Source organism: Cupriavidus sp. UYPR2.512, assembly GCF_000379565.1.
Classification (GTDB): domain Bacteria; phylum Pseudomonadota; class Gammaproteobacteria; order Burkholderiales; family Burkholderiaceae; genus Cupriavidus.
Genome location: NZ_KB902964.1, coordinates 54,481 through 111,004 on the forward strand (window position 1 = coordinate 54,481; position 56,524 = coordinate 111,004).

Below are 56,524 nucleotides of genomic sequence, written 5' to 3' on the forward strand. Positions count from 1 at the left end.
CCGGCAACCAGAGACTCGTCGATATCAGCCAGTTGGGCAGGGTCCGCGTATGCGCGCCCGTGCCGACACAAACCACGGTGTGTCAGTAAGCCAGGCTGCCTGGTAGCTGATCCCAGGAAAACCGAAACAACATTCTGCAAATCCTTCACGCTTAGGCACGTATTCGCCTGCTCGCGACAGCTACTTTGACGGTCCCTGCCAGTCTCGGTGACCGCCCATGCCGGATCTTCGCAAGCCAGCACATCAAACTGCCTGCCCGCACGGCAAGCGCCGCTGCACCAGCCGCCCCGCCGGCTTCGCCCTGCACGAAACGCTTTGCGCGCTGATCGTCGTGGCAGCCGGGCTGATGCCAATGATGGGGACGGCGCCGAAGGCGCTCGCCCACCTGCGCAAACTCGACGCCCTGGCCCAGGCTGCACGCCTCGCCGTGGAAATCACTGAGCTGGACACCGCGCAGCCGGCACTGCAAAGCGAGCGGCCAGACCTCTGGTCGAGCCGGTGCGGAAGCATCCCGGCGTTTCCGTGCCCCGATGGCGCGCGACTGATCATGGCAGGACGGCTTGGCGGGCAGCCCGGCATACCCTCGATCGTCTTGTGGGTGCAGCCATGAGGTGGCAATCATCCAAGGCGTTTTCGCTGATCGAATTGCTGGTCGGGCTGATGCTTGGGCTGGTTGTCACTGCGGCAGCTATGGTGGCGTTCCAAGCCTCGCGCACCGCCTACCTCACCGCCACCGACCGCATTCTGCTCGAGGAACGCGGCCAGCGCGCACTGACCATCATCGCGTCGCTGCTGCGCCAGTCGGGCTGGCCTGGGGAGCCCATATCCGCCACCTCCAGCGCAGCATTGCCCGCCGTCAGCGGCGCCGACAACTGCGGCCAGCCCGCCATGGGTGCCATGCCGTCCTGCGGCAAATCCGGCATCGGCCGCAGCGACGCGCTGTTGGTACGCTTCAGCGGCAGCGCACTGACCACGGCACCGGCCCAACCGGACGAGACCATGGTCGACTGCAGCGGCTACGCGGTTGCTGCGCGCATGGACGGCGCCAATGCAAACAGTGGCTACGTCGCCACCAACGTCCTCTACGTCGCAGCAGGCAGCGATGGCGTGCCGCAACTGCTGTGCCGCTACCCGGCGCGCCGCAATGGCGTGATCGACGGCATCGGCTGGACCTCCGGCGCGCTGATCCGCGGCATCGAGTCACTGCAGGTGCGCTACGGCCTGGATACAGACGGCGACGGCCGCGCGGACCGCTTCGAGACGGCATCCACGATCCAGCCACTGGGTGAATCCGCCTGGCATCGCGTGGTAGCCGTGCAGGTTGCCATTGCCGTGCGCGGCGACCGGCCGGGATCCGCGGCGGCAAACCCGGGCCACAGCGCCGACCCGTTGCCAACGCCCGGCACCGCGGCCGGCGATCTGGCGCCGGCCGCGGCATCGCAGGCAGTCACCGCGCGCCGCGTCTTCGCCACCACGGTACGGCTGCGCAATGCGCCACGCTGCCAGGAGACACTGTGCTAGCCCGCCGCCACCTTTCATGCCGCCGCCAGTCAGGCGCCGTCACGCTGCTGCTTTGCGGCACGATGCTGCTGCTGGTCGTGCTGATCGCTGCCGGTGCGCTGCACATGCTGTTGTCGGGCCGGCAACTTGTCGTCATGCAGCTCGAACGCGAAATCGCCTTCCGGGCCGCCGAGGTCGCGTTGCTCGACGCCGAGGCGGACCTGCTCGCGGCAGCGGCATCGCCAGACATGACGGGCCGGCTCGACAACTGGCCAGCGCCCGGGCACTGCGGCAGCGGCCGTCAGGCCGGCCTGTGCCGGCCCGCGGTGGCAGGCCCGCCTGTATGGCAGCCCTGGCTGCTGGCGGACACCAACGCGGGGGCCAACGCGGATGCGGTCGGCGTGCCGCTGGGCCGCTTTACCGGTGCGACGCTGCCGGAGCTGCCCGCTGGCACGCTCGGCACGCGGGAACTGCCGCGGTATGTCGCCGAGATCCTGGACGAAGCACCGCCCGGCTACAGCGCCCCGGACACCGCTTCCGCCACCACGCTGGCGCCCCGGATCCGGATCACGGCCATCGGGTTCGGCCGCAGCCGCGCCGTGCGCGCGGTGGTCCAGAGTGTGTTCCAGCCATGAATCGCCGCGCCGTCGTTGCCCTCGCCTGTCTTGCCATGACCTTCGCGCCGGGGTTCGCTGCCACCGGCTCCGAAGCAGGCCGGCTGCCATTGGCTTACCGGACCACGGACGGCGCGTATCCGTGGACCGGGCGCTTGTTCGCTGTCGGCTGGCAAGGATCGGCGCCGGCGCTGCCGCCTGCATTATGGGAAGCCGGCGAGCGCCTCGACCGCCAGCCCGTTGCATCGCGCCGGATCTTCACGTCCTCAGCGCCGACGGGCGCAGCGCCGCCGCACGCCATACCGCTGCAGTGGGACGCGATCGACGCGGCTTTCCGGGACACCGATAGCGTGGACACGCTGAAGCGCCTTGACCGCTCCCATCTCGAATGGCTGCGCGGCGACCGTACCCAGGCGGGTCTGCGGCCGCGCGACACGCGGCTCGGCAACGCGGCAGGCGCCCGTGCGCGGGTGGTGGCGCCGCCAGCCTGGGCGCCCGGCAAACCCGGCCACACCGGCTTTCGCCTGCGCTACGGCCTGCGCCCGAATATGGCCTGGCTGGGCACCAACGATGGCCTGCTGCACGGGTTCGATGCCGCGACCGGAGAAGAGCGCGCCGCCTATCTGCCAGGGGTGCTGTTGCCCTACGCCGCCGCCATGCCGGCGGCCGGCGCACCGCTGGTGCCCGCGCCCTGCCCCCGCCCGGAAGCGCAGGACGTGACGGTCCGCGGCGAATGGCGCACCGTCTTGCTGTGCGGCGTCCCTGGCAGTGCCGGGGCCGGCAATCCCGCAGCAGCCTTTGCGCTTGACGTTTCGGATCCCGACGGTCCGATGCCCTTCACGTTGTTATGGGAGCTCGCCGCCACTGACACATTGCCACTGTCCGCACGCGGCCCGGTGCGTGCGGCCGGCGTGCCTGGCCAGGACGGATTGCGCTGGTACGCAGTGATGACACTGGCTGCCACCACCAATGACAAGTCGATGGCAGCCCGTTCCGGCCTCGCGCTGCTGCCGCTCGACAAGCCTGCCGGCGCGGCATGGGCCGGCCAGCATGCCATCCGCACCCTGCCATTGCCAGAGCGGGGCTGCCAGGGCAATCCGGCGACCGGCAACCTCGTTGCGGTCAGCGTGCTGTCCGACATGACAGGCGCTGCACGCACCGTGTATGCGACGGACGATGCCGGCCAGCTATGGCGATTCCCGCTCGCGGATGCGCCGCCATCAGGCAGCGCGGCCGCCGCGTCGTGCCTGCACAGGATAAAGGGGCCAACGCAGCCACTCACGGAAGAGCCGCCGGTGCTGCTGGGCGCCACGACGGCGCCGGTGGTGGTCTATGGCGCGGGCAACGAACTCGCGGCAATACCGGACCGCTCGGCCCCGCACGGCACCAGCCTGGTTCCAGTCATGACACAAGCCAGCGACGGCGGGCACATCCTGCGGGCGCAACCGGTCTCCGCCGACAGCGCCGGCTGGCATCTGACGCTGCCCAACCCCGGCGAGCAGGTCGTGCAGATCCAGGCCGTATTCCCGGGCTATCTGCTGTTCGTCACGCGCACGCCCGATGGCGCGCAACGGGCCTACCTGGTGCTGGCCGGGACCGGAGACTCCGTCGCCCAGGCCAGCAACGGCGAGCGCCTGCACGTCGCCACTGGCCATCTGTTGCCACCGGGTGCCAGCGTGTTCGTCACCGCCACCGAATTGCCGGCAACACCGGCGCAACCTGGCCTCGCCTCACGCCAGGCCCACGAGTTGTCGCTCTGGGCCGTCGATGGCAACGCCGCCACGCGCCTGTCGCACACACTGGCCAGCCGGCGCACCGGGCGCTTGCGCTGGCGCGAGATCGTCGGCCCGGCCCGGGAGGACCTGCCTTGACCGCCGCCACACCCGCGTGCCAGCGCTGCAACGGCTTCAGCCTGGTCGAGCTTGCGGCGGCACTGGCCATCCTGGCCATCCTCGCGAGCCTTGCCGTGCCCGCGTGGCACGGCTACCTGATGCGGGGATGGCGCGCCCAGGCGCGTGCTGCCCTGACGGCATCGATGCTGCAACTGGAGCGGCACGCCGTCGGCGCCATGACGTTTGCCGCGGCGTTGGATGCCGAAGCGCCGGCCGGGGAATGGCCGCTCCCGGTACCGGCTGCCGGCACCGTGCGCCATCTGGTGACGGCGGCACCCTGCCCGCAAGCCGCCCTGGATGCCTGCGTCGAATTGCGGGCCATCCCGCAGCAGTCCGACCCCGAGTGCGGAGTGCTGATCCTGCGCAGTACCGGCCAGTGGCTGTCGCTGCCCGAAGGCGAGGCCGTGGCACGGCCGCTTCCGGCGCATTGCTGAGACCAGGAAGATGACCTGCGCGCCCCGCCGCCAGCATGGGCTGGCCCTGGTCGAACTGCTCACCGGCCTCGCCATCCTGGCGCTGCTGGCCAGCTCAGCCTATCCGGTATTCAGCGGCCTGCTGGCCCGCCAGCAAGTGTCGCTGGCAGCCGACCGGCTGGCGGCATCGCTGGCACTGGCGCGGGCCACGGCCCTGGCGCGGCGGGTCGAGGTGACCCTCCAGCCGCTGCCGGGCGAGACCACGCTGGACCGTGGCTGGCAGCTGGTCGTGGGGAATGCGCAACGTGGCGACCCGGAGCGCAGCGCCGTGCTGTCGGTCGTCGAGCCGGGCATGCCCTGCCTGTGGGTCACGCTGCGCCAGACCGCCCGCGGCACGAATGTGCTGAAATTCCTGCCTGTGGGATACTCTCGATCTGAGCAAGGCGGTTTCCAGGCCGCTACTTTCACGCTCGGCTGCCGTGGGGAGCAGCGGCAAGTCAGGCTGGGCGCGCAGGGACGTATCCGACTCTGCACACCCGGCCGCGACGCTGACTGCGATGCGACGGACTCCTCCGGACCACCATAACCCGGCAGCCCTGTATTCCAGATCGCTGCGCCAAGGCAAACGCAACCGCCGAATGTTTTCCGATACCGACCACGCCGCCATGCAACAGGCCCTTGCGCTCGCCGCGCGGGGCATGTTCATCACCACGCCCAACCCGCGCGTCGGCTGCGTGCTCGTCAAGGATGGCCAGGTCATCGGCCAGGGGTTCACCCAGCCGGCCGGGCAGGACCATGCCGAGATCCAGGCGATGAAGGACGCGCTGGCGCGCGGGCTGGACCCGGCCGGCGCCACCGCCTATGTCACGCTGGAGCCGTGCAGCCATTTCGGGCGCACGCCGCCGTGCGCCGATGCGCTGGTGCGCGCGGGCGTGACGCGTGTGGTGGCGGCCATGGAGGACCCCAACCCGTCGGTGTCCGGGCGCGGCCTGCAGCGGTTGCGCGAAGCCGGCGTCGATGTGCGCTGCGGCCTGCTGGAAAAGGAAGCGCGCGACCTGAATATCGGCTTCGTCTCACGCATGACGCGCGGGCTGCCGTGGGTGCGCGTCAAGGTGGCGGCATCGATGGACGGAGGCACCGCGCTGCATGACGGCACCAGCCAGTGGATCACCGGCCAGGCCGCGCGCGACGACGGCCATGCCTGGCGCGCACGTGCGTGCGCGATCCTGACCGGCATCGGCACCGTGCGCGACGACAACCCCGCGCTGACGGTGCGGGCCATCGCCACGCCGCGCCAGCCGCAGCGGGTGCTGGTCGATTCGCGGCTGGAGGTCCCGCTGGACGCGCAGATCCTGACGCCGGACACCAGCGAGTTGGCCAAGCCGGTGCTGGTGTTCTGCGCGGTGGAGGACCGGCAACGCCAGCGCGCACTGGAAAGCCGTGGCGCCGAAGTCGTCGTCCTGCCCAACCCGCACGGCAAGGTCGAGTTGCGCCGCATGCTGGAAGAACTCGGCCGGCGCGGCATCAATGAGCTGCACGTGGAGGCCGGCTTCAAGCTCAATGGTTCACTGGTGCGCGAGCATTGCGCCGACGAGCTGCTGATCTACCTCGCGCCCAAGCTGCTGGGCGATGCCCAGGGCATGTTCAACCTGCCGCCGCTGGCGCGGCTGCAGGATGCCGCGCAGTTCCGCTGGCATGAGATCCGGCAGATCGGCGACGACCTGCGGCTGATCGCCCGGCGCAACGACGCATAGAGCGGCACATACCGGCACCGCGTATCCAGATTCCAAATACCCAAAGCAGAAGACACCACCATGTTTACAGGCATTGTCGCGGCAGTCGGCCGCATTGATTCCGTTACCCCGCTGGGTGCCGCCGATGCCGGCGTGCGCTTGCATATCGCCGCGGGCGGGCTGGACCTGTCGGACGTCATCATCGGTGACAGCATCGCCATCCAGGGCGCCTGCATGACCGTGATCGCCATGGCGCCCGACAGTTTCGACGTCGAAGTCTCGCGCGAGTCGCTGGACAAGACCGTGGGGCTGGCGAGCACCGGCCGCGTCAACCTGGAAAAGGCTCTGCGCCTGGCCGACCGCCTGGGCGGCCACCTGGTGTCCGGGCACGTCGATGGTCTGGGCGAAGTCGTGCACTTCGCGCCGGTAGGCGAATCGCATGAACTGCGCATCCGCGCCCCGCGCGAGCTGGCACGCTACCTGGCCTACAAGGGCTCGGTCGTGGTGAATGGTGTGTCGCTGACCGTCAACCGCGTCAATGACGAAGCCGACGGCTGCGTGTTCTCCATCAACCTGATCCCGCACACCGTGGAAGTCACCACGCTGCAGGAACTCAAGCCGGGCGCACGCGTGAACCTGGAGATCGACCTGATCGCCCGCTATGTGGAGCGGATGCTGTCGACCGCGCAGGCCCCCGCGTAATACCGCGGGCTACTTGCCCTCGTCGGGCACGTTATAGGCCTCGCGCAGCTTGTCGGTGAAGGGGCGCAGCGCTTCCACGCAGGCGCTGCTGTTGCCGCCTTCCATCGTGGACAGGCTCCAGTTGCAGCCGCCGGCGTCCGGCGCGTGCCAGACCACATCGCCAAAGCAGGCGCCCTCGCAGGCGGCAAACTTCGACTGCTCGGCGCGTACCAGGGCACGCAGTTCGGCCTTGTTCTTGATCTGCCTCGACATCTTTGTCTCCCTTTGTTGTGCAAAGTCTGCTGGCGCGATCGGGCTGGCGCCCTGATCTGAAGTCCGGACCGCCGCTTGCCAGCGCGGCGGCATTCAGGGCTGGGCGTGCCCTTTTGTCGCGAGCATACGCTGACAACCCCCTCCTGTGGCAATTTGCTTGCGCCGTCGCCCCCGGGGAAAGTGCGCCGCGCGGAGCCCGGCAGCTTTGTTGTAAGTCAGCTGGTTCCTGCAACGCCCGAGGCCTAGAATGATGTGGGAGCGCTTGCAGTCCATGTATGCCCACAGGCGCTCGCCACTCGTTCCCGGGCCTCCCCCCTCGACAACGTCTAGCACCGGTGACTGCTGAAGTCACTCACGGGGACCACCTGGACCCTCATGCCCCCCTGCCCGCCGCGCCGCGCGCTCGTTCGCGAGCTGGCGCTCCCGCCGTTGCTTTCAACTGCCGGCCGGATTGCTGCCCGGCACCCATGAAGGAAACCACCGTGCCCGACCCCACCGCCAGAATCCTGTATCAGCGACTTCCGGCCACGCGCCTGCTGCGTGACCGGCACCCTACTGCGCCGATGCGCGCGCGCCTGGGCTTTGTGCGCCTGGCCGCGACCCACCTGCACCGTGCCGCCACCCTGCTGATCGACTGGGACCAGGCCGTGGGCAACGGATGGCCGCGGCTGCAGTCGCCGTCCTCCCCCCTGGCGAAAACATTCCGGCGCCCAGGCGCCCGGCGTTTCGCAGGCTTTCCGTGGTCCAGCGGCAAATGGACCTGACACCAAACGAGGCATGACCATGCGCAGCCTGCTGTATTTCCGGCTGAACGACATTGCCGCGGCAAGGCGCGCGCACGCGCAGCTTGGCGAGCTGGCCGCGACTCCCGCACGCATCGACGGGCCATGGTTCTTCCAGCGCGACGACCAGCCGGCCGAAGGCCTGCCCGCGCCCCACGCGGCGCAGATCACATATCGCAATGAAGTCGCGGCGGCCGGCCTGACCGCCGGCGCACTGGTGGTGGCCTGGATCCTGTTCCGCTACGGCACGCCGGCCAACGCGGCCGCGGGCTTCATGGCCTACTTTGGCGGCATGGCGCTTGGCGCCGTGATCGGCCGGTGGCTGGGCAGCGTGATCGGTGCCGGGATCATGCGCGCCGGCCTGAGGCGGCAGAAGCGGCAAATGTCGGCAGGCCAGCTGATGATGATCTGCGCGTGCGATCCGCACACAAAGGGGCGGATCTGCGAGATCGCCCAGGATGCCGGCGCCGCCGCCATCGACCCGCAAGATGGCCGGCTGCCGCTGCGCGGCTGGCTGACGGACCGCCACTGGCCTGCCTGGCTTTCAGGCCATGGCCAGCGCGCTGCCCCACACAGGAAACACGCATGAGCGAAAGTTTTTTCTATCAGCATTGCCACGTCGTCGTGACACTGGCCGAGGTCACCTTCGGCAAGTGGGAATGGACCTATGCGCTGGACGCGCATGCCAGTTTCACGAAACCCAACGCCGGCTTCCTCACGCGCGAGCTCGCGCTGGCTGACGCGACCCGCGCGGCCAGGGCGCGCATCGCCAGGACCTTGCGGCTGCGCGCCACAGGCCACGACGGCACACCGCTGGCCGCCGCGGCATAGGCTCCGGCCGAGCCCGGCACCGGCGCCCTGCCGGCAACGGGGCGGCCCATGGAGCACCGCTCTCCCCACCCGCTTCAGGCAGGCGCCGTACTTTCCGGTGCCATCGCCTCACGCGTTGCCTGCCTTGGCGTACAATACCCGGCTTGACTGGGCAACCTGCCGGGCGTATATGGCCTGGCCGGCCCGGCCCGACGCCCCGCCTCAGTCCGGCCGCTTTCAACCGCGGCCATGGTTCCTGCCCCAGCTATTCGCCGGTTTTTCGCTCGACTCGCCCCAATTTGCCGTTCAGCACGCCATGACAATCGCCCGTACCGAAGACATCATTGCCGACATCCGCGCCGGCCGCATGGTCATCCTCGTCGATGAGGAAGACCGCGAGAATGAAGGCGACCTGGTACTGGCTGCCGATTTCGTCACACCGGAAGCGATCAATTTCATGGCCAAGCACGGCCGCGGGCTGATCTGCCTGACCCTGACGGCCGAGCGCTGCCGCCAGATGGACCTGCACCCGATGGTCAGCCGCAACGGCACCCAGCACGGCACCAACTTCACGGTGTCGATCGAGGCCGCCGAGGGCGTGACCACCGGCATTTCCGCCGCTGACCGCTCCCGCACCGTGCAGGCCGCCGTCGCCCGCGACGCCAGACCGGCCGACCTGGTCCAGCCCGGCCATATCTTCCCGCTGACGGCCCAGCCCGGCGGCGTGCTGATCCGCGCCGGCCATACCGAGGCCGGCTGCGACCTGGGCGCGCTGGCAGGCCTGACGCCGGCGGCCGTGATCTGCGAGATCATGAAGGACGACGGCACCATGGCGCGCCTGCCGGACCTGATCGAGTTCGCGCAGGAACATGACCTGAAGATCGGCACCATTGCCGACCTGATCCACTACCGCAGCCGCACCGAGAGCATTATCGAGCGGGTTGGCGAGCGCGCCATGCAGACCCCCTACGGCACCTTCCACAGCATCGCCTACCGCGACAAGCCCACCGGCCAGGCGCACCTGGCGCTGGTCAAGGGTTCGCCCGCGCCGGACCAGGAAACGCTGGTGCGCGTGCACGAGCCGTTCTCGGTGCTGGACCTGCTGGAAGTGAAATGCACGACGCACTCGTGGGGCATCCCGGCCGCCATGCAAGCCATCGCCGAGGCCGAGACCGGCGTGATCGTGCTGCTGAACTGCGGCGACACCGTCGAGCAGCTGTTCACGCAATTCAGCGCGCTCGACGCACCGCAGTCGCGCCCGCGCCGCAAGCCGGACCTGCGCACCTACGGCATGGGCGCGCAGATCCTGAAGGATGTCGGCGTGGGCAAGATGCGCGTGCTGGCCGCCAGGCAGCGCATGCCCAGCATGACCGGCTTCGACCTGGAAGTGACCGGCTACCAACCCATGAACGGCCAGGCCGACTGAGCCTGCGCCTCCCGAACACCCCGGCAGCGCGCACCAGCGCCGTTGCCGCCCCGAAAACTGGAGAACTGAACAATGGATCACGGCTTCTACCCCAGCAACCTCGACGGTGAAGGCCTGCGTATCGGCATCGTGCAGGCCCGCTTCAACGAGCCGGTCTGCGCCGAACTGCTCGAAGCCTGCGTGGCCGAGCTGGAAAAGCTCGGCGTTGAGGGCGAAGACACCCTGGTGGTGACCGTCCCCGGCGCGCTGGAAATCCCGCTGGCGCTGCAGAAGATGTGCGAGAGCGGCCAGTTCGACGCCCTGGTCGCCCTGGGCGCCGTGGTGCGCGGCGAGACCTATCACTTCGAGCTGGTCTCGAACGAGTCGGGCGCCGGCATCACCCGCGTCGGCCTGGACTTCAATGTGCCGATCGCCAATGGCATCCTGACCGTGGATACCGACGAGCAGGCCCACGCCCGCACCCGCGAGAAAGGCCGCGACTGCGCCCGCGCCGCGGTGGAGATGGCCAACCTGGTCGTCGCGCTCGATTCGCTGCGCGGCCAGGAAGATGAAGACGAGGACGACGATGAGTGATACGTCGAACAACCAGGGCAACGACGGCGGCAAGGCAGCCGGCGGCAAGCCCGCCGCGGCCCGCACCGAGGCCAAGGCCCCGCCCAAGAGCGCGCGCCGCCGCTCGCGCGAGCTGGCGCTGCAGGGCCTGTACCAGTGGCTGTTGAACCGCAACGACATCGGCGCGATCCAGGCCCACCTGCATGATGCGCAAGGCTTCAACAAGGCCGACCGCGAGCACTTCGACGCGCTGCTCAACGGCGCGGTGCGCGAAGAAGCCCGCCTGACCGCTGCCTTCGAGCCCTTCCTGGACCGCACCGTGAACGAGCTTTCGCCGGTGGAGCGTGCCGCCCTGCTGGTCGGCAGCTATGAGCTGGTGCACTGCGTCGACATCCCGTACAAGGTCGTGATCAACGAAGCCGTCGAGCTGACCAAGACCTTTGGCGGCGTCGAGGGCTACAAATACGTGAACGGCGTGCTGGACAAGCTTGCCGCCCAGGTGCGCGCGGCCGAGGTCGCGGCGCGCCGCTGAGTTGCCAACTGAGCCGCCCGCGGGCCGGCCCACGCCATCACCGCTGGCTTGCGCCGGCAATGATGAAGACGACACCCGCCCCGGCGGGTGTTTTCATTCCTACCTACCCTTTTGCTGAACGGGCCTGAGCCCGCCCCGGATGATTATGGACATGCAGCGCCTGGCCACCGCCTCCCGCGTCGCCAATATCAATGCCTTCCACGTGATGGAACTGGCCAAGCAGGCCGCCGCGCTGGAGCGCGCCGGCCGCCATATCGTGCACATGGGCATCGGCGAGCCGGACTTCACCGCCGCCGAGCCGGTGGTGCGCGCGGCCGAAGCCGCCATGCGCCGCGGCGTCACGCAGTACACCGGTGCGCTCGGCATCCAGCCGCTGCGCGAGGCCATCGCCGGCTATTACAAGTCGGCCTACGGGCTGGATATCCCGGCACGGCGCGTGATCGTCACGGCCGGCGCCTCGGGCGCGCTGCTGCTGGCATGCGCGGTCCTGGTCGAGATCGGCGCCGAGGTGCTGATGCCCGACCCCAGCTACCCGTGCAACCGGCACTTCGTCGCCGCCTTCGACGGCGCCGCGCGCATGATCCCGAGCGGCCCGGCCGAGCGCTTCCAGCTGACCGCCGCGCAGGTCGAGGCCAACTGGGGCGAGCAGACCCGCGGCGTGCTGCTGGCATCGCCCTCCAACCCGACCGGCACCTCGATCCTGCCCGATGAACTCGACCGCATCCTGCAGGCCGTGCGCGCGCGCAACGGCTTTGCCATCCTCGATGAGATCTACCAGGGCCTGTCCTATGACGCCCCGCCGGTCTCGGCGCTGGGCCTGGACGAAAACGTGGTCACGGTGAACAGCTTCTCCAAGTACTTCAACATGACGGGCTGGCGCCTGGGCTGGCTGGTGGTGCCGGAGGCGCTGGTGGAAGCCTTCGAGAAGGTCGCGCAGAACCTGTTCATCTGCGCGTCGGCCGTGGCGCAGTACGCCGCGCTGGCCTGCTTCACCCCCGAGGCCCTGGCGATCTACGACGAACGCAAGGCCGAGTTCCGCCGCCGCCGCGACCTGATCGTGCCAGCGCTGGAGGCCCTTGGCCTGCGCGTGCCGGTGCGCCCGGACGGCGCCTTCTATGTCTACGCCGACTGCCGCGGCGTCAACCACCCCGCCGCCGGCGATGCCGACCGGCTGACGCAGGCGATGCTGCACGATGCGGGCGTGGTCATGGTGCCGGGGCAGGATTTCGGCCCGCATACGGCGAAGGACTACATCCGGATCTCGTACGCGACCTCGCGCGGGAATATCGAGGAGGCGATGGCGCGCCTCGGCAAGCTGTTCCGCTGACCGGCCTCTCCCGGCTGAGGCAGGCAAAAGAAAAGCACCCCGCGGGGTGCTTTTCTGATTTGGCGATACCGTTGCGCGCTCAGGCGTTGTGCGGACCGTTGTTCGCTTCCAGCTTCTCGGTCGGGGCCAGGTGCTCGGCCGGGGCCTTGACCTCGGCCGGCTTGTCGGCATTGGCGGGCGCGTTGCGCACGCCCAGCAGCTGGCGCAGGCGGGCGCGCTCGGCCAGCACCTTGGCGCCGTAGCCGCCATCGGTGGCCGTGGTGGCACCGACGTAGTACTTCAGGCCGCCTTCGATCGAGCCAGCGCGGGCGATGCAGTCCTTGAGCACCAGCGCGCCGATCTTGATATTGGCGTACGGATTGAGCGCCGCGGCAACGCCGCCGACGGCCTCGTACTTGTCCTGGTGGACCTTGGTCATGACCTGCATCAGGCCCTGCGCACCCACGCCGCTTTCGGCGTACGGGTTGAAGCTGGACTCGATCGCGATCACGCCCAGGATCAGCAGCGGGTCGATACCGACCTCGCGGCCGGTCAGGTAGGCCGCCTTCACCAGTTGCGCGGTGGCCTGGGCCGCCACGCGGTACTTGCGCGCAATGTAATCGGCCACGGCCGCCTGCTCGCGGGCGGTGCCCAGCGTGCTGGTGCTGCGGGCATCCATCGCCACGCGTGTCACCGGGATCTGCGCGGCCAGATGCGCGACCGACGGCACCTTGGCGGCAGCCGCCAGGCTCCATTCGTCCACGCCCGACACTGTCGGCAGGCCGCCCTTGCCAAAGGCAAGCTTGGCCGCGGCGACGTCCGCCGACTGCGGCGGCACGGCAGTGCTGGCCACGGCAGGCGCAGCCGGCATGGCGGCGCCAACCAGCACCGCGGGTGCTTCGTCACCCGCCAGCAGCCCAGCCAGCGTGGTGCGCCATTCCTGGCTCAGCGACAGCGACACGGCCGAAACGACCGCGATCACGCCCAGGCTGTTCAGGGCGTACTTCAGCGTTGTGCGGCCACCGCGCAACGCGCGGCCCGCGACCGGATGCGCGAGACGGACCTGCAATGCCCGACTCACTCCGGGTACCGGCTGTCGGAGACGGACCTGCAAGGCCCGCCCGATGCCGGGAAGATGAAGGGTTTTCCAACCGCTCATGCTTACCTCCATCCGTTGCCCGCTTCGCGCGCCCGACTGCGGCACGCGCCCGATCTCAACGTACTCAAGTAAGGATGCCGCGCCGTCCAGCAGTGACGACCAAGCATCTGTTGGCAGGCGCTCCCCGTGCGCCCAACTGGAAACAGGCTACGCTCTGGGGGAGCGCACCCTGCCACGACTAAACTCACTACGCTCCGGCAAGTCGCCGGAGGCGACCGGTCGGCCCGCTTGCATTCGGGCCCTACCATCGGTCCTTGCTGGAGGGATTTTCTGGCACGTTTTCTTTGATGTGCACCCCTTGACACAGGGGGAAAATCCATGCTGCGACGCAACACTCCATGGAGCAGACCGGATTGTAGGAACGGTGTTATATCTCGTCAAGAATAAAAATCTTGAATTTCACTACTTTTAGTTATTTGTAACAGCGACGACTTAGTCGACCCGGAATCACCCGCTCCCCCGCAAACGCAGGCGTGGCCTTGGGTATCCACTACGACACAAGCTCCGGCAGCGACAAAAAACTTACAATTTGCGCGGCATCTTCTTGATGTTTTTTTTTGCGGCAATGCCGGCGAATGTGTATCGTCACCGACTTCACTGCCGCACCGCGCAGCCCCCCTGCGAATGCCGCACCACAACAGAATTCACTATGCAATACAAAGACTTGCGCGATTTCATCGGTCAACTCGAAGGCATGGGCGAGCTGCGGCGCATCGCCCGGCCGGTCGCGCCCAACCTGGAAATGACCGAAGTCTGCGACCGGCTGCTGCGCGCTGGAGGCCCCGCGGTCCTTTTTGAGCAACCTTCCGGAGCCAGCACCGATGGAGGCATCTATAGCGTTCCTGTACTCGCCAATCTGTTCGGCACGACACACAGGGTCGCACTTGGCATGGGCGCCGAATCGATGGAAGACCTGCGCGACATCGGCCGGGTCTTGTCAGCACTGAAGGAACCGGAGCCGCCGCGCGGCCTGCGCGAGGCCGGCAAGCTGTTCACGCTGGCCAAATCTGTGTGGGATATGGCACCAAAGCGGGTCAGCAGCCCGGCCTGCCAGGAGGTGGTGTGGGAGGGCAGCGACGTCGACCTGGCGCGCCTGCCAATCCAGACCTGCTGGCCCGGCGATGCGGCGCCGCTGATCACCTGGGGCCTGGTAGTGACCAAGGGCCCGCACAAGAAGCGCCAGAACCTGGGCATCTACCGCCAGCAGGTGATCGGCCGCAACCAGGTCATCATGCGGTGGCTGGCGCACCGCGGCGGCGCGCTCGACTTCCGCGAGCACGCGCTGGCCAACCCTGGCAAGCCCTTCCCGATCGCGGTGGCGCTGGGCGCCGACCCGGCCACCATCCTGGGCGCGGTGACGCCGGTGCCGGATACGCTGTCCGAGTACCAGTTCGCCGGCCTGCTGCGCGGCAGCCGCACGGCGCTGGCCGGCTGCCTCACACCGACGCTGTCCGAGCTGAGTGTGCCCGCGTCGGCCGAGATCGTGCTCGAAGGCCATATCCAGCCCGACCCCGACCACCCGTCCGGCTACCAGCATGCGCTGGAAGGCCCGTTCGGCGACCACACCGGCTATTACAACGAGCAGGACTGGTTCCCCGTGTTCACCATCGACCGCATCACCATGCGGCGCGACCCGATCTACCACTCCACCTACACCGGCAAGCCGCCCGACGAGCCCGCCGTGCTGGGCGTGGCGCTGAACGAGGTGTTCGTGCCGCTGCTGCAGAAGCAGTTCCCGGAGATCACCGACTTCTACCTGCCGCCCGAGGGCTGCAGCTACCGCATGGCGCTGGTGCGCATGAAGAAGCAGTACGCCGGCCATGCCAAGCGCGTGATGTTCGGCGTGTGGAGCTTCCTGCGGCAGTTCATGTATACGAAGTTCATTGTGGTGGTCGATGACGATGTCGACGTGCGCGACTGGAAGGAAGTGATCTGGGCCATCACCACCCGCGTCGACCCAAGCCGCGACACGGTGCTGGTCGACAACACCCCGATCGATTACCTGGACTTCGCCTCGCCGGTGTCGGGCCTGGGGTCCAAGATGGGCATCGACGCCACCGACAAGTGGCCGGGCGAGACCACGCGGGAATGGGGCACGCCGATCTCCATGGATGCGGCCGTCAAGGCAAAGGTCGACACCATGTGGGAAACCCTGTTCGAGCGCCCCGCCAGCCGCTGATGAGCCGCTGACCGACAACCGGGCCCGTGCCCCGTTATCATGTCGCGCTGATGCCTGGTGTCGCCACCGGCGCGCCGCAATGACCATCGCACCATCCAATGCCCGCGACAGACGGGCGCAAGGAGGAGACATGACGACCGCCGCCCCGCTCACCGAAGGCAGCCTGATGTGGACGCCCTCCGAGGCGTTCCGCGACAGCAGCCAGGTCGCGCGCTTCATGCACTGGCTGCGGGCCGAGCGCGGCCTGGCCTTTGACGACTACGACAGCCTCTGGGAGTGGTCGGTCACTGAGCTGGAAGCCTTCTGGGACGCCGTGCGCACCTATTTCGACGTGCACTTCGACACGCCCGCCGTGCAGGTGCTGGACCGCCGCACCATGCCGGGCGCGCGCTGGTTCGAGGGCGCCACGCTGAACTACGTGCAGCAGGTATTCCGCCACGCCGGTACGGGCAGCGCCCGCCAGCGCGCCGCGATCCGCCATGCCGGCGAGGCGCAGCCGCTGGCCGATATCAGCTGGCACGTGCTGGAGACCCAAGTGGCATCGCTGGCGCATGCGCTGCGCCAGATGGGCGTGCAGCGTGGCGACCGCGTCGCCGGCTACCTGCCCAATATCCCCGCCACCATCGTCGCCTTCCTGGCCACGGCCAGCTTGGGCGCGGTCTGGTCCGGCTGCGCGCCGGACATGGGCCAGGTCGCGGTGATCGACCGCTTCCGGCAAATCGAGCCCAGGGTGCTGATCGCCGTCGACGGCTACCGCTACGGTGGCAAGGCCTATGACCGGGCCCCGGTGCTTGCCGACCTGGTCGCCGCCCTGCCCTCGCTGACCGACCTGGTGCTGGTGCCGCAGATCGGCAGCCACGCAGCCCCGCCCACCGGCGTGCGCGCGCATGCCTGGCAGGATGTGCTGGCGCACGACGTGGCGCTGGCGATCGAGCCGGTGCCGTTCGACCATCCGCTGTGGATCGTCTACTCCTCTGGCACCACCGGCATGCCCAAGCCGATCGTGCATGGCCATGGCGGCATCGTCATCGAGCAGCTCAAGCTGATGGCCTTCCATAACAACCTGGGCCCGGACGATGTCTTCCACTGGTACAGCAGCAGCGGCTGGATCATGTGGAACGCGCAGGTGGCCGGCCTGCTGCTGGGCACCACCATCGCGCTCTACGACGGCAACCCGGCCTGGCCCGACGCGGGCGTGCTGTGGCGCTTTGTCGACGATGCCGGCGTGACGCTGTTCGGCGCCGGCGCGGCCTTCTTCACCAACTGCATGAAGGCCGGCATCGAACCGGCCCGCATCGCCGACGTGTCGCGCCTGCGCGGGCTCGGCTCGACCGGCTCGCCGCTGCCGGTGGAGGCCTACGACTGGATCTATCGCCATGTGCGCGAAGACATCTGGCTGGTGCCGATGTCGGGCGGCACCGACTTTGCCGGCTCGTTCGTCGCCGGCTGTCCGCTGCTGCCGGTCTATTCCGGCGAGATGCAATGCCGCTGCCTGGGCGCCAAGGTGGAGGCCTTCGACGACAACGGCCAGCCGCTGATCGACCAGGTGGGAGAACTGGTCTGCACCGAGCCGATGCCGTCGATGCCGCTCTACCTGTGGGGCGACGCCGACGGCAAGCGCTACCGCGACAGCTATTTCGACACGTACCCCGGGGTCTGGCGGCATGGCGACTGGATCAAGATCACCAGCCGCGGCGGCGCGGTGATCTACGGGCGCTCGGACGCCACCATCAACCGCTACGGCATCCGCATGGGCACCAGCGAGCTGTACCGCGTGGTGGAAGACCTGCCGGAAGTGCTCGACAGCATGGTGGTCGACCTGGAATACCTGGGCCGCGAGTCGTATATGCCGCTGTTCGTGGTGCTGCGCGAAGGCCTGGTGCTGGACGATGCGCTGCGCGACACCCTGCGCGCGCGCATCCGCGAAGCGCTGTCCTCGCGCCACGTGCCCAATGAGATCGTGCAGGTGCCCGGCGTGCCGCGCACGCTGTCCGGCAAGAAGATGGAAGTGCCGATCAAGAAGCTGCTGCTCGGCCATGCGCCCCAGGGCATCGCCAACCGCGATGCGATGGCCAACCCGGATACGCTCGACTGGTACTTCGACTATGCCGAGCGCTTCCTGAAGGCGCGGCAGGCCGACTCCGCCACGCGGTAGCGCCGGCGGCCGCGGCGGTTGCCAGCGAGGACATCAGAACTCCACATCCAGTTCGCTGATTTCGTCGGGTTCCTCGCGCGCCGCCGCGATCCACTCCTGCAGCTCCGGCATCGACAGGATCTGCTTGCAGTAGGCAACCGGCACGGGATCGAGCATCACGCCATAGGTGACAAAGCGCGTCACCACCGGCGCGTACATGGCGTCGGCCATGGTGCGCGTGCCGAACAGGTAAGGCCCGCCGTAGCGCGTCAGGCATTCGGTCCAGATCGCCGTGATGCGATCGATGTCGGCCTGCGCCCGCGACCACACCTTCATCCCGGGGAAATGCCCCTTCAGGTTCATCGGCAGCGCCGAACGCATCGCGGCAAACCCGGAATGCATCTCGCCGCAGATGGCGCGGCAGTGGGCACGCGCGGCGCGGTCTTCCGGCAGCAGGCCGGCCTTGGGGTGGATTTCGTTCAGGTATTCGGCGATCGCCAGGGTGTCCCACACCGTCACGCCGTGGTGGCGCAGGCACGGCACCAGGATCGACGGCGACAGCAGCAGGATTTCCGCACGCGCCGCGGCGTCGTCCGGCGGCACCAGCACTTCTTCGAATTCCAGGCCGGCAAAGCGCGCCAGCAGCCAGCCTCGCAGCGACCATGAGGAATAGGTCTTGCTGCTGATGGTGAGTGTGGTCTTGGACATCGCGCCTCCTTTACGGCTTGTTGCCGCTCGTTGCCCCGCACCTATGCAGTGCATCCGGCAGGCACCAGTCTGAAGCCGCTGCGCTCCATGCGCCGCGAAGGGGCGCCACGCCCGTGCGCCAGGCGCATGCTTCACTACTTGCGCGGCATCGTCCGCCCCGCTCACCGCACAAAGCGCAAGGCGCGTGCCAGGCATAAACTGATGGCATACATATTGCGGCTGGCAAGAACCAGAACAGCGGGGGACCGAGCCATGCTGTACCACGCCTACCAGATCTACGCGGACATGATACTGCCGGCCTGCACGCTGGCAGAGCTGGCTGCCGCGACGCTGGCGGCGAATCCCAGGTCCAGCGGCTTCGACGCGGTGCACCGCCTGCGCGCTGCCTGCGAGCTCATCGCGCTGGTGCGGCTCACGCACCACCGGCCGGCCTTCGGCATCGACCACGCAACCGTCGGCGGCCAGCCGGTGCCGGTCACCGAGGAAGTCGTCGCGCGCACGCCGTTCTGCTCGCTGCTGCACTTGCGCCGCCACGGCATCGTCGGCCAGCCGCGCGTGCTGCTGGTGGCGCCGATGTCCGGCCACTTCGCCACGCTGCTGCGCGGCACGGCCCAGACCATGCTGGCCGACCACGACGTCTATATCACCGACTGGCACAACCCCCGCGACATTCCATTGCTCGCCGGGCGCTTCGGCTTCGATGAATTCGTGCAGCACCTGATCGGCTTCCTGCGGACGCTGGGCGGCGGCACGCATCTGGTGGCGATTTGCCAGCCTGCCGTGGCAGCGCTGGCGGCGGCGGCACTGATGGCCGAGGACGGGGACCCCGCCCAGCCGCCCAGCCTGACGCTGATGGCCGGCCCCATCGACGCGCGCGTCAACCCGACCAAGGTCAACGTGCTGGCCATGAGCCAATCCCTCGAGTGGTTCGAGCGCACCTTGATCGGCATGGTGCCGCTGCGCTTTGCCGGCGCCATGCGGCGCGTCTACCCGGGCCACGTGCAGTTGCTGGCCTTCATGAGCATGAACCCGGAGCGGCACGAACAGGCGTTGCGCGAGCTCTACGCCCTGCGCGAGCGCGGCGAGCACGACAAGGCCGATGCCATCCGCGACTTCTACATCGAGTACTTCGCCACCATGGACCTGACCGCGGAGTTCTACCTGGAAACCGTCAGCCTGGTATTCCAGCGCTTCCTGCTGGCCCAGGGCCTGCTTGACGTGAGCGGTCGCCGTGTCTGCACACGCGCCATCCACCGCACCGCCCTGCTGACCGTGGAGGGCGAGCGCGACGATATCTGCGCCATCGGCCAGACCGTGGCGGCGCAAGACCTGTGCTCCAGCCTGCGCCCCTATATGCGCATGCATCATGTGCAGACCGGAGTCGGGCACTATGGGGTGTTCAACGGCAAGCGGTGGGAGACGCAGGTGTACCCGCTGGTGCGCAACACCATCTACACCAGCAGCTAGTCCGGCTGCCGCCAGCGCGCTGGCCTGGCTTATCATGGCAGCTGCGCCGGGCGGCACGCGAACGGCGCGGCACCAACCATCAACATGCCATTGCTTCCGACACAAGACTTCCAGGGCCAGCCACTGGTCCGGGTCGGCGCTGCCGACACCTTCCTGCTGCTCGCCCCGCAACACGGCGGGCGGCTGGTCCGCTGGGTGCACCGCGGACAGGACATACTCTACTGGCCGGATGCTGCCGACTGGTCCCGCCCGGCCAAGGTCCGCGGCGGCAACCCGCTGCTGTTTCCGTTTATCGGCCGGCATTTTGCCGGAGGCAATCCCGGCCAGTGGCGTGACGGACAAGGGACGGTGCACACGCTGGCGCAGCACGGCTTTGCGCGCGACCTGCCCTTCGACGTCAGCGCCATCGACGCGCAAGCCGCGATCACGATGACGCTGCGCGACAGCGATGCAACGCGCGCCGGCTACCCGTTCGCATTCGTCTTCGACGCCATCTACCGCTTGCTGCCCGATGGCCTCGAAGTCACGCTGCGCACCACCAATACCGGCACGCAGCGCCTGCCCTGCTATCCCGGCCACCATTTCTATTTCGCGCTGCCGCACACGCAACGTGCCACCGCGTCGCTGGCATTTCCGGGCACGGACCGCATGCGCCAGCTACCCGATGGCAGCCCCGGGCCCGCAGAGCCGGGCGAGACAACTTACCAGCTGGACGATCCACGCCTGCAGGACACCTTCCACGTCTTTCGCGACAGCCCGTGCGCCACGCTGGCGATGCCGGACCGCCGCGTCACGTTTGAACTCGACTTCGCCGGCACCGTGCCATGGCATGCCGTGACGACCTGGTCCGAAAACGAAACCTCTGACTTCTATTGCGTGGAACCGTGGGCAGGCCTGCCCGACGCGATCCACCACGGCCAGGGGCTGCGCTGGATCGAGCCGGGGCAAACGGAAAGCGCGGTATGCCGGCTGCGGGTGGCTGGCTGAGTCAGTGCACCAGGCTCAGTGCTCGAAATCCAGCCCGCCGATCAGGATCGCCGGGTCCGCCTGCGATAGCGAGCGCAGGTCGATCCCGCGCGGTTCCTGCCAGGCGCGCAGCTTGGCCGGCAGCGCCGCCAGGTAACCGGCAAAGCGCACCTCGCCACCCGCCGCGAACAGGCGCTGCACCTCCAGCCCATCCCACGCCAGCGTGATATCCAGCGCATAAGGGTGGCGCCGCAGGTCCGGCGGACCATCCCCGGTCATGCGCAGGCGCGGCGGCCGGCCGGGGGCTTCGGCAGGCAGCGGGTGGAGTTGCAAGCGCCGGTCATGCTGGCCAATCGCGGCAGCAATGCGCGGCAGGCATTCCGCTTCAAAGCGGGCGAGGAAGTCGGTGGTCAAGGTGGCGGCGTCCTGACGTTGCGAGTGGGGACGATGGCGGCACACGGCCGTGCGCCATCGTGCCAGCAACTATACGCCGCCGGGTGTCATGCCGGGCGGTAGACCTGGAAGCCCAGCCCCGGCGACAGCACCGCAGTCTCCCCTTCCTGCAGCGTCACCGGCCGCACGCTGCCATTGGCCATCGACTCCCCCGCAAACTCAGCGATATTGCGCAGGCGGGCTGCCGGGATCCCCAGCGCGCTGAGGCGCAATTCCAGGTCCCCTGCGGTGCCGACCGCCACCGCGCCCGCAATCGCCCGCTTGAGCGCGGCCGGATCGAGCGAGCGCACGAAGGCAGGCAAGGCACCGGCATCCAGCGGCACCTCGAACAAGGCCGGATCTTGCGCAAGCTCGCCCAGCCCGAGCGCCTTGAGCAGCGCCAGCAACTGCTTCGGCGTATTCGCGCCGATCGCCAGCCAGCCATCCTGCGTGCGGAAGAAATCGGCCGACGGGCTGCCCGAATACCCCTGGTTGCCCTGCCGCGCCGGCACGCCGCCGGTGGTCATGGCATCGCATGTCATCGGATACATCAGCTGCAGGCCGGCCGTGGCCATCGAGACATCGAGCAGCATGCCCCGCCCCGTGCGTTCGCGCTCGCGCACGCCGGCCAGGATGGCAAAGGCGGCCAGCATGCCGGTGGCCGAGTCGATCACCGGGAAGCCGGTCTTCATCGGCGGATCGCCCTCGGTGCCGCCCATCCAGGCCATGCCGGTGGCGGCCTGCACCACGTGGTCGTAGGCAGGCCGGCCATGCCACTGCGCCGCGCCGCGGCCAAAGCCCGAGATGCTGCAATAGACCACGCGCGGATTGCGCGCGCGCACCGCCTCGTAGCCCAGCCCGAAGCGCTCGAGCACGCCCGGCCGCAGGTTGTCGACGAAGACGTCGCAGCGGCCGGCCAGTTCCAGCGCATGTTCGCGCCCGGCGTCATCCGACAGGTCGAGCGCCAGCGACGACTTGCCCGCATTGAGCGCGACAAAGGCGGCATGCCCCTTGCCCGCGCGGCGCATCACGTCGCCGCCGCCGGCGCTTTCGACCTTGGTGACCTGTGCGCCCAACTGTGACAGCAGGAAGGTGGCAAACGGCCCGGCGATCACGTGCGAGAAATCCAGCACGCTGATGCCGGCCAGCGGGGCAAAGTCCGGTTGTGGAACGAGGGTCATGGGATGGCCTATTCGATGGTGATACGGTTCTTGTCGATAACCTGGCGGATGCGGGTGGTCTCGTCGGCCACCAGCCGCGAGAAGGCTTCAGGCGTGGGCGTCGGCGCAAGCACCGCGCCCATCTCGGCATATAGCCGGCGCAGGCCGGGATCGCCCAGCGTCTGCAGCACCGCGCCATGCAGGCGCGCCACGATCGGCGCGGGCAGATGGGGCGGCGCCCAGATGCCGCTCCATGCATCGAGATCGAGATCTTTGCGACCCAAGGCCTCATTCAGCGTGGGCACCTGCGGCAGCACCGCGGCGCGGCTGACCGAAGTCACCGCCAGGGCTCGCACCTTGCCGCTGGCGATCTGCGGAATCGCCGTCGCCGCCACCGGGAAGCCGAACTGTGTGTCGCCCTTGATCAGCGATGGCACGATCTCGACCGAGCCTTTGTACGGCACATGGACCACGTCGATGCCGGTGGCCGACGCAAACGCCGCACCCGATACATGCGCGGCCGAGCCGATCCCGCCTGAGGCGTAGTTCAGCGTGCCCGGCGCGCGGCGCGCCGCGGCGACCAGGTCGGCCACGTTCCGGTAGGGCGAGCTGGCGCTGACCACCAGCACCGCCGGACTGACGCCGACGCGGATGATGTGGGTGAATGCCATCGGGTCGAATTTTGCGCCGGGCTGCAGCAGCTTCTGCGTGACATGGGTCGAGGCACCCAGCATCAGCGTGTAGCCATCCGCCGGCTGCTGCGCGACAAACTCCGCGGCCAGGATGCCGCCTGCACCGACCTTGTTCTCGACCACCACTGGCTGGCCAAGCTCGCGCGCCAGCAACTCAGCCAGCTTGCGGGTCTGGATATCCGGACCGCCGCCGGCGGCGTAGGGCACCACCAGCCGGATCGGCCGGTGGGGATAGGGACTGGCCGCGCCGGCCCTGCCCAGCGCGGCAGCGGCCGGCAGCGCCAGCAGGGACTTCAGCAGCAGGCGGCGCCCGACGTTGGCATGCATCGCATGTCTCCTCCATGGTTTGCCCCGATTGTCCGGCGCCGGGTCATTCGAAACAATTATCCAGTTTTGATAGAGCCATCACATTTTGTTATGAACACCACCTCCCCCGTGCGCGCAGCCAGCCCCTCGTCCAACCGGATCGACCGGCTGCGCATCCGGCACCTGCGCCTGCTCGACCTGGTGGCGCGCAGCGGCTCGCTGACCGCGGCCGGCGAAGCGCTGCATATCAGCCAGCCCGCCGTCACCAAGATGCTGCAGGAGCTGGAGCACGCCTTCGGCTGCAAGCTGATCGAACGCACCACGCGCGGCGGGCGGCTGAGCCCCGCGGGCGAACGCGCGCTGGAGCGGCTGCGTGTGGTGCTGGGCGCGATCGACGCCGCCGGCGAGGCGCTGCAGGCGCGCCCCGAGGTGCCGCTGGTCCGCCTGGGCATGCTGCCGCTGGTGGGCGTTGACGTGCTGCCGCAGGCGGTCGCACGGCTGCGCGCCCAGGACGCGCTGCCGCGCCTGGCGGTGCGCGAACATACCGTCGGCGGCCTGACCGCGATGCTGTGCGAAGGCGAACTCGACTGCATCGTCGGCCGGCTGCAGAAGGATGACACCGACCAGTTCAAGGCCAGGGTCCACATCACCCCGCTGCGCGACGAATACCTGGCCGTGGTCTGCGCGTCCGGCCACCCGCTGGCGCGACGCCGCGAGGCCGCGCTGGCGGACTTGCAGGAAGGTCCCTGGATCCTGCCGCCGCGCGGCACCCACACGCGCGACGTGTTCGAACAGCCCTTCCTCGACAGCGGCCAGCTGCCGCCGGTGCCGCATATCGAATCGGCCTCGTTCCACACCAACCTGGCCATGACCGCCGCCAGCGGCTTCCTGACGGTGGCGCCAGCCACGGCGCTGGCCCACTACCAGGCCATGTCGATGGTGCGGGAAGTGCGGCTGCGCACCCCGTTTGCCTCGGGCCGGCTGGTCTTCATCACCCCGGCGCAGATCGAGGTGCCGCCCGCCGTGGCAAGGCTGCGCGAAGCCCTGGAAGCGGTGACAAGACAGGACCCCGGCACACCATCGCGACCGGCACGGCGCCGCTGACGCGGAGTGCCCAGGTGCACCGGGTGGTCATATTGATTCGTGATGGCGCCATGCAAACTGGCGAATTGCCGGTGATGGCCACGCTCAAGACAATGCCCCTTTCCACTACAGGAAGGAGACATCGTGAGAACACGGATCATGGGCATCGCGCGGCAAGCGGCCTGGGCGCTTGCGTCGCTGCTTTGGCTGCCCGGCATCGCCGCCGCGCAAGCGCAGCCGGTCGGGCCGGCGGCGTTCTTCGACATGCAGGCAGTCCGTGACGAAAGCACGCTGGCACCGGCAATTTCCCGCGACGCCGTGGTGCCCAGCCGCGCGCGCCCCGGCAAGCGCGTGCGCGTGATCGAACTGCGCTTCACCAGCCAGGACTGGAAAGGCCTGCCATGGACGCACCCGGCGCGCATCTACGTGCCCGACGGCTACCAGGGCGGCGGCAACGCCGGCATCATCGGCACCGAGCGGCAGTTCTTCGACGAGCCCGTCTGGCCGCGCCACACCATCCCCGGCACCGGCCTGAACACCGAAGCAGAGTACGCGGAAGGCACCGCCATCGACCTCGGCATGCCCGTGATGCTGTTCGCCAACCCGGCCGAAGACTACTGGGGCCTGAACGAATCCGACCTGACCGGCTACGCGCTGAAGCAGGTGATGGAGACCGGCGACCTGACCTGGAACGGCTACTACCCGATCGCGCTGGCCTACCTGCGCGCCATCACCCTGATGCACGCTCTGCCCGGCGTGCGCACTGAGCGCGCGGTGCTGATGGGTTGCTCCAAGCGAGGCTTCGCCGTCAGCATCGCCACCGGCGTCGACCCTGACCGCGTCGCGGGCGTGATGGCCACTTGCTACTACGGCGGCAACAGCCTGTATTTCCTGGCCCGCAAGTACGCCGAGTTCGGCCCCGGCGTCGGCGGCCCCGCGCAGCAGCGCACCGGCCCCGGCTTCCAGCCCGCCGACGCCGTGCTGCGTACCATCAACAACCCCACCGGCTTTCGCATGCTGACGCACTTCGACCCGTATATGTGGCGCAGGCAGATGCGCTCCAGCTTCCTGGTCGCGCTCGGCACCAACGACGAGTTCTTCGCGCTTGGCACGCCGAACAGCATGATGACGGAGATGTCCGGCGACAAGGCCTTCCTGGCGGTGGACAACCTGCCCCACTCCTGGGTCTCGGCCAAGCATCTTGCGGCATGGCGCATGTGGCTGGCGCATACGTTCCTGGAGCGCAAGCTGCCGGCGATCGAGGCCAGCGGGTCGGCGCAGGGCGGGCAGTTCGCGGTGCAGGCCAGGGTCAGGGCCGATGCGGCACCGGTCGGCGTGCGGCTCTTCTACGCCTACAACCCCATGGCCACCGACTGGCGCAAGGCAAAGTGGGAGTCGGCGCCGATGCGCGCGGACGGTGGCGGTTATACAGCTGGCGTGCCAATGAAAGACGGCTACCGGCTGGCTTACTACGTCGAGGTCGAAGACATGGGCAAGGGCGGGACGGGGTATGTCAGTTCACTGGTGAACTTCGCCAACTGAACCAGGAGGCCGGTTCAACTGGGTTTTAGTGCCATAAAGCGCACTTCGGTACGGTCAAGCCGGCTTGCCCGGCTTGCGCTCCCTTCCCGATCCCGCATAGAATGGCATGCTCTGCGGGCGTCGTATAATGGCCATTACCTTAGCTTCCCAAGCTAAAGACGTGGGTTCGATTCCCATCGCCCGCTCCACTTCCAGTCGAGACAAGCCGCCTTTGCCACCATTACGGTGATCTGCCCGGCGGCTTTTTTGTTGCCATGCTTCCCCAAGACCCCAGCACCGAACCGACGCCAGCTGACGACGCGGCGCCGGTAGACAGCGCCGGACAAGCGTCCGCACCCTCTCCTGCCGATCCTGAAGGCGTTGCGCATCCGCGCCGGATCCGTTCATTCGTGCGCCGCGCGGGGCGGACCTCGACCGGGCAGCAGCGTGCCATCGACGAAGTCGGGCCGCGCATGATGGTGCCGTACACGCCCCAGCCACTGGACTGGGAGGCGGCATTTGGCCGCAAGGCGCCGTCGATCCTGGAGATCGGCTTCGGCATGGGCGAGACCACCGCGCATATCGCCGGCCTGCGGCCGCAAGATAACTTCCTGGGCTGCGAGGTGCATGAGCCCGGCGTGGGCGCACTGCTCAAGCTGATCGACGAGCGCGGCCTGGGCAATGTGCGGATCCTCCAGCACGATGCGGTGGAAGTGATCGCGCATATGCTGACCGACGACTGCCTGGACGGCGTGCATATCTACTTCCCGGACCCCTGGCACAAGAAGCGCCACAACAAGCGCCGGCTGGTGCAGCCGCCGCTGGTGAAGGTGCTGGCCGCGCGCCTGAAGCCGGGCGGCTATATCCATTGCGCGACCGACTGGGAAGAGTATGCCCACCAGATGCTGGAAGTGCTGTCGGGCGAGCCGTTGCTGGAGAACACCTCGGCCGCTGCGGACGGATTTGCCGAGCGGCCGGATTACCGGCCCGTGACCAAGTTCGAGCGGCGCGGCGTGCGCCTCGGGCATGGCGTGTGGGACGTGGTCTTCCGCAAGCGCGCCTGAGCGCTGGCGACGGAGAAATAAAAAAGCGTGGCAGCTGCCACGCTTTTTTATTGCCTGCGGCAAACCCGCTCAGGCGTGCCAGGACACCAGGCCGGAGTATGCGGTCACCAGCACCACGATGCCGAAGGCGATGCGGTACCAGGCAAACGGCTTGAAGTCATGCGTGGCGACGAAACGCAGCAGCCAGCGCACGCACAGGAAGGCGGACAGGAAGGCAAAGACGAAGCCCACCGCGAAGATGCCGAGGTCGTCGGCGTTGAGCAGCGCGCGCGCCTTGTACAGTTCATAGACGGTGGCGCCGAAGATCACCGGGATCGCCAGGAAGAACGAGAACTCGGTGGCCACCTGCCGCGACAGCCCGAACAGCATGCCGCCGATGATGGTGGCGCCGGAGCGCGAGGTACCCGGCACCAGCGCGAAGCACTGCGCCAGGCCGACCTTTAGGGCGTCGCGCCAGTTCAGGTCATCGACCGATTCAATACGCGGCGCGCCGGCCTTGGCGGCCTCCAGCAGCGCATTGCCCTGCGGGTGCGAGACCGTGCCGCGGCGCGCGTCGCGCCATTCGGCCAGCAGGATCACCACGCCGCCAACGATAAAGGCCAGCGCCACCGAGACCGGGTTGAACAGGTGGGCCTTGATCCATTTGCCGAAGATAAAGGCCAGCACGATGGCCGGGACCGAGGCGATCACCACATTGGCGGCAAAGCGTTGCGCCAGCGGGTCGGTGCGCAGGCCGCGCACCACGTTGCCGATGCGCGCGCGGAACTCCCAGCAGACCGCCAGGATCGCGCCGAACTGGATCACGATCTCGAAGATCTTGCCCTTCTCGTCGTTGAAATCGAGCAGCTGGCCGGCCAGGATCAGGTGGCCGGTGCTGGAGATGGGAAGAAACTCGGTCAGTCCTTCGACGATGCCGAGTATCACGGCTTTCAGGGCAAGTGCGATTTCCATGCGGAACGGAGAAACGTAGTCATGGGCGTTGCCGGGCATGTGCGCCGGACCGCCCGGATTGTTGTTTGAGCGCCCCGGTCAGGGGCGGTTGATCTTGACGTTGATGCCGTCAGGCAAAACGGTGATTGTACCGGGTGCCACATTCATGCCGGCAACCCGCAGCTGGTCTTCGCGGAAGGTATAGAGCGGATAGCCCTGCAGCAGCTGCTCGGCCAGGATGCCGCCCAGCGCGTTGAGCTGGCGCGAGAACTGCGCGGGCATGCCCTGCACGTCGAAGCGCTGCACCTCGGGGTCCTGCAGCACCACCGAGCGCGTGGGCTCGTCATAGCGCAGGCCGCTGTCCAGCGCAAAACGCCCTGACAGGGCCCGGCTGAAGAACAGCTTGTTGTCGATCATGGCGTCAAACTGCACGTTGACGCGGTTGCGCGCCGGGTCCAGCGTCAGCTGCGGGTTGGCCAGCTGGATGTCGAACAGCTCCATATAGCGCTTGTTGAACGGAAACTTGCGCTCCAGCGCCGCCTGCAGCTGGCTTTGCGAGAAAGTGTATTCGTTGCGGAAGGCGCCGCATGCGGCCAGGCCCACGGCCAGCGTGGCCGCGGCAGCCGCGCCAAGCCAGCGCCTTCTGGAAGTCCGGATCATATTGCCTCCGATTGCGGGATATACGGGTCGCGTGCCAAGCGTCATGCGCGCGGACCGGGGCGCCCGGGCGTGGCCTGCGGCGCGGTCAGGATTTCCAGCCGGGTCAGCCAGTGCAGCGCGGCTTCGCGCGAATCTCCGCACATCTCGGCCGACGGCTTCAGGCCGCCGCAGAACGCAGGCCGGTCAGGCCTGCCGAACACCGCGCAGCGCATATCCGGCAGCAGCTGCGCGCACGGCACGCCCGCCGGCTTGCCGCCAGGCATGCCGGGCAGCGCTGAGGCGATCGACGGCGCAATGCAGCAGGCGCCGCAACCCGCGCGGCAGGAAAGGTCTGACCGGCAACTCATGACGATGGTTCAGGATGGGCGGCCGCCAGGCGGCCGGCACAAAGAGGACATTGTGCCCGAAGGGCCGCTGCCGTCCTGTAAGAAAACGAAAACGCGGCAAGCCGCGCCCCGGGGCATCCACCGGAAAAAGCGCACAAGGAGCCACACGTCGTAATTTAGCCTCAGCGCCGCCTCAGTGTGTTCCCGAGGGTCGCCGGCCTGTGCTTGACCCTCTCATGGCGCTAATCTACATTACTGACCCACAAGTTATTAACTTTCCGACCCGCCCCCCGTGCCCCGCAGTACCCGCAAGACATCCGTGAAAGCGCCCGCCGATCCGCACAAGCATGCCGAGACCCCGCGCTGGAGCCGGCGCAAGGCCGCCCGCCCGCAAGAGCTGGTGGCCGCGGCGCTCGACCTCTTCGTGGAGCGCGGGTATGCGGCCACGCGGCTGGAAGACGTGGCCGCGGCGGCGGGCGTGTCCAAGGGCACGGTCTATCTTTACTTCGCCAATAAGGAAGAACTGTTCAAGTCGGTGGTACGCGAGAACCTGGTGCCGGCACTGGTGCGCGGCTCCGACCTGGTCGACGCCTACGACGGCAGCACGCCCGAGCTGTTGCGCGAGCTGCTGCGCGGCTGGTGGGGCCTGATCGGCGCCACGCCGGTGGCGGGCCTGACCAAGCTGATCATGGCGGAGTCGGCCAATTTCCCGGACATCGCCCGCTTTTATAGCGAGGAAGTGATCGTCCCGGCCGAAGAGTTGTTTGCCAAAGTGCTGGACCGCGGCGCGGCCCGTGGTGAATTCCGCGCGATGCCAGCCAATCCCACCACCACGCTGATCTGCGCGCCGCTGCTGTTCCTGATGCTGTGGCAGCGCGCACTGCGTGCCACCGCGCAGAAGGACATCGACCCCGAAACCTTCCTGGACAGCCTGCTGGACACGCTGCTGTTCGGGCTGACCACCGGGGAAGCCCGCGATCGCCCGCTGCCGCCGCAAACCGGCCCCTATATCTGGGAACGTATCCGCAACGACATGCTGGCGCAACAGGCCGCCGCCCGGATGGATAGCGACGCCGAGCCCGACCCTCCTGCGCCCCGACCCGGCCCCTGAACATGAAGCGAAAGACCCTGCTGATCACCGCCGCCTGCATCGCCCTTGCGCTGAGCGCGACGGCCGCCGTGCGCAAGGCCGGCAGCGCGCGCCAGCCGCAGGCGGCGGCTCCGGTCGCCAATATCGTGGAGTTCCTGCAGACCGACCTGGTCAGCGTGTCGCGCCAGGATCTGCAGGTCTCGTTGCCGCTGTCGGGCGGCCTGCGCGCGCTGAACCAGGCATCGGTCAAGGCCAAGGTCTCCGGCGAGGTCAAAGAGGTGCTGGTGCGCGAAGGCGAGCCGGTGCGCGCCGGGCAAGTGATCGTGCGCATCGACGCGACCGAATACGAGGCCAGGGTGGCGCAGGCGCGCGGGCAGATGCTAGCCACGCGCGGGCAGTTCGAGAACTCGCGCCAGACCTGGGAGCGCAACCGCGATCTGGTCGGCAAGGGCTTTATCTCCAAGACCGCATTCGACAAGTACCAGGCCGACCTGGACGTGGCCCGCGCCAACCTTGACGCGGCCCAGGGCGGCCTGGCGGTGGCGCAGAAGGCGCTGGCCGACACCGTGGTCAAGGCGCCGCTCGATGGCATGGTGGCAGCGCGCGCGGTGCAGCCGGGCGAAAAGGTCTCGCCGGATACGCGCCTGGTGGACGTGGTCGACCTGCGCGTGCTGGAACTGGAAGCACCGATCCCGATGGCGGACGTGGCGCGCGCCGCGGTCGGCCAGCCGGTGGCGCTGGACGTGGAAGGCGCCGGCCGCTTTACCGGCAAGCTGGTGCGCATCAACCCGGCCGTCAGCCAGGGCACGCGCAGCATCATGGTCTATATCCGCGTCGGGAATGCAGAGCAGACGCTGCGCGCCGGCATGTTCGCGCGCGGCGCGCTGGTACTGGGCGAGCATGCCGGCGTAGTGGCGGTGCCGTCCTCGGCGGTGCGCACGGAAGGCGAGCGCGCCTTCGTCTATGCCATCGACAAGGACACGCTGGCCGAGCGCCCGGTGCAGCTTGGCATCCGCGACGAGGCCAGCGGCATGGTGGAAATCGTCTCCGGGCTGGACGCTGGCGCCGAGATCGTCCGCAACAACCTTGGCACGCTGCGCAGCGGCAGCCAGGTCAAGCGCGTCAAGGCGTAAGGGACCCGCGCCATGTGGTTCACCCGCCTGTCGATCCGCAACCCGGTGCTGGCCACCATGATGATGATGGCCTTCATCGTGGTGGGGCTGTTCTCTTACCAGCGGCTGCCGGTCGACCAGTTTCCCGACATCACCTTCCCGGTGGTGGTGGTGCAGACCGAATACCCGGGCGCCGCGCCGGAGTCGGTGGAGTCCGACGTGACGCGCAAGGTCGAGGAGATCGTCAACACCATCTCCGGCATCGACGAGATCTTCTCGCACTCCTACCAGGGCACTTCGGTCGTCGTCATCAAGTTCGACCTGAGCGTCGACGTCGGCCAGGCCGCGCAGGACGTGCGCGACAAGATCGCGCTGATCCGCCCGCAGTTCCGCGACGAGGTCAAAGAGCCGCGCGTGCTGCGCTATGACCCGTCCGACGCGCCGGTCTTCTATCTCTCGGTCTCCAACGCACCGGGCGCCACCCGCAGCCAGCGCGAGCTGACCACCATCGCCGACCAGATCGTGCGCAAACGGCTGGAGACGGTGCGCGGCGTGGGCGCCATCAATATCGTGGGCGGCACCAAGCGCGAGGTCGAGATCCGCATCCGGCCCGCGCAGCTGGAGGCGCTGGGCATCGGCGTGGACCAGGTGATGAACGCCATCCGCAACGAGAACCAGGAACTGCCCGCGGGCGAGCTGCGTTCCTCGGCCACGGAAACCGTGGTGCAGATCAAGGGCCGCGTGCCCACGCCGGACGCCTTCCGCCAGATCATCGTGGCGCGCCGCGCCGGCCAGCCGGTCACGCTGGGCGAGATTGCCGATGTGCGCGACGGCCAGGAAGAGCAGGAAAGCCTGGCGCTGCTGGACGGCAAGCGCGCCCTGTTCCTGTCAGTGGTGAAGGCACAGGGCCAGAACACCGTCAATACCGTCGACGGCCTGGTGCGCATGACCGAGGAAACACGCAAGCTGGTGCCCGCCGGCGTGCAGCTGAACGTGGTCAACGACACCGCGCGCGGCATCCGCAGCAGCGTCAGGGAGGTGCGATCGACGCTGCTCGAAGGCGCCTTCCTGACGGTGGCGATCGTGTTCCTGTTCCTCGGCTCCTGGCGCAGCACCGTGATCACCGGGCTGACGCTGCCGATTGCGCTGATCGGCACCTTCGGCGTGATGTATATGTGCGGCTTCACGCTCAACGTGATCACGCTGATGGCGCTGTCGCTGTGCGTGGGCCTGCTGATCGACGATGCCATCGTGGTGCGCGAGAACATCGTGCGCCACAACCTCATGGGCAAGGACCACCGCACCGCAGCGCTGGACGGCACCAACGAGATCGGGCTGGCGGTGCTGGCCACCACCTTCTCGATCGTGGCGGTGTTCCTGCCGGTGGGCTTCATGGGCGGCATCATCGGGCGCTTCTTCCACCAGTTCGGCATCACGGTGGTGGCGGCGGTGCTGATCTCGATGTTCGTCTCGTTCACGCTGGACCCGATGCTGTCATCGGTCTGGCACGACCCGGACCTGCACGGCACCGGCAACAAGACAAGCTGGTACGGGCGCACCGTGGGACGGCTGCTGGACTGGTTCTCGGCAAAGATGGACAAGCTTGGCAATGGCTATGCCGGCATGCTGGGCTGGGCGCTGAAGCACCGCCTGGCCACCGCCATCATCGCCGCGGTGACCTTCTTCGGCAGCTTTGCGCTGGTGCCGCTGATCGGCACGGAATTCGTGCCCAATGCCGATCTGGGCGAGACCCAGGTGGGCTTCACCACGCCGGTCGGCACCTCCATCGAAGTCACCGAAGCCAAGGTGCGGCAGGTGGAAGCCGCGCTGAAGTCCTTCCCCGAAGTGGCCTACACCTATGCCACCATCAACTCGGGCAATGCCTCGGGCCGCAACAATGCGCTGGTGTCGGTGCGCCTGACTGAGCGGCGCTCGCGCCAGTTGTCCACCGCGCAGCTCAACCCGCTGATCCGGCAGCGCCTGGCGGGCATTGCCGGCATCACGCTGACCATGGTGGGCATGCCCGACGGCGCCGGCGGCCAGAAGGCGATCCAGGTATCGATCCAGGGCGATGACCTGGACGAACTGCGGCGCCTGTCCAGGGAAGCAGGCACGCGCATGAAAGCGATCCGCGGCCTGGCCGACCTGGATTCGAGCATGAAGGACGACCGCCCCACCATCGAGGTGCGCATCCGGCGCGAGCTGGCATCAGACCTGGGCGTGGGCGTGGCGCAGATCGGCAATGCCCTGCGCCCGCTGCTGGCCGGCGACGCCATCAGCGCATGGCGCGCCCCGGATGACGAGAACTACGACGTGCGCGTGCGCCTGCCCAGGGACGCGCGCACCGGCATGGCCGACCTGAGCGCGCTGATGATCGCCAGCAGCCAGACCAACGCCGACGGCTCGCCCAGGATGGTGCCGCTGCGCCAGATCGCCGAGCTGGTGCCGACCACCGGCGCCAACCAGATCAGCCGGCGCGACCTGAACCGCGAGGTCGAGCTGACCGCCAACGTGGCCGGGCGCTCGGCCGGCGAAGTCGCGCGCGACGTCAAGGCCGCGCTGGACGGCATGAGCTGGCCGGCCGGCTACAAGTACCGCTTTGGCGGCTCGACCAAGTCGATGAACGAGTCCTTCGGCTACGCCGTCTCGGCGCTGGCACTGGCGGTGATCTTCATCTACATGATCCTGGCCTCGCAGTTCGCCAGCTTCTTCCAGCCGGTCGCCATCATGACCTCGCTGCCGCTTACGCTGATCGGCGTGTTCGCGGCGCTGCTGCTGTTCCGCTCGACGCTGAACATGTTCTCGATCATCGGCTTCATCATGCTGATGGGGCTGGTGACCAAGAACGCGATCCTGCTGGTGGATTTTGCCAACCAGGCGCGCCAGGGCCATGTGGACGGCGCCGACGGCAGGCAGCCGCTGTCGCGCGAGGCGGCACTGGTGGAGGCCGCGCGCGTGCGGCTGCGCCCGATCCTGATGACGACGCTGGCGATGATCTTCGGCATGGTGCCGCTGGCCTTCAGCCTGGGCGAAGGCGCCGAGCAGCGCGCGCCGATGGGCCAGACCGTGATCGGCGGGATCATTACCTCGTCGATCCTGACGCTGGTGGTGGTACCGGTGATCTATACGTATCTTGATGATTTTGGGGCCTGGCTGCGGCGGCTCTGGCAAGGCAAGGACGCCACGCCGGCCGCCAGCGAGCCCGCGGGCCCGCAGCAGGCCACGCCCGGCCGGCCCGCGGCGCCAGCCCTGCCGGAACCTAAAGCCCCGGCGGAGGCCAGCGCGGAATGAGCCTGGCGGCGTCTGCAAGGTTAAAATAGTAGGTTTGATAAGACTGTCCGGCCGTGGCACCGCGCGGCCGGCGCACAGACCGACAGCGGTTGGCATTGGTAAGGAATGGCAAGATGGATCTCGAAAAAGCCCGATTCAACATGATCGAACAGCAAATCCGCCCGTGGGACGTGCTGGACCAGGAAATCCTGGACCTGCTGGCGGTGGTCAAGCGGGAGCAGTTCGTCCCGGCCGCGTACGCCTCGCTGGCGTTTGTCGACATGGAGATTCCGCTGCCCGCCGGGCAGAACATGCTGGCGCCGCGCGTGGAAGCCCGCATCCTGCAGGACCTGGCCGTGCGCAAGCATGAGAACGTGCTGGAAATCGGCGCCGGCTCCGGCTACATGGCCGCCCTGCTGGCCAACCGCGCGCGCCACGTGCTGACCGTGGACATCGTGCCCGGGCTGGTCGAGCTGGCCCGCACCAACCTGGCCAACGCCGGCGTCACCAACGTCGATGTAGCCGAAGGCAACGCCGCCGACGGCTGGAGCGCGGCCGCGCCCTACGACGTGATCTGCATCTCGGGCTCGCTGCCGGCGATTCCGCAGTCGATCCTGTCGCAGGTCAAGGTGGGCGGCCGCATCGCCGCCTTCATCGGCGAGCTGCCGGTGATGGAAGCACGCCTGGTCACGCGCGTGTCCGAGACCGAATACCAGGTCGTCAACCTGTTCGAAACCGCGGTCAAGCCCCTGCAGGGCGCGGCCCGGCCGTCGCAATTCCAGTTCTGAGGACGGAACCACCATGCAGGTCATCAAAGCGACCGAACTGGCCAAGTGGCTGGCCGATGCCAGCCGCGCCAAGCCGGTCCTGCTCGACGTGCGTGAAGGCTGGGAGGTGCAGACCTGCGCCATGCCCGGCATCACCCACATCCCGATGCGGGACATCCCCGCGCGCGCGGCCGAACTCGACGAAGACGCCGACATCGTCTGCATCTGCCACCACGGCGCACGCAGCATGCAGGTGGCGGCCTACCTGGAGCGCCAGGGCTACGCCAAGGTCTACAACCTGACCGGCGGCGTCGACGCCTGGGCCAGCGATGTCGACCCGGCCATGCCGAAGTACTGAAGCGGCAGTCCAGCGCAGCAACACCAAGAAGAAACGACTGTAGCCCGCGGCCCGCGCCCGGCAACCTGGAGCTTTCATGACGTTTGCGCCCAACGCCCTGCCCGGAGTGATCCGGACACGCCTGGCGATCGCGGTTTCCCTGCTTGCCCCGCTGCTGGCCATGATGCCCGCGGCACCGGCAAGCGCGGCCGACCTGCTGCAGGTCTATCGCGATGCGCAAGCCAATGACGCACAGTTCGCCAGCGCGCGCGGGCAGCTGCTGGCCACGCGCGAGAAGCTGCCGCAGGGCCGTGCCGGGCTGCTGCCGCAGGTGGTCGGCACCGCGGGCGCCAACCGCACCAAGCTGGACCAGACTGCCTCCTTGCCGATCGGCGGCTCGCCCAGTGCCTCCGGCACGCGTTTCTTCAACAACAACAACTGGCAGCTGCAGCTGAGCCAACCGCTGTTCCGCTGGGACCGCTGGGAAACCTACAAGCAGGGCGAACTGGCGTCGCTGGCCGGTGAAGTCAGCTTCCGCCAGGCCGAGCTCGACCTGATCACGCGCAGCGCGCAGGCCTACTTCGACGTGCTGGCGGCACAGGACAACCTCTACCTGGCACGCGCGCAGAAAAAGGCCATCTCCGAGCAGCTGGAGCAGGCCAAGCGCAATTTTGAGGTCGGCACCGCCACCATCACCGACACCAACGACGCCCAGGCCCGCTACGACCTGGCCAGCTCGACCGAGATCGCCGCGCAGAGCGACCTGGAGATCAAGCGCGCCACGCTGCAGCAGATCACCGGCAAGCCGGTCGACGAAGTGCTGGGCCTGCGCCCCGAAGCGCCCATCCCCGGTCCGCAGCCGCCCGACGTGAACGCCTGGGCCACGCAGGCAGAGACCAGCAACCTGCAGGTGAACCTGGCCAGCTACAACCTGGAAACCGCCCAGCGCGAGACCAACAAGGCCAAGGCCGGCCACCTGCCCTCGGTCGACCTGGTGGCCTCATACGGCTTCACCAACCAGACCGGCAGCGCCACGCAGGCGATCTCCACCCATTACAACGCCTCGCAGATCGGCGTGCAGCTGACCATGCCGATCTTCGCCGGCGGCCAGATCCAGTCGCGCGTGCGCGAGACCCTGGCCCTGGCCGACAAGGCCGCCAGCGACCTGGAATTCGCGCGCCGCACCGCCGCACAGACGGCCCGCCAGACCTACTCCGGCGTGTCCAACGGCCTGGCCCAGGTCAAGGCCCTGGAAGCCGCCGAACGCTCGGCCACCAGCGCGGTGGAATCCAACCAGCTCGGCTATGAAGTGGGCGTGCGCATCAATATCGACGTGCTCAACGCCGAAGCGCAACTGTTCTCCACCCGGCGCGACCTGGCCAAGGCCCGCTACGACACCATCATGAACGGCCTGCGGCTGAAGGCCTCCACTGGCGTGCTGCAGGAGGACGACGTGGTGCAGATCAACACTCTGCTGACCTCGTCGCCGGGCGCACTGTACAAGCTGCCCGCGCCCGCCCAGGCCGGCGCCAAGGCCCCGGCAAACCCGCGCGCCGCGGTCGAGCGCCGCGGCACGCGGCGCGAAGCCACGCCCGCCGGCGCACCGCGCACCTGATCCTCCGGAGAACGCCGCAATGCAAATGGGCCGCAACTGCGACCCATTTGCATGAACGGCGTCGCGCCCTACTTCGCCCGCGTACGCGACTCCACCTTCAGCAGCTGCCAGCGGATCGACGACGCATCCGCCGGCGGATTTGGCACCGGGTACTCACGCACGCGCAGCTTGTAGGCGACGCCCGGCTCAAAGTCCAGCCCCTCGATCGGGCCATACCAGAGCTGCCACGGCGCCTCCGGCGATTCGCGCCAGCGATAGCACGTCATCTTGCCCACGCCCGAGCACTCCACGCGCTGCGAATCGATATAGACCACCTTCTCGACGCCGCCGGCTTCCACGCTCGCACCGCGCTTGCCCACGCCTTCGCGCTCGACAAACTGCAGCAAATCGCCGCCAGCGGTCTTCCAGATGATCTGCCGCCCCGTGCTGCCCGCGGACGGCTGCGTGCCGACCGTGGCAAACGGCGTCTGCATCGCCTTGAGCAGGGCCGACTCCAGCTCCATGCGCGGCGGCGGGCAAGCCATGCGCGTGCCGGCGATGCGGTCAAAGCGGATGCCGGTGTCGGTCTTGCCATAGCTCCCGGTAAAGCGGTTGCAGCCACTGGTGCCGCTGACCGTGCCCTGCGCGGCATCGATGCCCTCATTGAACTCAAAAATGATGGGCTGGCCGTTGTCGCCGTGCGGGATATCGCGCAGCGCGCCGTCGGGCTGCTGCCAGCGCACCAGTTCCCAGCGGCTGGGGCCGGAGGGTTGGGTCTGGTTGAGGTTGGTGCCGGCGGAGGGGAGGTCCGGTGCTGTCGCGGTCGTGCAGGCCCCGAGCATCGCTGCCACCAGCAAAGCGGCCGCGCCGCGGGCAGGCAGAGCAAAGGGAAGCAGGCAGGTACGGCTGTGCATGAAGAACTCCTGTGATTAGCCGCGCAAGAACGGCCGCATGGCTTGTGCAGTCGGCAGGTATGACAAGGTGCATGTCGGAAAGTGCACACCGCCTAGGAATCACTAGTTTAGCAAGCGGCCTACGCGCCGATATTAAAAAGTACCGCTTACGGCACATACATCCTGTAACGCCTCACCCAGCTCAGGCGGTTAGGATGCGAGGCATCAAGAAAAGCCACCGTGGCCATCCGATATAATCGCCCCGCCTGACACAGCAATGTGGCCAAAAGGCACGGCCGCTCAAGAGGCGGTGACAATAATGAAAGGATGGAACGGCACGCCTTGCGTGCACCAACCCTTCCATCGGAATACTCTCTCCATGCTCTTGATGACGAGATTGCAGAGATCCCCATCGCATGGGATCGACAAAGCTCTATACATGGGCGGCTGTGCCATCCTGGCTGCGTTCCCAGCTCTCATGTTTGTCAAGCCGTCGTTCAGCAACACCTGCTACGCGATGCTGCTCGGCTGGAGTGCTTATGCCGTCGTGTCCGGGGGACGCGAGGGCCTGGCCGAGTGTGCTGACCTGCTTCGGCGGCACTGGACGTTCATGCTGGCCATGGCGGCGCTGCCGCTGGCCTTGCTGCTCCAGCAACTGCTGACGGGGGTGGAGGTGCCGCATGTGCCTTATCTATCCCTGCGTTTTGCTTTATTCATTCCGCTAGTCTTGGGGATGGTACGGCTTGGCAGGGGTGGGATGCGAAGCGTTCAGTGGGGGTTTGTAGCTTGCACGTTCTTTTCCGCCGTTTGGATTCACCAGGCTGCCGCTGCGGGTCGCCCAGATCACGTTGGGGTCTCCAATATCATTCCCTTTAGCAATCTTTCCCTGCTGATGGGGATACTGGCCCTGATTTCAATTGGGTGGGATCGCCCCAGAGACTATCTGCTATCGAGCCTAAAGCTGCTGGCCGGCTTTGCCGGCCTGTACGCCTCATACATGAGCGGCACGCGTGGCGGTTGGCTCGCTATCCCCGTGCTAGCCCTCATCGCCCTGGCTGCATCTCACAGGTTGACGCGAACGCACAAGGCGGCGGCCCTTGCTGGATTGGCTGGCGTCATGGCCCTCACATGGTTCTCTAGCGTGTGGGTGCAGCAGCGCACGGTACAGGTTGTATCCGAAGTGTCTCAATTCAATCAGCATGTAACCTCGGACACCTCAATCGGAATACGGCTGCAGCTCTGGCGAACCTCACTGGAACTGATACAAGCACATCCCTGGACCGGCGTGGGACCGGAGAACTTCGAGCGGACCCTCGAAACGCTGGGGGCGCAGCATGTGATCACCCCACTGGCAGCCACCATGCCGCATTCACACAATGAGCTCCTGCATGCTACGGCCACGCTTGGCATTCCAGGTCTACTGGCAATCCTTGCACTGTATCTGGTACCGGCGGCCTTCTTCCTGCGCCACCTTGGCGATGCAGACCGCGGCGCGCAAGTGGCCAGTGCCATGGGCCTGGCCCTGTGCTTCGGCTTCATGGTGTTCGGCCTGACCGAGGTCATGTTTGCCACAACCCTGGTCAATGCCTTCTACAGCCTGATCATGGCCGTGTGCTTTGCCTACGTTGTAGCGCGCAAGGATGCAATGCCAGTACAGGCGGCCAGTTGAGCCTGGGCTCACGACGCCACATCTGCTTCCTGACCGGAACATTGAATGCGATGGCCGGCGCGGAACGGATGACGGCAACCGTCGCTAATGCGCTGGCCGACCTTGGCCATCACGTCACGATCCTGAGCCTCTGGGACGCTGCCAGCCAGTTTCCGCTGCATCCGCGCATCCGCCACGAAGCGCTGTTCGCGCAACGCCCTTCCTTCAAGCGCGCCTATCTCGCCACGGTCACCGGCATTCGCCGGCACTGCATTGAACATCGGATCGATGTACTGGTACAGGTCGACACCATGCTCGAACTCTTCGTGCTGCCGGCCACCCTTGGCCTGGCCCTGCACCATATCGCGTGGGAGCATTGCCACTTCGACGAGGATCTGGGCAAGCCGGCACGCAAGGTGGCACGCCGGCTGGCCGCGCAGTTCTGCCGGCAGGTAGTCGTGCTGACCGAGCGGGACCGCCGCCGCTGGCTTGAGGCACTGCGGCCGCGCAGCGAGGTCGTCTGCCTCCCGAATCCGCTGCCATTTCCGATGCCCGCCGAACCCGCGCCGCGCATAAAAAAGGCCGTGCTGGCCATGGGCCGGCTGGTCCAGGCGAAAGGCTTCGACGTCTTGCTGCGCGCCTGGCAGCAGGTGGCGCAAGCGGAACCGGAATGGCAACTGGTCATCCACGGCGAAGGCGAAGAGCGCCCTGCCCTCACTGCGCTGATCGGCCAGCTAAGACTGGAAGACCGGGCCAGCCTGCCAGGTATTTGCCATGATCCGGCGCAGGCCTATGGGCGGGCGTCGGTCTTCTGCCTGAGTTCGCGCTATGAGGGGTTCGGGCTGGTGCTGATCGAAGCGATGGCCTTCGGCCTGCCGATCGTATCGACCGATTGCGAGACCGGCCCCCGGGAGCTGCTCGTTCCAGGACAGGATGCTCTGGTGGTTGCCGCGGAGGATGCCGATGCGCTGGCCAAGGCGCTGCTGACGGTGATCCGGCAACCGGAACTGGCGAGCCGCCTTGGCGCCGGTGGCCGCCACAAGGCAAGCCATTTCACGCTGGAGCGGCTTGCCCTGCAGTGGGATGCCCTGGTCAAGGCACCGGGGTAAGCACCGGATCAGCCTTCCAGCGCCGGGGCCAGCGCAGCGAGGGTGCGCACGGTGGCGCCCCGATGCAGGCCCGCAAAGGTGTGCGCATGCGCGCGCATATCCGCGAGCCGGGCTGGGTCGGCCAGCACGCTTGCCGCAGTGCGCATCAGCGCATCGGCATTGTCGACGCGCAGGCAAGCGCCCGCGGCAATCGCGTCTTCCGTCGCCTGCGCAAAGTTGTAGGTATGCGGGCCAACCAGCACCGGCGTGCCGACCGCGCAGGCCTCGATCAGGTTCTGCCCGCCCAGCGGCAGCAGGCTGCCACCGATAAAGGCAAGATCCGACGCCGCAAAGTACATCGCCATCTCGCCCATCGAATCGCCCAGCACGATATCGGCAGTCAGCGGCGACTGGACCGCGTTGAGATCCAGTGCACTCCGGCGCTCGACCGAGAACCCGGCACGCGCTGCCATCGCGGCAACTTCATCGAAGCGCTGCGGGTGACGAGGGATCAGCAGCAGAGCGGGACGCGGGACATCGCCCGCCAGCGACTGCCAACGGGAGAAGGCATCGAGCAACATCGGCTCCTCTCCCTCGCGCGTGCTGGCGGCCGCCAGCACCGCACGCGTGCCAAAGGCCTTGCGCAACTGCTCGCCCAGCGCAACGCCTGCCGGCGCCGGCTGCATATCGAATTTCAGGTTGCCGGTGATCTGCACCGCCGGCACGCCCAATGCTTGAAAGCGGTCGGCATCACCCGCCGTCTGCGCCAGCACGCCCGCAAAATCCCCATACATGACCGCCGCCGCGCGCCCAAACCGCGCCGTGCGCCGGAAGCTGCGCGGCGACAGGCGCGCATTGACCAGATACAACGGCACCCCCGCCTTGCGCGCGCCACGCACCAGGTTGGGCCACACCTCCGTCTCCATCAGCATGCCCGCCTGCGGCCGGAAATATCGCATGAACCGCCCCACCAGCCATGGCAGGTCATACGGCAGGTAGCACTGCAGGATGCGCGGCTCCTTGCCGAACAGCTGTGCACCGGTCTGGCGGCCGGTCGGCGTCATGTGCGTCAGCAGCAGGCGGTGGTGCGGATAGGCGCCGAGCAGCGCGTCGATCAGCGGCTGCGCCGCGCGGGTCTCGCCTACTGACACGGCGTGGACCCATAACCACGGACCTTTCCGGGGCAGGCTGCCGTAGACACCCAGGCGCTCGCCGACATGCTGCACGTAGCCCGGCTCCTTGCGCGCACGCCAGGCCAGCCGCAGCAGCGCCAGCGGCAGCACCACCACCCACAACATGCTATAGAGCAAACGCAGCATCAGGCAGCCACTCCGCGCACGCGGCAAGCCGCGTCGTAGACCTCATCGACCGACGGCACCACGCCGTCGTCACCGACATTGGCGATGCGCGCGGACCAGTAGCCCTCAGTCTTCCAGCGCCACGTGGCCGTATAGATCTCCACCGTCGGCCGGCACAACGCCGCGGCGATATGGACCAGGCCCGTATCGACCCCGATCACCACCTCGGCCCGGTTGATCAGCCCGAAACCCTGCATCACCGAGAAACGCGGCAACACCCTCGCCTGCGGCACACCGGCAGCGATCTCTTCGGCAGCCTGGCGTTCCTTGTCATTGCCCCACGGCAACAACATCACCAGACCCTCATCAGCCAGCCGCCTGCCCAGCGCATGCCAGTTCTGCACCGCCCATTTCTTGCGCGCGCCAGCAGTCGCATGGAAGCACACCGCATAGCGCGCAGGCAGGTCGCCCCACAGCGGATCGTCCACATGCAGCGACTGCGCGGCAGGCCCGAAAAACTGCGGCGGCTCCGCCGGCGCAAGCCCGGTCAGCGCAGCGCCCAGCAAGCGCGAGCGCCGCACCGAATGCGTCTGGCGCGGCACGCGCACCGGATCGGTGTATAGCAGCCGCGCCGCCGGCTCATAGCCGGAGCCCTGCGTGGCATTGCCCAGCCCGATAATCGGCGCACCGGGCGCCCGCGCGGCCACGCGCGCGACCACCGCGGTCTTGAGCAAACCCTGGCTCTCGATCACCGCGTCATAGCGCTCCTGGCGCAACGCGTCACGCACCTCGCCCACCTCGCGCCAGGTGCCGCCCTGCAGGATGCGCTTGCGCCAGCGCCGCAGCGCAAACGGGATCACCCGGCGCACCTCCGGCAACAGCCGGACAAGCTCGACATAGCCCTCTTCCACCACCCAGTCGATCTCGGCACCCGGCCAGCGCGCGCGCAGATCGTGCACCAGCGGCATGTTGTGCACCACGTCACCGAGAGACGACACCTTGACCAGCAGTATGCGCGGCCGTTCCGGCAGTGTGAAAGCCACCGCGGCCGGCGTGGGCTGCGCCACACCGGCCGCGTCCGACGATGCCGGGGGCACCGTCGCGCGCTCAGAACGGGAGCTGAGCATCCGGCTTCTCTGCCAGGATCACGCGCTTGAACTCCGCCTGGATACGCGCCAGCGCGGCATCGTTGTCCGCCTCAAAACGCATCACCACCACCGGGGTGGTGTTGGACGGGCGTGCCAGGCCGAAGCCATCGGCATACTCCACGCGCACGCCATCGATGGTGATCACCTCACGCGCCCCTTCGAACTTCGCGTTCGCCTTGATCTTGTCCAGCAGCGTGAACGGCTCGCCCTCCGCGCACTTGAGCTGCAGCTCCGGCGTGTTGTTGGCGTTCGGCAGGGCGTTCAGCACAGCACTCGGGTCAGCCTGGCGCGACAGGATCTCCAGCAGGCGCGCGCCGGTGTACATGCCATCGTCAAAGCCATACCAGCGGTCCTTGAAGAACACGTGGCCGCTCATCTCGCCAGCGATCGGCGCACCAGTCTCCTTCAGCTTGGCCTTGACCAGCGAATGGCCGGTCTTCCACATCAGCGGCTCGCCGCCGTGCTGGCGGATCCACGGGGCCAGCTTGCCGGTGCACTTCACGTCGTAAATGACCTGGGCACCCGGGTTGCGCGACAGGATCTCTTCAGCAAACAGCATCAGCTGGCGATCCGGGAAAATCACCTGCCCGCCCTTGGTCACCACGCCCAGCCGGTCACCATCGCCATCGAAGGCCAGGCCCAGCTCACAGTCGGTCTCGCGCAGGGCCTTCATCAGGTCCTGCAGGTTCTCGATATGTGCGGGATCGGGGTGGTGGTTGGGGAAGTTGCCGTCCACGTCGCAGAACAGCTCCGTCACTTCGCAGCCCAGGCCACGGAACAGGTCACCCACGAAGGCGCCGGCCACGCCGTTGCCGGCATCCAGGGCAATCTTCATCGGACGGGCCAGCTTGACGTCGCTGATGATGCGATCGAGATACTTTTGACGCACATCGACTTGCTTGTAGGTGCCGGCACCGCTGCTGAACTGGGCGGCTTCGATCCGCTGGCGCAGCGCCTGGATCTGCTCGCCATAGATCGCCTTGCCGGCCAGCACCATCTTGAAACCGTTGTAGTCCGGCGGATTGTGGCTGCCGGTGACCATGATGCCGGACGTCGGGCGGACGCCGTCGATCTCGATGTTGGTGGCGAAGTAGACCATGGGGGTGGCTACCAGGCCGATGTCGATCACGTCCAGGCCGGCAGCGCGCAGGCCTTCTACCAGGCCGGAGATGAGGTCGGGGCCGGAGAGGCGGCCGTCGCGGCCTACTACGACGGTCTTTTCGCCAAGCTCTGCTGCTGCCGAACCGAACGACAGGCCGATCAGGCGAGCAACGTCGCGGGTGAGCGTTTTACCCACGATGCCGCGGATGTCATAGGCTTTGAAAATGGAGGGATCGATTTGCATGTGGCTTCCTGTAGCGGTTGTCGGCCGCGCCGCACCCTGGCATAGGGAACTGCGGCTCGCCAAAGGACGTATTTTGCCGGATTGCACAGCCACCGGGCGGTATAATCGCCGCATTATCACCGGTGGTCACAATTTTCGGTGTCTGTCCTACGCCTTGCGGCGTTTTATGCGCCGGGCCGCGCCCTGCCGCCGGGATGCCATGGCGCCCGGCCGTAACCGTCACAGCATCCGGCGACTACCTTCCTGCAGATTTCGCCGGGGCATGTGGCGGCCTCGACCCAGCCAGACTCGTACGAACACTTGAGACCCGCCCAGCCTTCGCAGCGCCTGCGCATTGCCTATCTGATCACCAATTCGGAGATCGGGGGCGCCCAATCGCATGTCGGCGATCTGTTGCAATCAATGCAGGGCCGCGCCGAAACGGTCTTGCTCGCAGGCGGCGATGGGCCGCTGTTCGATATTGCCGCCCGCGCTGGTGCCGAAACCAGGCGGCTGACCCGGCTGGACAACGCCCTATCCCCCTGGCGCGCCGTCACGGCCTTGCACGAGCTGGTGCACGCGCTGAAGTCAGCGGCACCCGACCTGATCCATGTACACAGCGCCAAAGCGGGCGCGCTTGGCCGCATTGCCGGCCTGCGGCTGGGATTACCCGTGGTCTACACGGTCCACGGTTTTGCCTTCAAACCCGAAGCCCCCTGGCGCCAACGGCTGGCCGCGCGCGCGGCGGAATGGCTGCTGGCACCGCTGGCATCGCGCGTGATCTGCGTTGCCGAGGCCGAGCGCCGGCTTGCCAGCTCACTGCCAGTCCCCGCAGACCGGATTGCAGTGATCCCCAATGGCATTCCGGACACGGCGCATCGCGCCGCCCCCCAGGCCCCGCTGCGCAGGCTGGTGATGGTCGCACGCTTTGCCGCGCCGAAACGCCCCGATGCGGTCATCCGCGCCTTTGCGCGAGCCAACCTGCGCGATTGCGAACTGGTGCTGGCCGGCGACGGCCCACAGCGAACGGCCATGGAACAACTTGCGCAGCAGCTAGCACCCGGGCGCGTTCGTTTTCCGGGCAACGTGGCAGACATCCCCGCCCTGCTGGCATCCGCGCAGGCTTTCGTGCTGGCCTCGGACCATGAGGGCTTTCCGCTGTCTGTGCTCGAAGCCATGCGCGCTGGCCTGCCCGTGACCGCCTCGGACCTGCCTGGCATTCGCGAGCAGATCGGGCACAACAGCCATGGCTTGCTGGTCGACCACGACGATGAGTCCGAATTCTCGGCGGCGCTGGAAGCGCTGGCCTCAGACTCCGCCCTGCGCGGCGCCCTCGGCAGTGCCGCGCGCCGCCGATGGGAACAACACTATGGCCTGGACCAAATGACCGAGGCAACCTGGTCCGTCTATCGCGATGCGCTGGCAAGCAATCCACGCGGCGCCAGCCTGCCCACATGATGAACACAAAGCCCGACAGCCTGCGCCATCATGCACTGCGCGGCCGCATCGGCGGCTCCGAGACCGTGCGCCGCGTGAGCCGGATGCTGACGTGGGCGGTGCTCGGCCTGGCATTGTTTGCCATCAGCGCGATATTCGCCGAGATGGCCCATCGCGCGGGCTTCGTCACCTATGTGTTCACGCGCACGCTGCTATGGTCGGTTGTGCCGTACCTGTGCGCGTTCATGTTGCTCAGCCGCTCGCTGCACCTGCCGGCCATGGAAGGCAACAGCCTGGCCGGGCTGGCGGTCACGCTGCCCTTCTGCGGGCTGCTTTTTTGCTTTGCCGCGTTCCATATCGAGTATTCACGCGGTGCCCTGTTGCTGGCGTACCTCATCACACTGACCTGGGTCTGGGCCGGTTACCGCCGCTTTGTGCAGAACTACGTGCCGCTGTTCGGCTATACCGATCCGCAGACATTGACACAACTCGAGGCCATACTCGCCATGCCCGGCGCGGCACCACCAGCCCGCATCCGCTTCGAGCCGATCGGATCGCTGGAAGACGCAAGGCATTTCGACGGGCTGATGGTGGAGCGCAGCGCCACCGGCGACCCGGAACGCACCCGTCTGTTGGCGCACTACAAGATGAGCCATGTGCGGATGTATTCGGTGGAGCGCGTCGGCGAGATGCTAACCGGCCGCGTCGGTCTGGCACATATCGATGAGAACTTCCTGGACGACTACGCAGCCCATTACATGTACGGCTACCTGAAGCGTGCGGTCGACATGGTGACCGTCCTTTGCCTGGCCCCGCTTGCCATGCCGTTGGCCCTCGCCGTTGCACTCGCGATCCGGCTGGAGTCACCTGGCGGTGCCATCTTCCGCCAGCAGCGTGTCGGCCTCTTCGGCAAGCCCTTCGTAATGCTGAAGTTCCGCAGCATGGGCGTCGACAGCAGCGCGCCTGCCATGTTCGCCGCGCGCCGCGATCCTCGGGTCACGCGTGTCGGGCGGGTCATCCGCAAGTACCGGCTGGATGAGATTCCCCAGCTTTGGAATGTGCTGCTGGGGCATATGAGCCTGATAGGCCCGCGGCCAGAGCAGGCGCCGATGGTCGAGGAGTTCTCTGAGACCATCGCTTACTACCCGTACCGGCACCTGGTGCGGCCCGGGCTGTCGGGGTGGGCGCAGGTGCAGCAGGGGTATGCCGGCAGTCGTGAAGAGACTGTGACCAAGCTTAGCTATGACTTGTACTACGTCAAGCATTGCTCGCTGGCCCTCGACTTGCTGATTGCGGTAAAGACGCTGCGCACCCTCGCGACCGGCTACGGGGCACGCTGATGGGTGCGGCTGGCGAGTTCGCCGTGCAGCGGCCACTGCGCATCCTGATCATCACCACAGGCCTGAAGCTAGGCGGCGCGGAGCAGCAGATCGCCGCCCTTGCACGCACCTTCGTGGCGCTCGGCAACGAGGTCGCCATCCTCAGTCTCACCAAAGGCCAGGAAATCGACCTGCCCCCCGACGTCGGCGTGACCGAACTGAACATGCGCAAGACGCCACTGTCGATGCTTGGGGCGCTGCGCAAAGCGCGGCAACTTGTGCACCAATGGCACCCGGACGTGATCCATGCCCACATGGTCCACGCCAACCTTTTCGCACGCGCGCTGGCAAGGACCGGGCACATGCCGCCAGTCATCTGCTCCGCCCACAGCGCGCGCGAAGGCGGCCGGTTGCGCGCCCTCGCCTACCGCGCCACGGACCGATGGTGCGCCCTGACGACCCACGTGAGCGAAGCCGGCAGACAGGCGATGGTGGCAAGCGGCGCGGTGCCGGACGGGCGTGTGATCGTAATGCCTAATGGCATCGATACCACCCGCTTTCGCCCGGATAGCGCTTCGCGCGAACGCACGCGCTGTGACCTGGGACTCGGCCCTGACGACGTGCTGGTTCTGAACGTCGGCCGTCTGGTCCCGGAGAAGGATCAGACCACGCTGATCGAGGCTTTCAGCGAAGTGAGCCGTCTCATACCGAAGGCCAGACTGATGATTGCCGGCGACGGCCCGCTGCGTGCCGAACTGGCGAGCCAGATTGAAAAGCATGGGTTGAATCATGCTGTGCTGTTGGCCGGCGTCAGGAGAGACATTCCGGAGCTTTTGCAAGCTGCCGATGTTTTCGTGCTGTCGTCGCGAATCGAAGGCATGCCGCTTGCCGTAGCCGAAGCGCTGGCCAGCGGCCTGCCCGTGGTGGCCACCGACGCAGCAGGCGTATCGGAGCTAGCCAGCAGCACCGCCACGCTGACGCCTATCGGGGACGCGTATGCCCTGACGCGCGCCCTGCGCGACACCATCGCCCGGCTGCCGGGAACCCAGTCCGAACGAGACCACCGCCGCCAGCAGATTGTCAGCCGGTTCGATGTGGCAGCGGTGGCGCAGCTATGGCTGGCGCAGTACGGAAAACTGAAGGAAGAACGCTGATGCGCCGCAGAGTCGCAGGCAATCTGCTATGGATGCTGGCCGACCGAGGCCTGCAGGTGGCCGTGGGAATCGGCGTCGTAGCCATGCTGGCACGCGCGCTCGGCGCCGAGGGGTTCGGGCATTTCCAGTATGCACAGTCGCTGGTGTTTATCGCGGCGTCCATTCCATTGATCTGTTCTGCCGAAGTCGTGGTGCCACGGCTCGTCGCCCGACCAGATCCAGAGGCCATGCACGCGCTGCTCGCCCATGCCTTTGCGATCCGCCTGACCGCAGGCCTTGCCGGCTATGCGCTGATGTGCGCCTACCTGGCATTCACACAACAGCCGGCAGACACATGGATCCCCGCAGCCATCCTCGGCACGGCCATCATGCTGCGCGAACCGTTCGGCGTGGTCATCGCGTGGATGCAGGCGCGTACGCATAACCGGCCGAACGTAGTCTTCAACCTCATTGCATTGGCTGCCAAGGCCGGGCTGATTGGTGCACTGTTCTTTAGCGGAGTCAATCTTGTACCCGCCTATGCAACGGCATTTGCCATCGAACCGCTGATTGCCGCTGCGCTGCTAGCCTGGTATTACCTGTCACGCGCGCCCCGTACCGTACCAACCCGCGACGCGTCGCTGACCCGAGACCTGGTGCGCGATGGGACACTGTTCTGGGTCAGCTTCATGCTGATGGTGTGCGCTCGCCGTGCGGACCAACTGATTCTCAAGCCATCCGTGCCAATTGCGGAGCTGGGGGCGTATGCCGCGACGATGCAAGTGCTGGACAATTTTACGACTATCGCCACGATCCTGGCCGCCGGGGTTGCGCCGATATATGTTTTCGGGCAGCAGTCGGTGGGCGCGGCACGACGGAATGTGCTGCGCATAACTGGCGGCGTGACAGCAGTCGGGCTTTGCGGGGCGATCATCCTGGCACTTTGTGCTGAATGGGTAGTTCAGTTGTTGTACGGGCAGGCGTTCGGCGAATCGGTTGTGCTGTTGCGGTTGGCTGCGCTGGCGTCGACGCTTGTTTTCGCAGATGTAGGGTTGAGTCTATTGCCGGTGTTTCTGCGCAAGCCGCGGTGGGTAGCAGTGAAGTGGGCGCTGGTGCTCGCAACGACGGTAGCGGTCGATCTCATTGCTGTACCGCGTCTGGGTGCACGCGGGGCTGTGCTGGGCTATGCCATGGCTAATGCCGTTGCATTAATCTTTGGGTTAGCTTTGGTGCTTCGCACGCGGCCTGCAACTGCTATCGCCCCCGCATAAGCCAGTCCATGAACCGCTGCTTGCCTGGCGAGCTGCGCGCCACAACTGGCGCCGCCTCCGGCGACTCTTAGAAGCTGTTGCGAAATTAATTCATGAAGGGCTTTAGCCTGCTCCAGCAAATCAGTGAACAGGCAAGGGACAGGAAGGCGTCGTGGACATGGGCATATCGTTCGTATCGAATCTTCAGGCGTCTGAACGAGTGGAGCCAAGCAATCGAGCGCTCCACGACCCAGCGCGTTTTGCCGAGCCCACTGCCGTGTGGCGAGCCGATTTTGGCAAGCACGGGCGTGATGCCGCGCTTGCGCAAGCGCTGTCGGTGCGGCTCGGAACTGTAACCCGGTCCCCTTGGACGATTTTCGGCTTGCGCTGCGGGCGTCCGGGCTTTCCGCGAATGGGAGGAATCGCCTCGACCAGCGCATCGAGTTGCGTGATGTCGTTGCTGTTCGCGCCGCTCAGGATGACCGCGAGCGGGATGCCTTGCGCGTCGACGATGAGGTGATGCTTGCTGCCGCAGCGTGCGCCGGTCCGTTGGGTTCGGGCCGGTTTTTTTCCCGCCAGCATGGCGCGAACCGGGGAACTGTCGACAATGGCGCGCGCCATGTCGAGTTCGCCGCGACGACGCAATTCGGCCAGAGTATGAAGAATGATCTGGCCTCGGGTCAGGAGATAAGCGCGCTTGATGTGATCACGCTCATCCGGTGACCGAAGTGGCGGAACAACTGCTGACAGCAGAAGGCTGATCAAAGAAAGGAACGCAGCAAATTGCGGCCACGCCTTCTTCGTAACAATTTCATAAACTGCGGCTAATTTCATAGTTAAGCTCGTACCGCAACTACGATTCCTACCATGGTCAGCGAAACACCGACAAAATACTGAGCCGAAAAGCGCTCACCGAAAATCAGGTGACTCCCGATTGGCACAAACACGAAGGCGAGAGCCATTAGCGGATAGATTCGGCCCAATTCGATCTTTTGCAAAACCCAAACCCACGCAATCGACGTGGCGCCATAGAGGCATATTGCAGCAACGAGGGGTACGGCGCTGCTGGGGCTAAACAGGGACCCGCTAGCCGCTAGGGCCGCGGAGCTGATTTTAAATAAGACCTGTCCGATGGCCAAGCCTACAACACACAACGAGGCAACCACGTAGACAGTCATTAACTGACCTCCATTTTTTCTACGGTAGCGTGAAACGCAAAAAATAAATTCAGATCAATCGAGGGGACAGGGAACGGCCACCAGGTCCCGGGCACATACGCCGCAACCGCATTGCCAGCAAGCGGCTGGAGTTGGCGCGCTCCCCATGTTTTACGGGAACAATGGCCCGGTAGGACAAGCCCAGGCCACCCGCGTCTACCCCCCATGGGATGTTGCTGACAAGCAGGCTGCTTTTTTACTTTGCGAAGGCCCTTGGTCAGCGACGAGGGCGGGGTCTTTTAGGCTGCACATGTACTACACGAAGTGCAAGGCCGGCGCGCAACTTTGCCCCTTGGGTGTTCTGGGATTGACGACTAGTGCTCCGGCGTAAGGCACCGATCTATCTCCGAGAAGCAGCGACCGCCCTCATGGTGAGACTGCAACAAGACGCGGGTGCGCTAACCGGAAGCGCCTGTGTAGCAAGGGGAACCTCGATCGGCTGCGGTCCCCATACAAATCCGCTGGGACTGAACTGCACTATGTCTCGCGACTGACCTACCTAGCCACAAACCAGGCAGGTTCACGTCTTGGGCCTCACCCCCGCCCGAATGAAAGTTGCGCTTTAGCTACCCACATAACGAAAAGCGCCTTCTGCTGATCGTGTAAGATATCGCAAATTTTGCACAGATCCCGACAGTACTGTTGTAAGCTGGCCCGGAAAAGCGAAACTCTTCGGCTACCCTTTCGCGGGTAGCTGCTTACGCAACCAATATTCGCCCGCTCAAATTGAGCTATTGAAGGTAATGTATAGCCCCCCGCCCATCAAGACAGAAGAAATCAATCGCCCACCGCTACTGGATGCGCTGATTATGCTCATTAGGCACAAGCGCGCAATAATACTGACACCTGTAGTGCTGGCAGTATTGGCTTATGGCCTGAGCCTCCTGATGACCAAGCAGTACACGGCGACACTTCGGGTGGCACCATCCAAGAATGTGCAGACATACAGCTGGATTCTGAATAACGAGCTGGTGCTGGATCAAATTGCGGCAGAGCTGGGATTGGCGCAACATTATAGTACAGCGACTCAGACCGCTACGCGGCAAGCGATATCGGCGCACGTCAAGGTTACCGTCAACAACAAGGATGCCTATCTCGACATAATCGCGATAGATAGGGATCCGGCTTTCGCAGCAAAGGTTGCCAATACCGCAGGTCGTGCGCTGGAGAGAAATCTCTACGACATGCGGCTTCTGGATATTTCGCAATCTCGATACGCCCTCGAACTACGCTACGAGGCAGCCCAGAAGGACAAAGTTAACGCGGAAAAGCTTCTTAATTCCGCCCAGGTCCAGGATCAGCTGAAGAGGATATCTCCTTCGGATCGCTACGGAATAGTAGCGCTTGCCGATATTCAGGCCGAGGCAACTCTTCAGGCCCAAGGAGCCACGCGCCAGGGAGGCACCTCGGATCTGGTCCAAAGCCAGATAGTCAAGATGCAGGATCAGCTCAGCAGCTTGCAGCGTTTGACGGCAGGAAAGGGCAATCATCGTGACCTATCCGATCCCGGCGCACTCGCTGCAGCGGTCACGACTCTACAGCAATACTCCTACTGGAACGCCTTGACGGAGCGCCTTAAGAGCCGCCTGGAGTTCGCTCAAAAAGAAGAAAGGGATCAGTTAAAGATCACTTGGGCTACGCAACCCGATCAGAGGTCAGGCCCGCGGCCCTTGCTACTGGCGATCTTCGCCGCTGCAGCCGGCTTGGTCGGTGCGCTCGTATATGCATTCATTGCTGAGGGCATCGCGTCGAGTCGTACTCGGCATTCGTCAACATGGCAAGAGGTCGCACAAGAATGGCGTTCCCCCAACAATAAGCGCCGGAATGCGAGTTCCTAATCAGACAATGGTCTTGGAATAACTACTTCTCACTGCCAAACCAGCCCCCTTGGGTTCTCACTTAGCGGTGGACGTGAGACAAGTGTCAGCGGTCCGCCCTATTTCCGAGAGCGGGCTGCTCCCACGCCACCGGTGCGTGCATTAGCTTCGGTATCTTGAACATCGAGCAAAGGGCGCGGCCGTTCAAGATCGGAGAGCCGCCGTATCGGCCGAGCGACCGTGGCGATCCGAATGCAAACACCACATTAGCCTCAGCATGATCGTCAAATCCCTCTTGCGCATCGCCGGTATCGACCCTGCGATTGCCTATGTCATACTCGGCAAAGGCTGGACGGTGCTGGCCGGCATAGCGTCGTTGGTGCTGGTGGCCAGGCACCTCACCGGTGTTGAGCAGGGTTTTTTCTACACCTTTGCCAGCCTGCTCGCCCTTCAGATCTTCTTTGAACTGGGCTTTGGCGGCGTCATCGCGCAGTTCGCCGCTCACGAGATGGCGCACCTCACCTGGCGCGGTCGACACATCTCGGGCGACGCGATTTGCCAAGCCCGGCTTTATTCCTTGCTTTGGCTGGCCGCACGGTGGTACGGACTGATTGCGGTCCTGATGTTCCTCGTTGTGTTTCCGGCCGGAATCTGGTTTTTCAATGCGTCTCCCACCAGCGACCAGGTAAATTGGCTCAAGCCCTGGCTTGTGCTAGTGCTATGTTCCTGTGGCAATCTCGCCCTAAGCCCAATCATTTCCTTCTTCGAAGGATGCGGCCTTGTGGCGAAAGTCGCCAGGATGCGACTCCTGCAGTCCATTGTTTCAAATGTGCTGGCTTGGACTGTCTTGTTACTGGGCGGCAGGCTGTGGACAACCGCCGCATCGGCCGCTGCGATGTTCGCGATCGGTTTGATCTGGCTGTCCGTCAGCCTGCGGCCACTGCTTTCGGACATCATCGCCCACAAGAGATCCGCGCATATCATTTCCTGGCGGCAGGAAATCTGGCCGCTACAGTGGCGTATCGCCGTAAGCTGGTTGAGCGGGTATTTTGTTTTTCAAATCTTCAATCCTATTATCTTTCGCTTCCACGGCGCGGAGGCGGCCGGCCAAGTTGGCATGAGCATCGCAATCTGCAATACGCTTTCCGCTTTTGCTATGTCTTGGGTGGCTACCAAAGCACCTCGGTTCGGAGATTTCATAGCAAAGAAGAAATATGACGAGCTGGATGCGCTCTATAAAAGTGCCCTGCTCAAATCCTTCGTAATGCTGGTGATCGCGTCCATTGCATTGCTGGTCACCTTATATGGCCTCTCGCGCCTGCATGTTGAGTTCGCCAACAGAATTTTGGAGCCAGTTCAATTCCTGCCGCTAATAGCCGCGATGCTGGCAAACCACATCATCTCTTCGCAGGCCACCTATGCCCGCGCACACAAGCAGGAGCCATATCTGGCGTATTCAGTCGTGATGGCCTGCCTGGTAGGCCCGGCCAGTTATTTGCTGGGCCGTTACTTCAGTGTATCAGCCATGTTCGGCGGCTACGCGACCATCTTGTGCCTTGTCGGCCTCGCCTATTCATCAAGAATAATTAAGCAGTTTCGCCTGCATCGGATATAGCCGTATGCCGACACTTTCCTGTACCTCGTGCGAAGCGCACAGCCGATCCTCTAAAAAACTAGCTCACGGTGGTTGATGATGGCGACATATCTGATTTTGGGTGGGGCTGGCTTTCTGGGCCTTAACTTGGCTAGGTCGCTGACCGGCAACGGCGCCCTCGTACATCTGGCCGACAGAAACTTCACCCTCCTTGAACGTGCCGGGATGGCAGGGAAAGTCAGCTTGTTAAGCACTTCATATGCCGACCGTGATCGAATCATCTCGTATATTGACGAACACGCCATTGATGTCGTCATCGATCTGGTCTCGGGCCTTCTCCCCGGAAGCTCGTTCGAAGCCTTCACGGCGGAACACGAAAATGTACTGCTGCCCGCAACGATCCTGGTCAAGGAATTGGCAGCACGCGGCATTCATTACATCTACTTTTCATCCGGCGGTGCCGTGTACGGAAACTCCGCCAACGAGAGCCTGGACGAGAACACCGAATGCGCGCCTATTAGCTACTATGGCCAGGCCAAACTGTTGATGGAAAACCAGATCAGGTTCTTCCATCGCAAGGAAGGATTGGAATACCTGATCCTGCGCCCTTCCAATCCTTATGGCCCACTTCAGGACCCGTCCAGGAAGCAGGGGTTTATTGCTACAGCCTTGCAGACAATGTTGACCTCCCAGAGGCTCGAAATTTGGGGAGATGGGCATGTTATCCGGGACTATATTTACGTCGAGGACTTGACCAACGCTGTGGGCTCCCTCCTGCAAAACGGCATAAAGAATGAGACCGTTAACATAGGAAGTGGCAGCGGCACATCGTTGCGACAAGTCATTGCGGTACTCGAAACAGTGACCGGGAAATCGGCGGATGTTTCCTATGGCAAGGGCCGCGCCGTTGATGTCCGCAAGGTCGTGCTTGATGTAACCAAATTGCACTCGCTCGTGGACTTTGCCCCCCGCGACATCGAAGCCGGCATCGAACAATACTATAAGAGCCTGAGCGAAAATCCATGAAGAGCAACGTTCTTGCAATCGCAATCCCAACGTACAACCGGCCCGAGATTCTGGAGGAGAATCTTCGACAGCTTCTCCCTGATCTGCTTGCCACCAATGTTCCGGTGTACATCTCCGATGACAGCACGAATGAGTCGACCGGACAGATAATCGAAGAACTGAGCAAGGAATATCCTTATTTCTATTACACAAGGAATCAACCGGGCTTGGGGCATGATTACAACTGCATTAGCACGTTGCTTACCCCGAGCGAGAACTACGTCTGGTATCTCGGCGATTCTCTTCAAGTTGCCGAAGGGTATTTGCAGAAAGCACTAATGCTTGCGGAAACCGGTAGCTACGATTTTATCCTTGTCAATGCTCATTGCGGCGACGCTGCCGAGCGAAGCATTGAAGAGATGCATGATTTTCTGCTGGATCACGCATGGTATTTGACGATGACGGGCGCCACAATATACTCGCGCCGGGTCATCGACATCGCCTGCAATAAAGACCTGGCTGCGCGCTTCAGGAATTTCCCGCAACTAGCTATTATCCTCGATTATTGCCGAAATCATCCGGCTGCCCGCGCCTACTGGATGGGCTCTCCCGGTCTTCGCACATCAAGCAAGAAGAGCAGCTACTGGTCCACCAAAGCAATCAATGTATTCGCACTCGACTGGATCAATCTCATCGACGGGTTTCCTGATTATCTATCGCGCAATGAGCGGGACAGCGTGATAAAATCTCATTCTCGCAACACCTACACATTCAAAATCGGGCATTTGCTGCGACTGCGAATGAATGGCGGCCTGGATTTTCAGAGAGCACGGCAATTCGCAGCCCAGTTAAGGCGTACATCATATACGCCATACTGGCTCC

Annotated in this window: 51 protein-coding genes, 1 tRNA gene and 1 pseudogene (1 of these 53 cut by a window edge); 39 read left to right on the forward strand and 14 right to left on the reverse strand. The window is 66.0% G+C overall.

The window, feature by feature from the left end; genetic code table 11:
* Positions 1-217: 217 nt before the first annotated feature.
* From A3A5_RS0114025 to A3A5_RS0114060, 8 genes are read left to right on the forward strand one after another with little or no spacing between them, the layout of a single operon-like run.
* Positions 218-610: a hypothetical protein gene (locus tag A3A5_RS0114025; protein WP_157637228.1), complete on the forward strand. Its 393-nt coding sequence runs from the start codon at positions 218-220 to the stop codon at positions 608-610.
* Positions 607-1,521, forward strand: coding sequence for a PilW family protein (locus A3A5_RS0114030; protein ID WP_018311196.1), 915 nt, complete (start codon positions 607-609; stop codon positions 1,519-1,521). The genes A3A5_RS0114025 and A3A5_RS0114030 overlap by 4 nt, the downstream gene beginning before the upstream one ends.
* Entirely contained in the window at positions 1,515-2,135 is a 621-nt protein-coding gene (locus A3A5_RS0114035; RefSeq protein WP_018311197.1) for a pilus assembly protein, read from the forward strand. Before A3A5_RS0114030 ends, A3A5_RS0114035 begins: the two co-directional genes overlap by 7 nt.
* Positions 2,132-3,985 (forward strand): PilC/PilY family type IV pilus protein, encoded by a 1,854-nt coding sequence (locus A3A5_RS0114040; protein ID WP_026200769.1) that lies wholly within the window; start codon positions 2,132-2,134, stop codon positions 3,983-3,985. The genes A3A5_RS0114035 and A3A5_RS0114040 overlap by 4 nt, the downstream gene beginning before the upstream one ends.
* Complete coding sequence (locus A3A5_RS0114045; protein WP_018311199.1) at positions 3,982-4,440, forward strand: prepilin-type N-terminal cleavage/methylation domain-containing protein; 459 nt, start codon at positions 3,982-3,984, stop codon at positions 4,438-4,440. Before A3A5_RS0114040 ends, A3A5_RS0114045 begins: the two co-directional genes overlap by 4 nt.
* Positions 4,441-4,450: 10 nt before the next feature.
* On the forward strand, positions 4,451-5,005 hold the full coding sequence (locus A3A5_RS0114050) for a Tfp pilus assembly protein FimT/FimU (RefSeq protein WP_018311200.1): 555 nt from the start codon (positions 4,451-4,453) through the stop codon (positions 5,003-5,005).
* A gap of 52 nt (positions 5,006-5,057) precedes the next feature.
* The gene (ribD, locus tag A3A5_RS0114055; protein ID WP_018311201.1) at positions 5,058-6,173 is read left to right on the forward strand and encodes a bifunctional diaminohydroxyphosphoribosylaminopyrimidine deaminase/5-amino-6-(5-phosphoribosylamino)uracil reductase RibD; all 1,116 of its coding nucleotides are present in this window, start codon (positions 5,058-5,060) and stop codon (positions 6,171-6,173) included.
* A gap of 60 nt (positions 6,174-6,233) precedes the next feature.
* A complete protein-coding gene (locus tag A3A5_RS0114060; protein ID WP_018311202.1) occupies positions 6,234-6,854 on the forward strand; it encodes a riboflavin synthase in 621 nt (206 codons plus the stop codon).
* A gap of 9 nt (positions 6,855-6,863) precedes the next feature.
* Here A3A5_RS0114060 and A3A5_RS0114065 read toward each other — a convergent pair whose 3' ends face one another.
* A complete protein-coding gene (locus A3A5_RS0114065) occupies positions 6,864-7,106 on the reverse strand; it encodes a hypothetical protein (RefSeq protein WP_018311203.1) in 243 nt (80 codons plus the stop codon).
* 482 nt (positions 7,107-7,588) lie between these two features.
* Here A3A5_RS0114065 and A3A5_RS0114070 point away from each other — a divergent pair, with 482 nt between their 5' ends.
* The 7 genes from A3A5_RS0114070 (at position 7,589) to A3A5_RS0114100 (ending at position 12,535) form a co-directional block, all read left to right on the forward strand.
* A complete protein-coding gene (locus tag A3A5_RS0114070; protein WP_232431346.1) occupies positions 7,589-7,870 on the forward strand; it encodes a hypothetical protein in 282 nt (93 codons plus the stop codon).
* Between the two features lie 13 nt (positions 7,871-7,883).
* Positions 7,884-8,477 (forward strand): hypothetical protein, encoded by a 594-nt coding sequence (locus A3A5_RS0114075; RefSeq protein ID WP_018311205.1) that lies wholly within the window; start codon positions 7,884-7,886, stop codon positions 8,475-8,477.
* Complete coding sequence (locus A3A5_RS0114080) at positions 8,474-8,719, forward strand: hypothetical protein (RefSeq protein WP_018311206.1); 246 nt, start codon at positions 8,474-8,476, stop codon at positions 8,717-8,719. Before A3A5_RS0114075 ends, A3A5_RS0114080 begins: the two co-directional genes overlap by 4 nt.
* Positions 8,720-9,014: 295 nt before the next feature.
* Positions 9,015-10,124 carry a bifunctional 3,4-dihydroxy-2-butanone-4-phosphate synthase/GTP cyclohydrolase II gene (ribBA, locus tag A3A5_RS0114085; RefSeq protein WP_018311207.1) on the forward strand — a complete coding sequence of 370 codons (1,110 nt, stop codon included), beginning with the start codon at positions 9,015-9,017 and terminating at the stop codon, positions 10,122-10,124.
* Positions 10,125-10,196: 72 nt separating this feature from the next.
* Complete coding sequence (ribH, locus tag A3A5_RS0114090; RefSeq protein ID WP_013957645.1) at positions 10,197-10,697, forward strand: 6,7-dimethyl-8-ribityllumazine synthase; 501 nt, start codon at positions 10,197-10,199, stop codon at positions 10,695-10,697.
* Positions 10,690-11,208 (forward strand): transcription antitermination factor NusB, encoded by a 519-nt coding sequence (gene nusB, locus A3A5_RS0114095; RefSeq protein WP_018311208.1) that lies wholly within the window; start codon positions 10,690-10,692, stop codon positions 11,206-11,208. The genes ribH and nusB overlap by 8 nt, the downstream gene beginning before the upstream one ends.
* A 145-nt stretch (positions 11,209-11,353) precedes the next feature.
* Positions 11,354-12,535 carry a pyridoxal phosphate-dependent aminotransferase gene (locus tag A3A5_RS0114100; protein WP_026200771.1) on the forward strand — a complete coding sequence of 394 codons (1,182 nt, stop codon included), beginning with the start codon at positions 11,354-11,356 and terminating at the stop codon, positions 12,533-12,535.
* 79 nt (positions 12,536-12,614) lie between these two features.
* Here A3A5_RS0114100 and A3A5_RS0114105 read toward each other — a convergent pair whose 3' ends face one another.
* Positions 12,615-13,673 carry a lytic transglycosylase domain-containing protein gene (locus A3A5_RS0114105; protein WP_026200772.1) on the reverse strand — a complete coding sequence of 353 codons (1,059 nt, stop codon included), beginning with the start codon at positions 13,671-13,673 and terminating at the stop codon, positions 12,615-12,617.
* 649 nt (positions 13,674-14,322) lie between these two features.
* Here A3A5_RS0114105 and ubiD point away from each other — a divergent pair.
* Positions 14,323-15,852, forward strand: coding sequence for a 4-hydroxy-3-polyprenylbenzoate decarboxylase (ubiD, locus tag A3A5_RS0114110; protein ID WP_018311211.1), 1,530 nt, complete (start codon positions 14,323-14,325; stop codon positions 15,850-15,852).
* Positions 15,853-15,982: 130 nt separating this feature from the next.
* The gene (locus tag A3A5_RS0114115; protein WP_018311212.1) at positions 15,983-18,007 is read left to right on the forward strand and encodes an acetoacetate--CoA ligase; all 2,025 of its coding nucleotides are present in this window, start codon (positions 15,983-15,985) and stop codon (positions 18,005-18,007) included.
* 33 nt (positions 18,008-18,040) lie between these two features.
* On the opposite strand, the gene A3A5_RS0114120 is transcribed toward A3A5_RS0114115, so the two are convergent.
* Positions 18,041-18,694, reverse strand: a complete 654-nt coding sequence (locus tag A3A5_RS0114120; protein WP_018311213.1) for a glutathione S-transferase family protein — start codon at positions 18,692-18,694, stop codon at positions 18,041-18,043.
* A gap of 252 nt (positions 18,695-18,946) precedes the next feature.
* Here A3A5_RS0114120 and A3A5_RS0114125 point away from each other — a divergent pair, with 252 nt between their 5' ends.
* Both A3A5_RS0114125 and A3A5_RS0114130 read left to right on the forward strand, forming a co-directional pair.
* Positions 18,947-20,161 (forward strand): polyhydroxyalkanoate depolymerase, encoded by a 1,215-nt coding sequence (locus A3A5_RS0114125; protein WP_018311214.1) that lies wholly within the window; start codon positions 18,947-18,949, stop codon positions 20,159-20,161.
* An 84-nt stretch (positions 20,162-20,245) separates the two neighbouring features.
* Positions 20,246-21,148, forward strand: a complete 903-nt coding sequence (locus A3A5_RS0114130) for an aldose epimerase (protein WP_026200773.1) — start codon at positions 20,246-20,248, stop codon at positions 21,146-21,148.
* Positions 21,149-21,163: 15 nt separating this feature from the next.
* Here A3A5_RS0114130 and A3A5_RS0114135 read toward each other — a convergent pair whose 3' ends face one another.
* The 3 genes from A3A5_RS0114135 to A3A5_RS0114145 all read right to left on the reverse strand — a co-directional run bounded on the left by A3A5_RS0114135 (position 21,164) and on the right by A3A5_RS0114145 (position 23,738).
* A complete protein-coding gene (locus A3A5_RS0114135) occupies positions 21,164-21,541 on the reverse strand; it encodes a DUF5594 family protein (protein ID WP_018311216.1) in 378 nt (125 codons plus the stop codon).
* A gap of 86 nt (positions 21,542-21,627) precedes the next feature.
* The gene (locus tag A3A5_RS0114140; RefSeq protein ID WP_018311217.1) at positions 21,628-22,740 is read right to left on the reverse strand and encodes a CoA transferase; all 1,113 of its coding nucleotides are present in this window, start codon (positions 22,738-22,740) and stop codon (positions 21,628-21,630) included.
* 8 nt (positions 22,741-22,748) lie between these two features.
* Complete coding sequence (locus tag A3A5_RS0114145; protein ID WP_018311218.1) at positions 22,749-23,738, reverse strand: tripartite tricarboxylate transporter substrate binding protein; 990 nt, start codon at positions 23,736-23,738, stop codon at positions 22,749-22,751.
* Between the two features lie 90 nt (positions 23,739-23,828).
* Here A3A5_RS0114145 and A3A5_RS0114150 point away from each other — a divergent pair, with 90 nt between their 5' ends.
* The 4 genes from A3A5_RS0114150 to trmB all read left to right on the forward strand — a co-directional run bounded on the left by A3A5_RS0114150 (position 23,829) and on the right by trmB (position 27,385).
* Positions 23,829-24,821: a LysR family transcriptional regulator gene (locus A3A5_RS0114150; protein WP_018311219.1), complete on the forward strand. Its 993-nt coding sequence runs from the start codon at positions 23,829-23,831 to the stop codon at positions 24,819-24,821.
* A 123-nt stretch (positions 24,822-24,944) separates the two neighbouring features.
* Complete coding sequence (locus A3A5_RS0114155; protein WP_232431347.1) at positions 24,945-26,342, forward strand: PhoPQ-activated protein PqaA family protein; 1,398 nt, start codon at positions 24,945-24,947, stop codon at positions 26,340-26,342.
* A gap of 113 nt (positions 26,343-26,455) precedes the next feature.
* Positions 26,456-26,530 (forward strand) — tRNA-Gly (locus tag A3A5_RS0114160).
* Between the two features lie 66 nt (positions 26,531-26,596).
* Positions 26,597-27,385 (forward strand): tRNA (guanosine(46)-N7)-methyltransferase TrmB, encoded by a 789-nt coding sequence (trmB, locus tag A3A5_RS0114165; RefSeq protein ID WP_026200774.1) that lies wholly within the window; start codon positions 26,597-26,599, stop codon positions 27,383-27,385.
* A 69-nt stretch (positions 27,386-27,454) separates the two neighbouring features.
* Here the strand turns inward: trmB and A3A5_RS0114170 are convergent, their stop codons facing one another.
* From A3A5_RS0114170 to A3A5_RS38550, 3 genes are all read right to left on the reverse strand, one after another.
* Positions 27,455-28,336, reverse strand: a complete 882-nt coding sequence (locus A3A5_RS0114170; RefSeq protein ID WP_026200775.1) for an undecaprenyl-diphosphate phosphatase — start codon at positions 28,334-28,336, stop codon at positions 27,455-27,457.
* Positions 28,337-28,414: 78 nt separating this feature from the next.
* Positions 28,415-28,975: a DUF1439 domain-containing protein gene (locus A3A5_RS0114175; protein ID WP_018311223.1), complete on the reverse strand. Its 561-nt coding sequence runs from the start codon at positions 28,973-28,975 to the stop codon at positions 28,415-28,417.
* Positions 28,976-29,016: 41 nt separating this feature from the next.
* Positions 29,017-29,322 (reverse strand): hypothetical protein, encoded by a 306-nt coding sequence (locus tag A3A5_RS38550; protein WP_035812602.1) that lies wholly within the window; start codon positions 29,320-29,322, stop codon positions 29,017-29,019.
* Between the two features lie 271 nt (positions 29,323-29,593).
* On the opposite strand from A3A5_RS38550, the gene A3A5_RS0114190 reads away from it, so the two are divergent.
* From A3A5_RS0114190 to A3A5_RS0114215, 6 genes are all read left to right on the forward strand, one after another.
* Positions 29,594-30,412, forward strand: a complete 819-nt coding sequence (locus A3A5_RS0114190; RefSeq protein WP_026200776.1) for a TetR/AcrR family transcriptional regulator — start codon at positions 29,594-29,596, stop codon at positions 30,410-30,412.
* Between the two features lie 2 nt (positions 30,413-30,414).
* Positions 30,415-31,524 (forward strand): efflux RND transporter periplasmic adaptor subunit, encoded by a 1,110-nt coding sequence (locus A3A5_RS0114195; protein WP_018311227.1) that lies wholly within the window; start codon positions 30,415-30,417, stop codon positions 31,522-31,524.
* 12 nt (positions 31,525-31,536) lie between these two features.
* Positions 31,537-34,794: an efflux RND transporter permease subunit gene (locus A3A5_RS0114200; RefSeq protein ID WP_018311228.1), complete on the forward strand. Its 3,258-nt coding sequence runs from the start codon at positions 31,537-31,539 to the stop codon at positions 34,792-34,794.
* A gap of 113 nt (positions 34,795-34,907) precedes the next feature.
* Positions 34,908-35,561, forward strand: coding sequence for a protein-L-isoaspartate O-methyltransferase (locus A3A5_RS0114205; protein WP_018311229.1), 654 nt, complete (start codon positions 34,908-34,910; stop codon positions 35,559-35,561).
* Positions 35,562-35,574: 13 nt separating this feature from the next.
* A complete protein-coding gene (locus A3A5_RS0114210) occupies positions 35,575-35,898 on the forward strand; it encodes a rhodanese-like domain-containing protein (RefSeq protein ID WP_018311230.1) in 324 nt (107 codons plus the stop codon).
* A gap of 76 nt (positions 35,899-35,974) precedes the next feature.
* Positions 35,975-37,492 carry a TolC family outer membrane protein gene (locus A3A5_RS0114215; protein WP_018311231.1) on the forward strand — a complete coding sequence of 506 codons (1,518 nt, stop codon included), beginning with the start codon at positions 35,975-35,977 and terminating at the stop codon, positions 37,490-37,492.
* Positions 37,493-37,560: 68 nt separating this feature from the next.
* On the opposite strand, the gene A3A5_RS0114220 is transcribed toward A3A5_RS0114215, so the two are convergent.
* The gene (locus tag A3A5_RS0114220) at positions 37,561-38,385 is read right to left on the reverse strand and encodes an META and DUF4377 domain-containing protein (RefSeq protein WP_018311232.1); all 825 of its coding nucleotides are present in this window, start codon (positions 38,383-38,385) and stop codon (positions 37,561-37,563) included.
* A 298-nt stretch (positions 38,386-38,683) separates the two neighbouring features.
* Between A3A5_RS0114220 and A3A5_RS0114225 the strand changes: the two genes are divergently transcribed.
* Together A3A5_RS0114225 and A3A5_RS0114230 are read left to right on the forward strand one after the other, a co-directional pair.
* Positions 38,684-40,033 carry an O-antigen ligase gene (locus tag A3A5_RS0114225; protein ID WP_232431348.1) on the forward strand — a complete coding sequence of 450 codons (1,350 nt, stop codon included), beginning with the start codon at positions 38,684-38,686 and terminating at the stop codon, positions 40,031-40,033.
* Positions 40,030-41,121: a glycosyltransferase family 4 protein gene (locus A3A5_RS0114230; RefSeq protein WP_026200777.1), complete on the forward strand. Its 1,092-nt coding sequence runs from the start codon at positions 40,030-40,032 to the stop codon at positions 41,119-41,121. Before A3A5_RS0114225 ends, A3A5_RS0114230 begins: the two co-directional genes overlap by 4 nt.
* An 8-nt stretch (positions 41,122-41,129) precedes the next feature.
* Here A3A5_RS0114230 and waaA read toward each other — a convergent pair whose 3' ends face one another.
* From waaA to A3A5_RS0114245, 3 genes are read right to left on the reverse strand one after another with little or no spacing between them, the layout of a single operon-like run.
* Positions 41,130-42,419 carry a lipid IV(A) 3-deoxy-D-manno-octulosonic acid transferase gene (gene waaA, locus A3A5_RS0114235; protein ID WP_018311235.1) on the reverse strand — a complete coding sequence of 430 codons (1,290 nt, stop codon included), beginning with the start codon at positions 42,417-42,419 and terminating at the stop codon, positions 41,130-41,132.
* Positions 42,419-43,525, reverse strand: a complete 1,107-nt coding sequence (waaC, locus tag A3A5_RS0114240) for a lipopolysaccharide heptosyltransferase I (protein WP_018311236.1) — start codon at positions 43,523-43,525, stop codon at positions 42,419-42,421. The genes waaA and waaC overlap by 1 nt, the downstream gene beginning before the upstream one ends.
* Positions 43,506-44,891 carry a phosphomannomutase/phosphoglucomutase gene (locus tag A3A5_RS0114245; RefSeq protein WP_018311237.1) on the reverse strand — a complete coding sequence of 462 codons (1,386 nt, stop codon included), beginning with the start codon at positions 44,889-44,891 and terminating at the stop codon, positions 43,506-43,508. Before A3A5_RS0114245 ends, waaC begins: the two co-directional genes overlap by 20 nt.
* A gap of 300 nt (positions 44,892-45,191) precedes the next feature.
* On the opposite strand from A3A5_RS0114245, the gene A3A5_RS0114250 reads away from it, so the two are divergent.
* Genes A3A5_RS0114250 through A3A5_RS0114265 form a run of 4 tightly spaced genes read left to right on the forward strand, consistent with a single transcriptional unit; the run spans position 45,192 to position 50,030 of the window.
* A complete protein-coding gene (locus A3A5_RS0114250; RefSeq protein WP_018311238.1) occupies positions 45,192-46,328 on the forward strand; it encodes a glycosyltransferase in 1,137 nt (378 codons plus the stop codon).
* Complete coding sequence (locus A3A5_RS0114255; RefSeq protein ID WP_018311239.1) at positions 46,328-47,647, forward strand: sugar transferase; 1,320 nt, start codon at positions 46,328-46,330, stop codon at positions 47,645-47,647. Before A3A5_RS0114250 ends, A3A5_RS0114255 begins: the two co-directional genes overlap by 1 nt.
* On the forward strand, positions 47,647-48,780 hold the full coding sequence (locus A3A5_RS0114260) for a glycosyltransferase (RefSeq protein ID WP_018311240.1): 1,134 nt from the start codon (positions 47,647-47,649) through the stop codon (positions 48,778-48,780). Before A3A5_RS0114255 ends, A3A5_RS0114260 begins: the two co-directional genes overlap by 1 nt.
* Positions 48,780-50,030, forward strand: coding sequence for a lipopolysaccharide biosynthesis protein (locus A3A5_RS0114265; protein WP_018311241.1), 1,251 nt, complete (start codon positions 48,780-48,782; stop codon positions 50,028-50,030). The genes A3A5_RS0114260 and A3A5_RS0114265 overlap by 1 nt, the downstream gene beginning before the upstream one ends.
* 85 nt (positions 50,031-50,115) lie before the next feature.
* Here the strand turns inward: A3A5_RS0114265 and A3A5_RS41525 are convergent.
* Positions 50,116-50,663, reverse strand: a pseudogene (locus tag A3A5_RS41525) (IS5 family transposase); the annotation flags it as partial.
* Positions 50,664-52,035: 1,372 nt separating this feature from the next.
* Between A3A5_RS41525 and A3A5_RS0114280 the strand changes: the two are divergent.
* The 4 genes from A3A5_RS0114280 to A3A5_RS0114295 all read left to right on the forward strand — a co-directional run.
* Positions 52,036-53,064, forward strand: coding sequence for a Wzz/FepE/Etk N-terminal domain-containing protein (locus tag A3A5_RS0114280; protein WP_232431352.1), 1,029 nt, complete (start codon positions 52,036-52,038; stop codon positions 53,062-53,064).
* Between the two features lie 256 nt (positions 53,065-53,320).
* Entirely contained in the window at positions 53,321-54,658 is a 1,338-nt protein-coding gene (locus A3A5_RS38555; RefSeq protein WP_018311245.1) for a hypothetical protein, read from the forward strand.
* 75 nt (positions 54,659-54,733) lie between these two features.
* Complete coding sequence (locus A3A5_RS0114290) at positions 54,734-55,663, forward strand: NAD-dependent epimerase/dehydratase family protein (RefSeq protein WP_018311246.1); 930 nt, start codon at positions 54,734-54,736, stop codon at positions 55,661-55,663.
* Positions 55,660-56,524, forward strand: the 5' portion of a protein-coding gene (locus tag A3A5_RS0114295) for a glycosyltransferase family 2 protein (RefSeq protein ID WP_018311247.1). 92 nt of this gene lie beyond the right edge of the window; only the first 865 of its 957 coding nucleotides appear in the window; it begins with the start codon at positions 55,660-55,662; its stop codon lies beyond the right edge, outside the window. The genes A3A5_RS0114290 and A3A5_RS0114295 overlap by 4 nt, the downstream gene beginning before the upstream one ends.

What these genes read in the sequence shown, in the direction of transcription:
- A3A5_RS0114260 (WP_018311240.1), top strand. Translation starts at nt 47,647, where the DNA reads ATGGGTGCGGCTGGCGAGTTCGCCGTGCAGCGGCCACTGCGCATCCTG.
- A3A5_RS0114145 (WP_018311218.1), bottom strand. Translation starts at nt 23,738, where the DNA reads ATGCATGCCAACGTCGGGCGCCGCCTGCTGCTGAAGTCCCTGCTGGCG.
- A3A5_RS0114130 (WP_026200773.1), top strand. Translation starts at nt 20,246, where the DNA reads ATGCCATTGCTTCCGACACAAGACTTCCAGGGCCAGCCACTGGTCCGG.
- waaC (WP_018311236.1), bottom strand. Translation starts at nt 43,525, where the DNA reads ATGCTCAGCTCCCGTTCTGAGCGCGCGACGGTGCCCCCGGCATCGTCG.
- A3A5_RS0114075 (WP_018311205.1), top strand. Translation starts at nt 7,884, where the DNA reads ATGACCATGCGCAGCCTGCTGTATTTCCGGCTGAACGACATTGCCGCG.
- nusB (WP_018311208.1), top strand. Translation starts at nt 10,690, where the DNA reads ATGAGTGATACGTCGAACAACCAGGGCAACGACGGCGGCAAGGCAGCC.
- A3A5_RS0114120 (WP_018311213.1), bottom strand. Translation starts at nt 18,694, where the DNA reads ATGTCCAAGACCACACTCACCATCAGCAGCAAGACCTATTCCTCATGG.
- A3A5_RS0114200 (WP_018311228.1), top strand. Translation starts at nt 31,537, where the DNA reads ATGTGGTTCACCCGCCTGTCGATCCGCAACCCGGTGCTGGCCACCATG.
- A3A5_RS0114065 (WP_018311203.1), bottom strand. Translation starts at nt 7,106, where the DNA reads ATGTCGAGGCAGATCAAGAACAAGGCCGAACTGCGTGCCCTGGTACGC.
- A3A5_RS0114255 (WP_018311239.1), top strand. Translation starts at nt 46,328, where the DNA reads ATGAACACAAAGCCCGACAGCCTGCGCCATCATGCACTGCGCGGCCGC.
- A3A5_RS0114030 (WP_018311196.1), top strand. Translation starts at nt 607, where the DNA reads ATGAGGTGGCAATCATCCAAGGCGTTTTCGCTGATCGAATTGCTGGTC.
- A3A5_RS0114140 (WP_018311217.1), bottom strand. Translation starts at nt 22,740, where the DNA reads ATGACCCTCGTTCCACAACCGGACTTTGCCCCGCTGGCCGGCATCAGC.
- A3A5_RS0114210 (WP_018311230.1), top strand. Translation starts at nt 35,575, where the DNA reads ATGCAGGTCATCAAAGCGACCGAACTGGCCAAGTGGCTGGCCGATGCC.
- waaA (WP_018311235.1), bottom strand. Translation starts at nt 42,419, where the DNA reads ATGCTGCGTTTGCTCTATAGCATGTTGTGGGTGGTGGTGCTGCCGCTG.
- A3A5_RS0114100 (WP_026200771.1), top strand. Translation starts at nt 11,354, where the DNA reads ATGGACATGCAGCGCCTGGCCACCGCCTCCCGCGTCGCCAATATCAAT.
- A3A5_RS0114170 (WP_026200775.1), bottom strand. Translation starts at nt 28,336, where the DNA reads ATGGAAATCGCACTTGCCCTGAAAGCCGTGATACTCGGCATCGTCGAA.
- ubiD (WP_018311211.1), top strand. Translation starts at nt 14,323, where the DNA reads ATGCAATACAAAGACTTGCGCGATTTCATCGGTCAACTCGAAGGCATG.
- A3A5_RS0114105 (WP_026200772.1), bottom strand. Translation starts at nt 13,673, where the DNA reads ATGAGCGGTTGGAAAACCCTTCATCTTCCCGGCATCGGGCGGGCCTTG.
- A3A5_RS0114225 (WP_232431348.1), top strand. Translation starts at nt 38,684, where the DNA reads ATGAAAGGATGGAACGGCACGCCTTGCGTGCACCAACCCTTCCATCGG.
- A3A5_RS0114125 (WP_018311214.1), top strand. Translation starts at nt 18,947, where the DNA reads ATGCTGTACCACGCCTACCAGATCTACGCGGACATGATACTGCCGGCC.
- ribD (WP_018311201.1), top strand. Translation starts at nt 5,058, where the DNA reads ATGTTTTCCGATACCGACCACGCCGCCATGCAACAGGCCCTTGCGCTC.
- A3A5_RS0114280 (WP_232431352.1), top strand. Translation starts at nt 52,036, where the DNA reads ATGCTCATTAGGCACAAGCGCGCAATAATACTGACACCTGTAGTGCTG.
- A3A5_RS0114040 (WP_026200769.1), top strand. Translation starts at nt 2,132, where the DNA reads ATGAATCGCCGCGCCGTCGTTGCCCTCGCCTGTCTTGCCATGACCTTC.
- A3A5_RS38550 (WP_035812602.1), bottom strand. Translation starts at nt 29,322, where the DNA reads ATGAGTTGCCGGTCAGACCTTTCCTGCCGCGCGGGTTGCGGCGCCTGC.
- A3A5_RS0114050 (WP_018311200.1), top strand. Translation starts at nt 4,451, where the DNA reads ATGACCTGCGCGCCCCGCCGCCAGCATGGGCTGGCCCTGGTCGAACTG.
- A3A5_RS0114080 (WP_018311206.1), top strand. Translation starts at nt 8,474, where the DNA reads ATGAGCGAAAGTTTTTTCTATCAGCATTGCCACGTCGTCGTGACACTG.
- A3A5_RS0114265 (WP_018311241.1), top strand. Translation starts at nt 48,780, where the DNA reads ATGCGCCGCAGAGTCGCAGGCAATCTGCTATGGATGCTGGCCGACCGA.
- A3A5_RS0114195 (WP_018311227.1), top strand. Translation starts at nt 30,415, where the DNA reads ATGAAGCGAAAGACCCTGCTGATCACCGCCGCCTGCATCGCCCTTGCG.
- A3A5_RS0114115 (WP_018311212.1), top strand. Translation starts at nt 15,983, where the DNA reads ATGACGACCGCCGCCCCGCTCACCGAAGGCAGCCTGATGTGGACGCCC.
- ribBA (WP_018311207.1), top strand. Translation starts at nt 9,015, where the DNA reads ATGACAATCGCCCGTACCGAAGACATCATTGCCGACATCCGCGCCGGC.
- A3A5_RS0114060 (WP_018311202.1), top strand. Translation starts at nt 6,234, where the DNA reads ATGTTTACAGGCATTGTCGCGGCAGTCGGCCGCATTGATTCCGTTACC.
- A3A5_RS0114215 (WP_018311231.1), top strand. Translation starts at nt 35,975, where the DNA reads ATGACGTTTGCGCCCAACGCCCTGCCCGGAGTGATCCGGACACGCCTG.
- A3A5_RS0114175 (WP_018311223.1), bottom strand. Translation starts at nt 28,975, where the DNA reads ATGATCCGGACTTCCAGAAGGCGCTGGCTTGGCGCGGCTGCCGCGGCC.
- A3A5_RS0114150 (WP_018311219.1), top strand. Translation starts at nt 23,829, where the DNA reads ATGAACACCACCTCCCCCGTGCGCGCAGCCAGCCCCTCGTCCAACCGG.
- A3A5_RS38555 (WP_018311245.1), top strand. Translation starts at nt 53,321, where the DNA reads ATGATCGTCAAATCCCTCTTGCGCATCGCCGGTATCGACCCTGCGATT.
- trmB (WP_026200774.1), top strand. Translation starts at nt 26,597, where the DNA reads ATGCTTCCCCAAGACCCCAGCACCGAACCGACGCCAGCTGACGACGCG.
- A3A5_RS0114290 (WP_018311246.1), top strand. Translation starts at nt 54,734, where the DNA reads ATGATGGCGACATATCTGATTTTGGGTGGGGCTGGCTTTCTGGGCCTT.
- A3A5_RS0114220 (WP_018311232.1), bottom strand. Translation starts at nt 38,385, where the DNA reads ATGCACAGCCGTACCTGCCTGCTTCCCTTTGCTCTGCCTGCCCGCGGC.
- ribH (WP_013957645.1), top strand. Translation starts at nt 10,197, where the DNA reads ATGGATCACGGCTTCTACCCCAGCAACCTCGACGGTGAAGGCCTGCGT.
- A3A5_RS0114205 (WP_018311229.1), top strand. Translation starts at nt 34,908, where the DNA reads ATGGATCTCGAAAAAGCCCGATTCAACATGATCGAACAGCAAATCCGC.
- A3A5_RS0114245 (WP_018311237.1), bottom strand. Translation starts at nt 44,891, where the DNA reads ATGCAAATCGATCCCTCCATTTTCAAAGCCTATGACATCCGCGGCATC.
- A3A5_RS0114025 (WP_157637228.1), top strand. Translation starts at nt 218, where the DNA reads ATGCCGGATCTTCGCAAGCCAGCACATCAAACTGCCTGCCCGCACGGC.